This is a genomic window from Nocardia sp. NPDC058519 (assembly GCF_042719755.1).
Taxonomy (GTDB): domain Bacteria; phylum Actinomycetota; class Actinomycetes; order Mycobacteriales; family Mycobacteriaceae; genus Nocardia.
Genome location: NZ_JBHXNK010000005.1, coordinates 56,122 through 111,778 on the forward strand (window position 1 = coordinate 56,122; position 55,657 = coordinate 111,778).

A 55,657-nucleotide genomic window follows, 5' to 3' on the forward strand; every position below is an offset into this window, starting at 1 on the left:
TGGTCCACAGCATCCGGAGCAGGGACCGTAGGGATGGGAAGATATTTCGCAGTCGTCAGGTGCGGTGCGTGAGCTGCCTGACGAGGCGGCAGATGCCGTATTCCTGACCGCAGACCACGAGCAGCTATCCGTGACGAGGCTCAGTCTCGACGTGGTCGTCCGAGCGTATCGCGCCAACTGCGGGCGCAAATAGCATTGTGCTATAAGATAATTCGCGTGGAGGAGACTGTGCGCTACACCTACCGTTTGCGCCCCGGCGCGACGGCGCAGCGTGCACTGCTCGATGAGTGGCACAGGTGTCGATTTCTGTGGAACGAGGCTGTGCACCAGGAGCGCAACGGGCGCAAGCCAACCTTCTGTAGCTTGTCGAAGCTGCTCACCCGAGCTCGAGCCCGCACCCAGTGGCTGAGGGAGGGATCTCAGGTCGCCCAGCAACAGATGTTGCGAGCCTATGCCGCGGCGCTCAACGACGCCTACCGAGTCAAGGGTCGAGGAAAGCCCAAGTCCAAGGCGTGTAAGAAGGCGCTGCCGTCGCTGGAATACACCACCCGGGGTTTCTCGATCCGGGACCGCAGACTGCGACTTCCTGGCGGGGTGTCGGTCCCGGTGGTGTGGTGCCGAGAACTGCCATCCGAACCGACATCCGTCCGGGTTTACCAGGATTCGCTTGGCCATTGGTACGCATCGTTCGTGGTTCGGCGTCGCGTCGAGCCGTTGGCCGAGGCAGTCGGCGCTATCGGCATTGATTGGGGTGTCACCACGACAGCCACGACGACAGATCCGGCCTTCGACCTGCTCTATGGTGGCCATCGGCGCCGGTGTGCGGCGGAGCTGGCCCGAGCCCAACGGAAGATGGCGCGTCGTCGTCGCCCGCGTGGGCAGACCCCGTCCAATGGGTATCAGCAAGCCCGACGTGCGGCTGCGAGACTGGCGAAGAAGGCTGCGCGCCAAAACGCGCACGCGGCCCGGCAGTGGGTCCACCGTGTGATCAGTGCTCACCAGACGATCGCGGTCGAGGATTTCAAGCCCAAGTTCCTGGCTAGATCGAGGATGTCGCGCAAGGCCGCTGATGCTGCGATCGGCGCGGCTAAGCGAGAGTTGATCATTCGTGGCGTGCGGGCGGGCCGGAAGGTGGTGTTGGTTTCGCCCGCTTACACGACGATGACGTGTTCGCAGTGCTACGCGAGAGCCAAGCAGCGCCTCGAACTCGCCGAACGAATCTTCCGATGTGCGGACTGCGGGTACACCGCCGACCGTGATCGCAACGCTGCCAGACTGATTCTGGCCACGGTTGAACCTGTCCGTGTCGGTGCTGACGACGTTAGACACTGCTTGCCTCCTTTCGAGGTTGTCGGTGCGGTCCGAGCCGGGGATCCCACGCCTTCACGGGGTGGGAGGGGTTAAAGCTTCTGCTCCTCGGCGAAAGCATGCACAGCGGACTGGTATTCGTCTTCGGGCACATCCAGATAGCGAGCCTTGAACTCGGCCCACGACTCCGGCGTCTTCGCGGCCGCCACGTAGTGCTTCTGAAACTTCTCGTCGCGCCCGTAGCTGCCGGCGAAGGTGAAGTGCGCGCCGCCGGGCGACTCGACCACACCGTCGACCAGCATGCGGTTGAGGATGATCGCCTGTTGCGGAACAGCTTTCACCAGCTCCTCGGTCTCGACGATGCGATCCACCGAGACGTAGCGGCGCTCCGCCGCCAGGCAGTACAGATCGTCGAAATACGGATCGACGCCCGTGTAGGCCGCATTGCCGTGCTTGTCGGCCAGGTCCAGGTGCACGAACGACGCGTCGAGATTCAGCGCGGGCATCGCGACCAGGGTTTCGACGCGACCGTCGGCGGCGGGGTACGGCGACTGGACGGTCTTCAGCTCGCCCTCCCAGAAGTCGAGCACCGCCGACCCGAGCCCGGCCCGGATCGGCAGGAACGGCAGCCGCGCCGCGGCCGCTTGCAGCCCGCACTTCACCATCCCCTCGTCCATCTCGCGCACGGTGATCGCGCCCTCGGTGCGTGCCTTCGCGAACCACGGGTCGTAGAACGGCGCCGAATCCAGCGACACGAACCCGTAGTACGCCTTGCGGACCTTGCCCGCCGAGCACAGCAGACCCAGATCCGGGCCGCCGTAGGTGACCACGGTCAGATCGGTGACATCGGAACGCAGCAGCGCGCGTACCAGCGCCATCGGCTTGCGTCGCGAACCCCAGCCGCCGATCCCGATGGTCATGCCGCTGCGCAGCTCACCGACCACCTCGTCGAGGGTCATTCTCTTGTCGCGCATGGCGTTCAGCTCTCCTTCTTCTGCGCGGCGAGATCGTCGTCGAAGCGCGCCCTGATCTCGTCGGCGACACCGGCGAGGTTGAGCTCCATCGTGAAGCCCTGTTCGTAGCGGTAGGAACGATGCACGTCCTGCACGTCGATGCCGTTGAGCGCGCGTTTGGCGGCACGGATCACGCGGCCGTCCTTGTTCGCGATGTTCTTCGCGACTTCCATCGCGGCGGCGTCGAGTTCGGCGCGCGGCACCACCTTGTACACCGAACCGAAGTGGTGCAGCTGCTGGGCGGTGAGCTTGCCCGCGGTATAGAACATGGTGCGCATCAGGTGCTGGGGGACCAGCCGCGCCAGGTGCGTGGCGGCGCCGAGCGCGCCACGGTCCACTTCGGGCAGACCGAAGGTGGCGTCGTCGGAGGCGACGATGACGTCGGAATTACCGACCAGGCCGATGCCGCCGCCGAGGCAGAAGCCGTTCACGGCGGTGACCACGGGCACCTCGCAGTCGTAGACCGCGGCGAAGGCCTCGAAGCAGCCGTGGTTGGCGCGGATCAGCGCGGTATGGCCGACGTCGGCGTTCATCTCCTTGATGTCGACGCCCGCGTTGAACCCGCGGCCTTCCGCGCGCAGCACGACCACCCGGGTCTCCTGGTTGCGGCCCGCTGCCCTGACGGCTTCGGCCAGCGCGAACCAGCCGTCCGAGGGCAGGGCGTTGACCGGCGGGTAGTCGACTGTGACGACCTCTACCCCGTCGGCTTCGGTGTGACGGTTTATCCCCATCGCGATGTCTCCTCGTGCGCGCCCCGGCGAACCCGAGACAAAGCAAGCAATTGCTTGGTAGGTTAACACGGTGGCTGTAGAAATCGACCTTTCCGAGCAGATCGTTCTGGTGACGGGCGGCGTACGAGGCGTCGGCGCCGGAATCAGCCGGGCCTTCCTCGCCGCGGGCGCGACGGTGCTGACCTGCGCGCGCAGACCGGCCGACGAGCCGATAACGGTGGCCGATCGCAGCACCGAACACCTCACCTGCGATGTGCGCGATGCCGACGCGGTGGCGGCGATGTTCGCCGAGATCGTCGCCAGGCACGGCCGGATCGACCATGTGGTGAACAACGCCGGTGGCGCGCCGTTCGCGATGGCCGACGCCGCGAGCCCCAAATTCCACACCAAGATCGTGGAGCTGAATCTGCTAGCGCCCCTGCTGATCTCCCAGCAGGCCAATGCGCTGATGCAAAAGCAGGATTCGGGCGGCTCGATCGTGATGATCACCAGCGTGAGCGGGCACCGGCCCTCGCCGGGCACCGCCGCCTACGGCGCGGCCAAGGCGGGCCTGGACAACCTCGCGTCCTCGCTGGCCGTCGAGTGGGCGCCTAAAGTCCGGCTCAACTCCGTCGTCGTCGGCCCGGTGGAAACCGAACTCAGCCACCTGCACTACGGCGACGCCGACGGAGTGGCCGCCGTCGCGAAGACCGTCCCGCTCGGCCGTCTCGCCCGCCCGACCGACGTCGGCAACGCCGCCCTCTTCCTGGCCTCACCCCTTGCCGCGCATATCAGCGGCGCGACCTTGCTCGTTCACGGCGGCGGCGAACGCCCGGCCTTCCTCGACGCCGCCAACGCGAACAATCAGTGACCTTCCCGACCGGACCGACCCGCGGCGTCAGCTGCCGATAATCACAGGAGTTTTGAGATGGACAACCAGTTGATCTGCGCCGGACGCACGGTGATCGTGACCGGCGCGGGCCGGGGAATCGGCCGCGCGCACGCGCTCGCCTTCGCCGCCGCGGGTGCCCGCGTGGTGGTCAACGATGTCGGCACGGCGCTCGACGGCGCCGCCACGACCGAGACCCCCGCGCAGCAGGTTGTCGACGAGATCGTCGCGGCCGGTGGCGAGGCCGTCGCCAACTACGACGACGTCGCCGATTGGGAAGGCGCTCGCCGCCTGATCCGGCAGGCCGTCGACACGTTCGGTGGGCTCGATGTGCTGGTCAACAACGCGGGCTTCGTGCGCGACCGCATGCTGGTCAACCTCGGCGAGGACGAGTGGGACGCCGTGGTTCGCGTGCATCTCAAGGGCCACTTCGCCACCATGCGGCACGCGGCCGAGTACTGGCGGGCCGAGTCGAAGGCGGGCCGCCCGGTGGACGCCCGCGTGATCAACACCAGCTCCGGTGCCGGGCTGCAGGGCAGCGTCGGCCAGGGCAATTACGGCGCGGCCAAGGCGGGTATCGCGGGTCTCACACTGACCGCGTCGGCGGAGTTCGGGCGCTACGGCGTGACCGTGAACGCCATCGCCCCCGCCGCCCGCACCCGGATGACCGAGACGGTCTTCGCCGACACCATGGCCGCTCCCGGCGCGGGCTTCGACGCGATGGCGCCGGAGAACATCTCGCCGCTGGTCGTGTGGCTCGGCAGCTCCGAATCGGCCGGGGTGACCGGCCGGATGTTCGAGGTAGAGGGCGGAAAGGTCGCGCTGGCGCAGGGCTGGCTCCATGGTGCCCCGGTCGATCGCGGCGCCCGCTGGAACCCCGCCGAGCTCGGTCCGGTCGTCAAAGAACTGATCGAGAAGAGCACTCCGCCGGAGCCTGTTTACGGCGCATAGCTAACTCTGAGATGTGCAGGCCGGGAAAAGTCCCCGGCCTGCACTTATGGCATGTCACACATGTCCAGGGGGCTGGACGACTCTTGCTCTCCGCTGCGGGCATGTGACCGTGGGTTTACTATGGGCTACTGTTCGTCGATCCCGGAATGTGTCGCGACCGGGGGTAATTCTGCGCTGAAAAACTAAGGGGATGATCTAGCGCATGGCCATTGGTCGCATGTTGCGCGTGTTTGCCGCTGCGAGTGTGCTGGCCGGCTGTGCGCTATTAGGGCCGGCTGTCGCGATGGCCGCCCCGGAAAAACCATCCACACCTGCCGCACAGGCACCCGGCAGCGGAAGCAGCGGACAGGGCAACGGAAGTGGCGGCAATGGCGGTCAGAGCACCCCGGCCCCCAAGCTCGGTGAGCTGAGCCTGCCTGGTCAAGGCCAGAACCAGGGCAACAGCGAGCAGGACGATCCGGGTAACCCGCAGTCGGGTGCGTCGGTCGCAGACGAAGGCGAATGGACCCCGCTCACCATCCCCGGCCGATCGAGCGATGACATCCCCAAAAAGGAAGTCGCGGGCCCCCTCTCGGGTTCGGCCGCCGCCGGCTCCGCCGCGGCAGGCGCGGGCTCGGCAGCCGCGGGCGTCGTCCTCGGCACCGGTTCGGCCGGCCTCGGCGTCCTCCTCGGCACCGGGTCGGCGGGTCTCGGCGTAGTCCTCGGCTCAGGCTCCGCGGGCGCGGCCGCCATCCTCGGTACCGGCTCGGCAGGCGCGGCCGCGGTTCTCGGCACGGGTTCGGCGGGTGCCGCCGCGGTTCTCGGTACCGGCTCGGCCGCCGTCGGCTCGGCAGCGGCAGGCACCGGTTCGGCCGCTCTCGGCGTGGGCTCGGCTGTGCTCGGAACAGGTTCTGCCGCAGTCGGTTCCGCCGCTGCAGGTTCCGCGGCGGTAGGTTCCGCGGGTGCGGGATCGGCCGCCGTGGGTTCCGCCGCGGTCGGCTCGGCGGCAGTCGGATCGGCCTCGCCACTACTGTTGCTCCTGATCCCGATCCCCTCGGCCCCGGCCGCACCGGCCCTGCCCTCGATCGCCATCCCACCCGCGCCCGCCATCCCCGGTATTCCGAATATCGCTGTGGCAGTGCCTGTTCCGGCAGCCGCACCGCCCGCGATCGAGGCTCCGGCCGCACCACCGCCCGCCGCGGCCGCACCGGTACCGGCGGCCAAGCCGAACCACGAGTTCAAGCCGACCAGTGACAACAGTGGCCTGCCCGAACCCGAACTCCTTTCGGTGATCGGCGGCCTGATCGCGCTCACCCTGGCCGGAACCGGTTCGGGCGCAGTGAGTTTCCAAGGTGCCGCGGCAGCCCAAGCGCGGGTGAACGCGGCGCGTGCCGAGTTCTTCGGACCGAGGTCGTGAGGGGATCTTCGATGAGTAAGAGCACGACCCAGAGCGCTTCCCGGTCCTATCGCCGCGTCGCCGCCGCCGTCGACGCGGTGTGCGCGGTGGCCGCCGACTTCGACGCCACCAGCCTCGACGAGGTGGTCTACGCCATCTCGATGGAGCGCAAACGCGAAATCGAGATCACCAGCGCGAACCTCGGCCCCGGCGTGTGCGGTCAGCGCCGGTTCTATCCCGAACGCGACATCATCGTGCTCGCCGACGCCCTGCCGAGTCGCGATCACACCCTCGCGCACGAACTCGGCCACATCGTCTTCGACCACGAGGGCGCACCCGCGGTGGAGACGACCCTGGAAGTCAGCGACGACCTGATCGCCTACATGCTCAGCCAGCGCGCCCACGCGCAGATCGTCGACGACGGCTCCGACGACCTCGCCGAATGGGAGGCCGAGACCTTCGCGGCCATGCTCATGACCCGACTGCGCGTATTCAGCAACCGGGGCGCAGGCGTCTCGGTCCTTCGATTCGATGAGGCACTCGGATGACACTCTGGTTGACAGCCCTGCTGGTCTGGGTTGCCGCGGGTGCGCGAGTGGGTCGCGTGCTGGTGAAGCCCGCGACGACCGCCCGCGTGGCCATCGTCGTCGCGGTCGCCGCCGTGGCACTCGCGGTCACCGTCGCCATTCCCGAGATGGCTGTCGCCATCGACAATCTGATGAAGGGCGGTGTGCACAGCGGCTGGCTGTCCACCGGCATCGTCATCTCCGCCTGGATCCTGTTCACCACGGCCACCTCGGTGGTGGCCTCGGCCGCGTGGCCGGTGGTCTCGCGGCGCAACCTGCGCCAGGTCGCGATGGTCGTGTACGGCATCGGGGCGGTGGCGATCGCGATCACCCTGGCGTGGTCGTTCACCTTCGGCTGGATGGTGGTCGCGTTCGGCGCGGTGTTCATCGTGACCACCGGTCTGCGCAACCTGGACTGGACCATCCTCGGTCGCGGCATCGCCGTCTACATCACCGGCACCGCGTTGGTCGCGGTGCTCGCCGTCGCCAATGTGGGTCGTGCCTTCCAGCACGCCGCACCGACGCCGCCCGACGAGCCGCTGTGGGGATGGGTCGCGTGGGAGATCGCCGCGCTGCTGATCGCGCTGGGCGCGGTGTCGATCGTGATCGAGCTGTGGTGGCGGGCCAAGGTCCTGTTGCGCCGGATCCAGCCATTGCACAAGTTGATGGTCGGACGCTTCCCCGAGGTGGTCGCGCCCGAACAGAACGCCACCTCGGCGCAGCTCAAGGCCTCCGATCACATGGCACAGGTGATGGACGCGCTGTATCTGCTCTCAGGCAGCGGCATCGTCATCCCGGCTGCCGGTGAGCCGCCGAACTCGGTGTCGCAACGGGCCGCCGTGGTGGCCGAGTGGGCGCGAAATCCGTTGGGGGACTTGTTCGTAGACGCGCGCTGGATCGCGCCGCCGCCCGGATTGAGCCCGCGGGGCTGGGTCCTCGCGCTCGCGAACCAGTACGAGAACGCGGTGGCGGCCGCGAAGACGGCACCGCGGAACGCCGCTACTTCGAGCTGACCGGCCGGTCACGGCACAGAAAACGGGCCTGAGCTGGTGGGTTTCACCGTCTCAGGCCCGTTGTCTGCGTATCCGATGTTTACAGCCGTACCCAGGACACCATCAGGTGCGTCAGGCCGGCCGATGCGTGGATCCTATTCCGTTCCGTCCGGAGGAATTTCGGGCAAGCCTTCGCTGGCCCGCAGCTTCTCCGCCATCGAGGTGAGCAGATTCTGTGATTCTTCGGACAGGTCGAATGCCCTACTCGACAGTCGACGAAGTCCGTAACCCTGCAGCTGCGCGAGCAGCTCCAGGTCGTGATCGATCTTGGCCGCGTAAATATCGTTGAAGAAGTAGTCAGGCTTGACCTTGAAGAACTTCGCCAGGGCGGCCACCGTCTCATCGGACGGATTCGTTCGTTGTCCCGACCGCAACTGTGAGAGATACGGCTTCGAGATCGGATGCCCGGAGGCAGTCAGCGCAGCCGCAACCTCTGCGTTGGTGTGCGGCTTGCGCCCCGGGGGATGCACGGTTTCGAACAGCTTGTTCAGCCGCGCCGCGAAATCAGCCATTGTGAGCCGCCCAATTCCCTTCACTGTACTAACAGTCGTTATCTCGGATACGTATCATTGATATTAGCGGCTCAGTAACTGAAAACCTACGCCTGATTGGGGATTTCTCTACGATTTCCGACGCTCACCTGCGTGCAGGGGCGGCGGTGGCCGCGTTTGCGGGTCACGCCAACGACTCTTGTGGAGCGCGCGGGTGCCCGGGTTCGTGCCCGTCGCAGGGCTCTTCCTCCCCAACCCTACGGTAGCTCAAAGATAGCTGACATCTCATCATCCCCCTGCCCCCCGTGACTTTGTGGCGTACGACACGTTCCGGGCGCCCTGGGATGAATCTTCAACCTGGGCGCCCGGTTTCGGTATGGATCAGTCTACAGGCGTTCGATGATGGTTCCGGTCGCGAGTGCGCCGCCGGCGCACATGAGCACCATGGCAGTGCCCTGACCTGTGCGTTCGAGTTCGTGTAGCGCGGTTGTGATCAATCGGGAGCCGGTGGAGCCGACAGGATGCCCGATTGCGATCGCGCCGCCGTTTACATTTACACGTTCCATGTCAGGTTGATGTACGGCAGCCCACGAAAGTGCGACCGACGCGAATGCCTCGTTGATCTCGAAGAGATCGATATCGCCAATCGTCATTCCGGAGCGCTCGAGCAGCCGGGTGCACGCCTGTACCGGACCGTCGAGATGGAACTCCGGTTCGGCACCGACGAGTACCTGGGTATGAATCCGGGCGCGCGGGCGCAAACCCTTTCGGCGCGCGACGGTTTCGTCCATCAGCAGCACCGCGGCGGCACCGTCGGAGATCTGCGAGGAGGTGCCCGCGGTGTGGATACCGTCGGCGACGACCGGTTTCAGCGCGGCGAGTCCTTCGATGGTGGTCGCGCGCAGACCCTGGTCGCGGGCGACCTCCACCTTCTCGCCGGTGGCCACGCCCTCGCTGTCGAGTACCGGAGCCGAGATCGGGAGCACCTCACGGTCGTAGCGGCCCTCTGCCCATGCCTTGGCCGCCAATTGCTGTGAGCGCAAGCCGAATTCGTCGATGTCGGACCGGGTGATCCCGCGCCTGCGGGCGATGCGCTCGGCGGCGCCGAACTGGTCGGGCAGGTCGATCGACCACGACGCGGGCCGTCGCGGACCCGCCTCGGTGCCGACATTGGCGCCGAGCGGCACCCGGCTCATCGCCTCGACGCCGCACGCGACGCCGACGTCGATCGCACCGGTGGCGATGAGACCCGCGATGAGGTGGTTGGCCTGCTGAGCCGAACCGCACTGGGCGTCGATGGTGGTCGCGCCGGTCTGCCACGGCAGACCCGCGTGCAGCCAGGCGACGCGGGTGACGTTGTTGGACTGCTCGCCGGCCTGGGTGACGCAGCCGCCGATCACCTGCTCGACCTCGGCCGGGTCGAGGCCCGCCCGGTCGAGTAGTCCGCGCTGGGCCAGGCCGAGCAGTTCGGCGGCGTGCAGTCCCGAAAGTTGCCCTCGACGTTTGCCGATGGGGGTCCGCACGGCCTCGACGATCACGGGTGTGCCCATGTGATTCTCCCTCATAACTGCAACAGGTTCCGATCTTGAGCTCAGGGTAAAACCGCGAGGTTCTTCCGTCGCGGCGACCGCTATGCTTGAATGATTATAGAACGTGTTTCAGTTTGTCGAAGGAGACATCTGGTGGTAGATCCGAGCACCGAACACGCCGGCCCTGTGACGGGTGCCCGGCCGAACCTGCCGGACGGGTTCGACGTTACCGACCCCGACATCTACGCCGAGCGTGTTCCGGTGGAGGAGTTCGCCGAATTGCGGCGGTCGGCCCCGATCTGGTGGAACGAGCAGCCGCCCGAGACCGGCGGGTTCCACGACGACGGCTTCTGGGTGGTGAGCAAGCACGCCGACGTCAAGGAGGTGTCGCGCCGCAGCGATGTGTTCTCCACCTTCGAGAACACCGCCATCCCGCGGTTCAACGACGACATCGAGCGCGAGCAGATCGAACTACAGCGTTTCGTCCTGCTGAACAAGGACGCGCCCGAGCACACGAAGCTGCGCAAGCTCATCTCCAAGGGCTTCACGCCCCGCGCGGTCAACGGCCTGCGTGCCGAACTGTCGGCCCGTGCCGCCGACATCGTGCGAAGGGCGGCCGAGTCCGGCTCCGGCGACTTCGTCACCCAGGTGGCCGTCGAGCTGCCGCTGCAGGCGATCGCCGAACTGATCGGCGTGCCGCAGGAAGACCGGATGAAGGTCTTCGAGTGGTCCAACAGCATGACCGGCTACGACGATCCCGACAACGTTGATATCGATCCGGTGGCCGCGTCGGTGGGGTTGCTCGGCTACTCCTACCAGATGGCGGAGGCCAGAAAGACCTGTCCGGCCGATGATCTGGTGACCACACTGGTCGAGGCCGACGTCGACGGTGAGTCGCTGACGCCCGAGGAATTCGGCTTCTTCGTCATCCTGCTCGCGGTCGCGGGCAACGAGACCACCCGCAACGCTATCAGCCACGGGATGATGGCGTTCATGGAGAACCCCGACCAGTGGGAGCTCTACAAGAAGGAGCGTCCGGCCACCGCGGTGGACGAGATCATCCGCTGGGCGAGCCCGATCACCTCCTTCCAGCGCACCGCGCTCGAGGACACCGAGCTGGCTGGGGTGCAGATCAAGAAGGGGCAGCGGCTGGTGATGCTGTACGCCTCGGCGAACTTCGATGAAGAGGTTTTCGAGCAGGCGGACAAGTTCGATATCACCCGCAAGGACAATCAGCACCTGTCCTTCGGTGGCACCGGCGCCCACTTCTGCGTCGGGGCCAATCTGGCCCGGCTCGAAATCGACCTGATCTTCAACGCGATTGCTGACCAGCTGCCCGATATCACGCAAATCGGTGATCCGAAGCGGCTGCGTTCGGGTTGGCTCAATGGGATCAAGGAGCTGCCGGTCGATTACAAGCCCGCCGGTTGCCCTGTCGCGCACTGAGTCGCTGACAACGAGAACAGCCCGGGACCGAAAGGTCCCGGGCTGTTCTCGCGTTTACCGCTATATGGGGCGCGTGGTAGCGACCGCGCGGTCTACTTCCCAGAAAGCGCGCAAAGCGGCGATCTTTCCCTCGGCGTCGACCTTGTAGGTGAACACACCCTCGGCGTCGATGACGTGGCCGGCCATGGTGGTGCGGATCAGGCCGGTGAAGGCGATTTCATTGCCGCACGCGAAGGAGTCCTCGAAGCGGAATTCGATGGATTCGGTGAGCGCGATGGCTTTGTCCCAGAAGCCGCCGATGGCCTCGTGGCCCTGGTGGCCGACGCCCTCGGGGTCGAAACCCGAAGGGCCGACGGGGTCTTCGACAATGCCGTCCTCGGCGAAAAGGGCCACCCAGGCGGCGCGGTCCTTGGCCCGGACCGCGGCCTGGGATGCCAGGCCGGCGGCGCGGGCGGAGTTCTCGACTACGGTGTCGGTCATGGCGCTACCTTCGCGATGATGGGGTCGGCGATGTACTTCTCGGCGAAGCGGCGCAGCGAGTCCTGCTTGGCCGCCAGCTCGCCGTCGAACCCGATACCGTCGGCCAGCCAGGGCACCACGATGTTGTCGGTGACGCCCGCGTCGGCCAGATCCTGATAGCCGTCGCGACCGAACTTGTCGATGCAGACGGACTGGATCTCGAACGACTCCTCGGACCTGCCGTACTCCGCACGTAGATCGCGCAGCGTGCCGATGGTGGTGACCAGGTCGTCGAACTTCATCATCGCCGAGGTCCAGCCGTCACCGATGCGGGCGGCCCGGCGCAACGCCGGACCGGTGTGCCCACCGATGTAGAACGGCACCCGCTCGCTCGGCGCCGGACTCATCTGCAGCTGGTCGAAATCGAAGAAGTCGCCGTGGAATTCGACCATGCCGCCGTCGAGGACGAGCCGGATGACCTCGATCATCTCATCGACCCGTGCGCCACGGCGGGCGTAGGGAACCCCGCACCATTCGAATTCCTCGGGTGCCCAGCCGATGCCGATGCCGAAGCCGAACCGGTTGCCCGACATATTGGCGATCGAGCCGACCTGGCGGGCCAGCAGCAGCGGATTGCGCGAGCCGAGCTTGAGGACGTTGGTGTAGAACCGCAGCTTCGTGGTCACCGCGGCCATGGTCGCGGCGGCGATCAGAGGGTCTGCCCAGGGTGTGTCCGGGCCCCAGAAGCGGCTGCCGTCGGGGGTGTAGGGGTAGTCGGCGGCCTGCGACTTCATGTAGAACAGCGAGTCGGGCAGCCCGATGGAGGTGAACCCGCATTCTTCGGCCGTTTTGGCCAGCTCGGTGAGCTGTTCCAGTGGGCTCAGCGCGATACCGAGAGTGAACTTCATACTGGACGCTCGCTTCCTACAACCCACATCGAAAAGTACTGGGAGCCACCGCCGTACGCGTGCCCAAGGGCCTTGCGCGCATTCGGTACCTGGTACGCGCCCGCGCGCCCCATCACCTGCTTGGCCGCTTCGGCGAACCGGATCAGGCCCGAGGCGCCGATCGGGTTGGACGAGAGAACGCCACCCGACGGGTTCACCGGGATTCGCCCACCGATTTCCGTCTCACCCTTGTCGGTGAGTTTCCAGCCGTCGCCCTCGGCCGCGAAGCCGAGATTCTCCAGCCACATCGGCTCGAACCAGGAGAACGGCACGTAGATCTCGGCGACGTCGATCTCTTCCAGGGGATCGGTGATCCCGGCCGACTCCCACAGGGCCGCGGCCGCGACCCGGCCCGCCTGCGGATTCACCTGGTCGCGACCGGAGAAGGTGGTCGGCTCGGTGCGCATCGCGGTGCCGTGTACCCAGGCCACCTTCTTGCCCTCGGCTTCGACCACCGCGGCGGCCTCGGCATCGCCGATCACCACGGCGCACGCGCCGTCCGACGACGGGCAGGTCTCGTCGAAACGGATAGGGTCCCACAGCATTTGGGAGGCCAGCACCGACTCGATGGTGATGTCGGGCTGATGCAGGTGCGCGAGCGGGTTCTTCGCGCCGTTGCGCCGATCCTTCACCGCCACCATCGCACCGATGTGCAGTGGCGCGTTCGAGCGACGGATGTAGGAGCGCACGTGCGGAGCGAAGTAGCCGCCCGCGCCCGCGCCGACCGGCATGGTGAACGGCACCGGAATCGACAACGCCCACATGGCATTCGACTCCGACTGCTTCTCCCAGGCGATGGCGAGGACGCGCTTGTGCACCCCGCCCTGCACCAGGTTGGCGGCGACGACGCCGGTCGAGCCGCCGACCGAGCCCGCGGTGTGCACGCGGATCAACGGCTTGCCCGCCGCGCCGAGCGCCTCGGCCATGTACAGCTCGGGCATCATGACGCCCTCGAAGTAGTCGGGGGCCTTGCCGACGACGACAGCGTCGATGTCGGCGATGGTCAGACCCGCGTCATCGAGTGCGCGATCGATGGCCTCACGGCACATGCCCGCCATGGACACGTCCGTACGTTTTGTCACGTGATGGGTTTGGCCGGTGCCGAGCACCGCTGCGGGGAAGCTCACTTGACCTCCATGACGGCGACCAGATTCTGCTGCAGCGCAGGGCCGCTGGTCGCATGAGCGAGGGTCCGGTTCGCGGTGCCGGACATGATGGCTTTGGCGGCGCTGCCGATTCGTTCGAGACCCGCCGCGAACATCGGGTTGGCGGCGAGGGCGCCACCGGAGGGGTTGATGCGGGTGTCCGCGGACAGCCCGATCGCTTCCGCGAGGATCAACTGCTGGTGACTGAACGGCGCGTGCAGCTCGGCGACGTCGAAGCTGGTATCGCCGCCGGTCGCCACCGCGGCCGCCTTGGTGGTGGAGGGAGAGCGCGTCAGATCGCGACTGCCCAGTGCCTGGGCGTCGATGTTGTGCGCGATTCCGGTGATCCACGCGGGTCGCTCGCAGAGCTCTCGTGCGCGATCGCCGACCGCGAGCACGATCGCGGCCGCGCCGTCGGTGATCGGCGCGATGTCGTGGGCGCGCAGCGGGTCGGCCACATAGGGTGCGCCGAGGTCACCGCCCGCGACCGCCGCCATGTCCTGCTCGGTCCACCGGCCGGAATCCAGACCGGCACGCGCCTGCAAACCCGCGATCGAGACCGCGTCGGGCCACAGCGGTCCGACCAGATAGGGGTCGAGCTGCATGGTCAGCACCTGGCGCAGCGTGCCGGCCGACGACTTGCCGAAGCCGTACACGAGTGCGGTCTGCGCCTGTCCGGAACGCAGCTTCACCCACGCTTCGTAGAGCGCCCATGCGGCGTCCATCTCCACGTGCGACTCGTTGATCGGTGGAACGGCGCCGATCGCATCGATCGCCGAGATGAACGAGAACGCACGTCCGGCAAGGAAATCGGAGGACCCAGAGCACCAGAAGTCGATATCGGACTTGGTGATGCCGAGCTCGGCGTAGAGCTGCTGGAAGCACGGCACGAGCATCTCGACGCCGTTGGTGGTGCCGTGGGTTTCGGGTACGTGTGGTGCGTGGGCGAAGCCCACCACCGCGATCTCGGGCAGGCTCGCGTCGCTGCCGGAGGATGCTGATGTGGTCAACGTCGCCTCTCTAGAGGTGGTGCTGGTAGGACTCGTAGGGAGCGTCGGGCTCCCCGGTGGGCCGGAAGTGGTCGATATTGGCCAGCGTGTGGCCCCACTCCTCGCGGGGCTTCCACACCGCCTCGACCTGCATGCCCATGCGCACCTCGTCGGCCTCGCAGCCGAGGATCAGGTGCAGGACCGGGATGTCGGCGCCGTCGAGGAGCACATAGGCGGCCACGTACGGCGGCTTGATCCGCTGGCCGAGGAACGGCACGTTGACGATGCAGAAGGTGGTCACCGTGCCCTTGTCGGACAGCTCGACCAGGTCGTCGGTGGGTCTGCCGTCGGTCGGGTTGGCGCCGCGCGGCGGGAAGTACACTCGCCCGCCTGCTTCGGAACGGCCGCCGATGAGCTTGCCCTCGGCCAGCCCGCGCAGGTAGACGGTCTCCTGAGGGGAGGCGGTGTGCTTGTAGTCGAGGTCGACGGGTGTGGTCAGCATGGTGACCGGTTCTTGTTCGGAAGGGGTCGCGGTGCTGGTGTTCTCGCCGGGCTCGAAGCAGGCGATGTCCTGGATGCGGCCGGTGCGCTCGTCCGCCCAGCGGGCACTGACCCGCATTCCGGTACTGAGCTGACCGGGTTCGGTGACGTCGAGCGCGTGCAGCAGAGCGGTGTCGGCGCCGTCGAGCTGGATCAGCGCCCAGGCGAACGGGCGATCGAACGGCTGGCCGGGTAGTGGCTCCGACACCCAGGTCCACGACTTGACGGTGCCGGTCGCGGCGACCTCGACCAGCTCGTCCAGCGCCGCGCTGGTGAGCGGATCGTATTCTGGTGGTGGCACGAGTATCCGGCCGTCGCTGCCGCGAGCGCCGAGTATTCGGCCCTCGCGCAGTCCGGTCAGAAATGCACCGATGATGGGTCCGACGGACCTGGTGTAGTCGAATCGCACCCGGAGGGGTGCACTCAATACTTCCACTGCGGTATTCCCCTGGGTCACGATATCGAGTAGAACAGGTTCTTATTCTGCTCGCAAGGATTCGCCGAAAGGGCGCCGATCATGAAATTCGGACTGCAACTCGGATACTGGGGCGCACAGCCCCCCGTCGGCGTCGGTGAGCTGGTGATCGCGGCCGAGGAATCGGGCTTCGACGCGGTGTTCGCGGCCGAGTCCTGGGGGTCGGATGCCTTCGCGCCGCTGGCCTGGTGGGGCTCGTCGACGTCGCGGGTGCGGCTGGGTACCTCGGTCGCGCAGATGTCGGCGCGCACGCCCGCTGCCACCGCGATGCACGCGCTCACCCTGGACCACCTCAGCGGCGGACGGGCCGTTCTCGGGCTCGGCGTCTCGGGTCCGCAGGTGGTCGAGGGCTGGTACGGGCAGCCGTTCGCCCAGCCGCTGCGGCGCACGCGCGAGTACGTCGACATCGTGCGCAAGGTGCTCGCGCGTGAGGCGCCGGTGACCTCGGACAGCGCGCACTACGGGCTGCCGTACGGCGGCCCAGGTGCGACCGGGCTCGGCAAACCGCTCAAGCCGATCGTGCACCCGCTGCGCGCTGATCTGCCGATCTGGCTGGGCGCGGAGGGGCCGAAGAACATCGCGCAGACCGCCGAGATCGCCGACGGCTGGCTCGCGATCTACTACGCGCCCCGACTGGCGGGCATGTACAACGAGTGGCTCGACGAGGGCTTCGCCCGGCCCGGTGCTCGCCGTTCGCGCGAAGACTTCGAGATCGCCGCGAGCGCGCAGGTGGTGATCACCGACGATCCGGCGGCGGAGATCGAGCGGATGCGCTGGGTGAGCGCGCTCTACATCGGCGGCATGGGCGCGCCCGAGCTGAATTTCCACGCTCAGGTGTACAAGCGGATGGGCTACGGCGCCGAGGTGGACGAGATCTCCGCGCTGTTCCAGGCGGGGCGCAAGGCCGAGGCCGCCGCGGCGGTGCCCGACGAGCTGATCACCGACACCGCGATCTTCGGTGACGAGGCGCATGTGCGCTCCCGGTTGAAGGAATGGGAAGACGCGGGCGTGACGATGATGCTGATCTCGGTATCGAATGTCGAACAAATGAGTCTTCTCCAACCCCTTGTTGCTTTGTAGAACGCGTTCTAAATTCGAAGGGTGAACAGCCAGCAGACAACGCAAGTCCTCGGACTGTGGAATATCGCCGCGACAGATCCCCAGCGGATCGCCGTCGTCGACCCGGATGGCAGAGAGATCACCTATCGAGAATTGGCGACTCTGGCCAATCGCTACGCCAACGGACTACGCGGCATCGGATTGCGCACAGGCGACGTCGTGGTCAGCATGCTGCACAACGGCGTGGAGGCGATTGCCGCGTACTTCGCCGCGTACCAGGCGGGGCTGTACATCGTCGCGGTGAACTGGCATCTGACCGCGCCCGAGATCGCCTACATCCTCGGAGACAGTGACTCCGCGGCCTTCCTGGCCAGCGAACGGTTCGCGGCCACCGCCGCCGAGGCCGCCGACCTCGCCGAACTGCCGGAGAACGCCCGGTTCTCCGTCGGCACAGTGCCCGGCTTCCGGCCGGTGTCGTGGCTCGGCGCCGCCGACACCGGCAGGCCGTCGGAGCGTTCGGTCGGCGCGCCGATGCTCTACACCTCGGGAACCACGGGGCGGCCCAAGGGCGTTCGCCGTCCGCTCACCGGTGCCGATCCGGATACCGTTCCCGCGCCGAACAGGGCGTTCTTCAGCCTGTTCGAGCTGGCACCCTACGACGACCACGTGCACATCTGCGGCTCGCCGCTCTATCACACGGCCGTGCTGAACTTCTCGACCATCTCGATCCAGCTGGGGCACAAGCTCGTTCTGATGGACCGATGGGACGCGCAGGATATGCTCGCGCTGATCGAGCGGCACAAGGTGACGCACAGCCACATGGTGCCCACCCAGTTCCATCGCCTGCTCGCCCTGCCCGAAGACGTGCGCGCCCGCTACGACGTGTCCTCGCTGCGCAGCATGGTGCACGGTGCGGCGCCGTGTCCGCCGCAGACCAAACGGCAGATGCTCGAGTGGTGGGGACCGGTCGTCACCGAGTACTACGCGGCCACCGAGGGCGGCGGCACCGTGATCAACGGAACCGAGTGGCTGGCCAAGCCGGGTTCGGTGGGCAAGGCCTGGCCGTGGTCGGTGATCAAGGTGCTCGACGAGACCGACGGCACCGAACTGCCCGCGGGCAAAGAGGGCATGGTCTACATGCGGATGGGCGCGTCGAGCTTCGAGTACCACCACGCCAAGGAGAAGACCGACGAGTCGCGCGTCGGTGACCTGTTCACCGTCGGCGACATCGGCTACCTCGACGAAGACGGCTACCTGTTCCTGTGCGACCGGCGCTCGGATCTGATCCTGTCCGGTGGCGTGAACATCTACCCGGCCGAGATCGAGGGGGTGCTGATGAGCCACCCCAAGGTGGCCGACGTAGCGGTTCTCGGTGTGCCGGACCCGGATTGGGGCCAGCAGGTGAAGGCGTTCGTGCAGCCGGTCGCCGACACCGAGGGCAGCGACGAACTCACCGCCGACATTCTGGAATTCGCCGCCGGTCAGCTCGCGAAGTACAAGCTGCCCCGCACGGTGGAATACCGTGCGGAGCTGCCCCGCGATCCCAACGGAAAGCTGTACAAGCGCCGCCTGCTCTGAATTGGCGTTCCCGCTCAGACGGGCTCGCGCCACTCCGGCTTGAGCCCGAAGAGCGGGAACAGGCGCTGGGTGTCGAGGAAGAAGTTGAGGCCGGCGATGGTGTCGCCCTCGAGTTCGAGCACCGTGATCGACCACGGCACCCAGACGCCGGGCTCCTCGCTCGGCTTGTAGTGGCCGAAGGCGGGCGAACCGTTGGCGCCGCCCAGCGGCACCATCCGCGAATTGCGGCACGCGCTGCCCGTGCTGAGCATGAACGCGGCCACGTTCTCCGGGCCCGAGATCCAGAGATCGAACGGCGGCATCGACAGCGCCACATCGGCTTTGAGCAGGGTGGTGAGCGCATCCATGTCGTAGGCCTCGAACGCCTTGACGAAGTCGTCGATCAATTTGCGCTGATCGGGATCGGTCTCGTCGAAACTGTCGGCCACGCTCGGCTGCACCTTCGACATGGTGGCCCTGGCCCGCTGTAGCGCGCTGTTCACCGACGCCGGCGACATCATCAGTGCCTCGGCGGTCTCACCCGCGGAGAAGCGAAGCACCTCGCGCATGATCAGGATCGCGCGCTGGGTGGCGGGCAGATGCTGGCAGGCCGCGACGAAGGCAAGGCGCAGTGTGTCTCTGGTGGAGGCGTGGTCGGCCGGGTCGGCGCCGAAGGCGAGCGCGTTCGGGATCGGCTCGATCCACACGTAATCGGGCTGTGGCATGGGCAGCGGTGAATCCGGGCGGCCCGGCCCGTTGAGATCCATCGGCCTCGCGCGGCTCTGTGGACGATCCAGCATGTCCAGACAGATATTGGTGGCGATCTTGTAGAGCCACGAGCGCAGGCTCGCGCGACCCTCGAAGGAATCGTAGGAGCGCCAGGCGCGGGTGAAGGTTTCCTGCACCGCGTCCTCGGCCTCGAACGAGGAGCCGAGCATGCGGTAGGCATACGCGCACAACTCGCGCCGATGGGACTCGAATTCGGCCAGCACGGCGGGATCGGGGCCGGTGGTCGCGGTTGTGGCGTCGGTCATAGCCTCACGATGCCACAGGGGTCCGACACTCGACAGGGGAGAAAACGAACTATCGCGATTTCGCGAACTTTGCGTGGATGCGATGAATCCGCGCCGATCGCCGCGTCTACATGTTCGAGACCGCAACGACGCCCCGAAAGGCTGATCCCATGAGCAACAAGATGATCTTCATCAACCTCCCCGTCGCCGACCTCGACCGCTCCAAAGGCTTCTACGAGGCGCTCGGCTGGAAGGTGAACGAGGACTTCACCGATCAGAACGCGGCATGCATCGTCGTCGACGACAACATCTGCCTGATGCTGCTGACCAAGGACTTCTTCACCACGTTCAGCAAGCGCCCGATCGCTGACACCGGGGCTGCTATCGGTGCCGCTTACGCGTTGTCGCTCGGCAGCGCGGCGGAGGTCGACGCGCTCACCGAGGCGGCCGTGGCGGCGGGCGCCACCGAGGAGGCCAACGACGACAAGAAGGCCCAGGAGGCCCAGGTCGGCATGCACGGCCGCACCTTCATCGACCCCGACGGCCACCAGTGGGAGCCGTTCTACATGGACTACCCGGGCGCGTAGACCCTCACCGCAGTCAGGGCGCCGGGCGCAGAGCCCGGCGCCCTGAGGCGTGTCAGGAGCCGGTGAAGTTCGGCTTGCGCTTCTCGGCGAAGGCTCGCGGCCCTTCCTTGGCGTCGGCTGATCTGAACACCTCGATGCCGATCTTCGCCTCGATGGGGAACGCCTCGTTCTCCGGCATGGCCTCGGTTTCACGCAGGGTGCGCAGCATCGCCTGGACGGCGAGAGGGCCGTTGTCGGCGATCTGGCCTGCCAGCGCCATGGCCTTGTCGAGGGCGGTTCCGTCGGGGACAACGTGTCCGATCAGGCCGATCTCCTTGGCCTCGGCAGCGGTGATATGCCGACCGGTCAGCAGCAGATCAGCGGCCACCGTGTACGGGATCTGCCGGGCCAGCCGCACCGCGGAACCACCGAGCGGGAACAGGCCCCAGCGGGCCTCGGAGACGCCGAACTTGGCGCTTTCCCCGGCCACGCGCAGGTCGGTGCCCTGCAGGATCTCGGTGCCACCGGCAATAGCCGGGCCCTCGACGGCCGCGATCAGCGGCTTGGCCAGTCGCCGCCCCTTCAGCAGCGCGGGGAGGTAGGCGGGGTCCCAGCTGCCGGAGGAGGCGGTGTCCCCCGGATGCTGCGAGCTCATCGCCTTCAGATCCATTCCCGCGCAGAAGGCCCCGCCCGCACCGGTGAGGATCGCGACGCGGATGTCGGGATCGCTGTCCACCTGGTCCCAGGCGTCGCGCATGATCGCCATCATCTCGCCGGACAGGGCGTTGCGCGCCTCCGGCCGATTCATGGTGACGATGAGGACATGGTCGCGCTTCTCGACCAGGCAGTGGGCCATTTCGATACTCCTGACAAGTTGAGTCTTGTCAGAAACAGTAACACGTTCTATTTTTGTCCTGTGAGCTACAACATAGCCGATCTCGTCGAACATGCCGTCGACTTGATGCCCGACCGGATCGTGCTGGTCGGCGAGCATCGAGAGTCGACCTACGCCGAACTGGAGGAGCGGGCCAACAAGTTGGCCCACTACCTGCTGGAACAGGGTGTGCGTCCCGGCGACAAAGTCGGAATCTATTCCAGGAACACCGTGGAGGCCGTCGAAGCGATGGTGGCCGTCTTCAAGGCGAGGGCGGTGATGATCAATGTCAATTTCCGCTATGTCGAGAACGAGCTGCTGCACATCTTCGACAACTCCGACATGGTGGCGCTGATCCACGAGCGCCGCTACACCGACAAGGTGGCGGCGGTGCGGGAGAAGGTGCCCGCCCTGAAGACGGTGATCGTCGTCGATGACGGCACCGACGAGCCGACCGGCGCCGATACCGTGGAATACGAAGCAGCGCTGGCCGATGCGTCGGGTGAACGCGACTTCGAGGAGCGCTCGCCCGACGACATCTACATGCTCTACACCGGTGGCACCACGGGTCTGCCCAAGGGCGTGATGTGGCGGCACGAGGATGTCTGGCGGGTACTCGGCGCCGGCATCAACTTCGTCACCGGCGAGTACACCAAGGACGAATGGGAGCTGGCCAAGATCGGCGCGGCCAACCCGCAGATGGTGCGCTTCCCGATCCCGCCGATGATCCACGGCGGCTCACAGTGGGCCACCTTCCACAGCCTGTTCGGCGGTGGCAAGGCCGTGATGATCCCCGAGTTCAGCGGGCACGGTGTCTGGCAGGCCGTCGACAAGCACGGCATCAACCTGATCTTCATCACCGGTGACGCGATGGCCCGCCCGATGCTCGACGCCCTCGCCGAAGGCAACCCGGAAACCGGTGAGCCCTACGATCTTTCGACCCTGTACGTGCTGGCCAGCAGTGCGGCGCTGTTCTCGCCGTCGCTCAAGGACAAGTTCCTCGAAGTGCTGCCCAACCGGATGATCTCCGACTCCATCGGCTCCTCGGAGACCGGATTCGGCGGCCTGTCCCTGGTCGCCAAGGGTGCCACCCACACCGGTGGCCCCCGGGTGAAGATCGACGCGGCCACCCAGGTGCTCGACGAGGAAGGCAATCCGGTCGAACCGGGTTCCGGCGTCGTCGGCCTGCTGGCGCGCAGCGGGCACATCCCGCTCGGCTACTACAAGGACGAGGTCAAGTCGGCCGCGACGTTCAAGGAGTTCAACGGGGTCCGCTTCGCGATCCCCGGCGACTACGCGCGCGTCGAGGAAGACGGCTCGGTCACCATGCTCGGCCGCGGTTCGGTGAGCATCAACAGCGGTGGCGAGAAGATCTACCCCGAAGAGGTGGAAGGCGCCCTCAAGGCCCACCCCGAGATCTTCGACGCCCTGGTCGTCGGCGTCGAGGACCAACGCTGGGGCCAGCGGGTCTGCGCGGTCATCCAGTGTCGCGGCGGGAACCGCCCCACCCTGGCCGACCTGAAGCCGATCCTCGCCCAGGAGATCGCGTCCTACAAGCAACCACGCAGCCTGTGGTTCGTCGACGAGATCAAACGCTCGCCCGCCGGCAAGCCGGACTACCGCTGGGCCAAATCCCAGACCGACGAGCGCCCTGCGGACGAGCATGCGGAGGCAGGCTCGGCCTAACGTCGAGCGATGAAAGTCGTGGCCCGTCCAGCGTTTTCGCTGGGCGGGCCATTGTCGTGCCCGGCGGCGAACAGGGCGCGGTCGGTCGCCGGGATCCAGCATCCGAGGGCGGCATCGCGGTTGTAGGTGCCGCGCACGTGGTCGACAAGGTGGGCGAGTTCAGGGTGGCGGTTGGCCGTCTTCCACAGCAGGGCGAAGGGATAGGCCGGGACCGGGTCGGTGATCGGAATCTGGCGGCTGTCCGGGTGCCATGGCGTGCTTGTCGCCTCGCCGGTGAAGGTGGCCAGAGTGCGGGAGGCGGTGACCTGCTCGACGATGCGCGCCATCGGCACAGCTCTTGGACCGGTCTCGACGCGGATGCCGCTGAATCGGCTGAGGTGGTCGTAGAAGTCGGCCCACTCGGAGTGCACGGCGGCGCCGGGCACCCAGGCGGTGAACGGGCGCAGGTCGTCGAGGGTGACGTGGGCGCGGGTGGCGAGCGGATGGTCCTTGCCGACAAGCAGCCGCAGTGGTTCGAGGTAGGCGGGGATGGCGGTGATGTCCCTCGGCAGCGGCGCGGCGGCCCAGTGCGCCCGGGCGAAGGCGGCGTCGACCTTGCCTTCGATCACGGCGTTGCGCGGCGTTGTGCTCGCGATGACCGTCTCGACGTCGGCAACCGGTCGCTGGCTCCGATAGAACCGCATCACCTCGGCGTCGGCGATCCGGTCGCCGTGCACCGCGACCCGCAACGGCGTGCGGACCGCGCGTATCGCGGCGTCGGCGGAAGCCAGGATGGCCCTCGCGTGCGGTAGGAAGCGCAGCCCGATGGGCGTGAGTACGGCCCCGGTCGGTGTCCGCTCGAACAGTGCCGTCCGCAGTTGCGCCTCGATCTTGGCGACGCGTTTGGAGACCGATTGCTGGCTGATGCCGAGTAGGTCGGCGGCATAGCTGAACTGACCTTCCTCTGCCACGGCGACGACTGTGCGCACAGCAGCGAGATCGAGATCCATCTCCACCTCCTCATACAGGCATTGGGTGTGCACCAGGGCGCGTCGGTTGTTCGACCTACCACCGTGACACGGGTTCGAATGCAGCACGATCCGGTCGTATGCCCCTGGACCACAGCGGTACCGAGGGTAACGAGCCGGCGCGACAGTCGACAGCGTGAGGCGGTTCCTGGTGGGCGATTCAGCTTCCTTCGTGCATCTGCACAACCATACGGAGTTCTCGATGTTGGATGGGATGGCCAAGGTCGGCCCGATGTTCGCCGAGGCGCAACGGCTCGGAATGCACGCGGTGGGGATGACCGATCACGGCAACATGTACGGGGCATCCGACTTCTTCCGGCAGGCGCAGCGGTCCGGTATCAAGCCCATCATCGGCATCGAGGCGTACGTGGCGCCGGGTTCGCGACGGTCGACCGATCGGGTGCGGTGGGGTGATCCGTCGCAGAAGGCCGATGACGTGTCGGGATCGGGTGCCTACGTCCACATGACGATGCTCGCGGCGAACGCCGTCGGCCTGCGGAATCTGTTCACCCTGTCCTCGCTCGCCTCGTTCGAGGGTCAGCTGGGCAAGTGGCCGCGGATGGACGCCGAGCTCATCGCCGAATACGCCGACGGAATCATCGCGACTACCGGCTGCCCTTCGGGAGAGGTGCAGACCCGATTGCGCCTCGGCCAGTTCGACGCGGCGTATCAGGCCGCCGGAACCTGGCGTGAGATCTTCGGCCACGGCAACTTCTACCTCGAACTGATGGACCACGGCCTCGCCATCGAGCGCCGAGTCCGCGAGGACCTGCTCGCGATCGGGGCCAAGGCCGGCATCGCACCGCTGGCGACCAACGACTGCCACTATGTGCTGCGAGGTCAGTCCGCGGCGCACGAGGCGATGCTGTGCGTGCAGACCGGCAAGACGCTCTCGGACCCCACCCGCTTCCGGTTCGGCGGCGACGGCTACTACCTGAAATCGGCCGTCGAGATGCGCGCCCTGTGGGACGACGAGGTGCCTGGCGCGTGCGATGCGACGATCGCGATCGCCGAACGCGTCGAACCGTACGACGAGGTGTGGGCGTTCCAGGACCGGATGCCGGTGTTCCCGGTCCCCGACGGACACGACCAGGACAGCTGGTTGCGCGTCGAGGTGGATGCCGGACTGCGGTGGCGGTTCCCTGGCGGTGTCCCCGACAGCTACCGCGACCGTGCGCGATTCGAGCTGGATATCATCCGGGACAAGGGATTTCCCGCCTATTTCCTGGTCGTCGGCGACCTTGTCGCGCACGCGCGAGAGGTCGGTATCCGGGTGGGACCCGGGCGCGGATCAGCAGCCGGTTCGCTCGTTGCCTACGCCCTTGCCATCACCAATATCGATCCGATCGAGCACGGGCTGCTCTTCGAACGCTTCCTCAACCCCGAGCGGCCGTCCGCGCCCGATATCGACATCGACTTCGATGACCGGCGGCGCGGCGAGATGATCCGCTACGCCACACAGCGCTGGGGCGCCGACAAGATCGCGCAAGTGATCACCTTCGGCACCATCAAAACGAAGGCTGCGATCAAGGATGCCGCCCGCGTCCAGTTCGGCCAGCCCGGATTCGCCCTCGCCGACCGGATCACGAAATCCCTGCCGCCGACAGTGGCGGCCAGGGACATTCCCGTTGCCGGGATCATGGATCCCGCCCACGAGCGCTACGGCGAGGCCGCCGAGGTACGCACGCTGATCGAGTCCGATCCGGACGTGCGCACCATCTACGACACGGCGGTCGGGCTGGAGGGAATGGTTCGAGGCGCCGGAGTGCACGCATGCGCGGTGATCATGTCGTCCGAGCCGCTGCTGGGGGTGGTTCCGCTGTGGCGGCGCCCGCAGGACGGAGCCGTCATCACCGGGTGGGACTATCCGTCGTGCGAAGCCATCGGCCTGCTCAAGATGGACTTCCTCGGCCTGCGCACACTCACCGTGATCGGCGACAGCCTGGACAACATTCGCGCGAACCGCGGCATCGAACTCGACCTGGACACTCTCGATCTCGACGATCCGGCCGCGTACGCCATGCTCGCCCGTGGCGACAACCTCGGTGTGTTCCAGCTGGATTCGGCGGGGATGCGGGAACTGCTGCTGAAGATGGCGCCGACCGAATTCAACGACCTGGTCGCCTCGAACGCGCTGTACCGGCCGGGGCCGATGGGCGTCGGCGCGCACTGGTCCTATGCCGATCGTAAGAACGGGCGCGAGGCCGTCACCCCGATCCATCCGGAGCTCGACGGCGCGCTACAAGAAATTCTGTCCGAGACCTACGCACTCATCGTCTATCAGGAACAGATCATGCAGCTCGCGCAGCGGGTGGCCGGGTACACCCTCGGTCAGGCCGATCTGCTGCGTCGTGCCATGGGCAAGAAGAAGCCCGAAGTGCTTGCGATGGAGTTCGAGAACTTCCGTAACGGTATGCACCGCAACGGGTACGGCGACGATGCCGTCACCGCGCTGTGGGAGGCGGTGCTGCCGTTCGCCGGTTACGCCTACAACAAGTCGCACGCCGCCGGATACAGCCTCATCATGTACTGGACCGCTTATCTCAAGGCGAACTATCCCGCGGAATTCATGGCGGCATTGCTGACCTCGGTCGGTGACGACAAGGACAAGACAGCGATCTACCTTGCTGATTGCCGCAAGCGCGGGATCCGGGTGCTGCCACCGGACGTCAACGAATCAGTTGCCACCTTCTCTCCGGTGGGTACCGACATCCGCTACGGGCTCGAAGCGGTTCGCAATGTGGGTGCGCCGGTGGTCGCGGCGATAGTCCGGGCGCGCGAGACCGGTGGCGCGTTCACGGGATTCTCCGACTATCTGGACAAGGTCGACATCGCGGCCTGCGCCAAGAAGGTCGTCGAATCACTGGTCAAAGCAGGGGCATTCGACTCACTTGGACACAGTCGACAGGGCCTGTACAAGGTGCATTCGGAGGCGATCGATGCGGTGGTCGGAATCAAGAAGGCCGCTGCAGCAGGGCAATTCGATCTCTTCGTGACCGCTGAAACGTCGGTCGGCAGCTTCGCTGTACCGGTCCCCGAGCAAGAATGGGACGAGCGGCAGCGTCTGGCCTACGAGCGGGAGATGCTCGGGCTCTACGTCTCCGGGCATCCGCTCGACGGAGTCGCGAACACGCTGGCCGCGCTCGCGGACACGTCGATCACCGCAGTGCTAGAAGGCCGGATTCCGCACGGCCGTACCGTCGTTCTCGGCGGCATCGTCGTCGCGATCGATCGGCGGGTGAACAAGAAGGGGGAGCCGTGGGCGATCGTGCAGATCGAGGACCTCGAAGCGGGCTCTGAGGTCCTGTTCTTCCCCGCGCCCTACGCGGCCGTCGCCACCAGGCTGACCGAGGATGCCATTGTTCTGGTCACCGCCCGTATCACCGTGCGAGACGGGCGGACTTCCTTGTTCGGTGATGACCTGACCGTCCCGGATATGAGTGGTCACGGCGTGCCGGTCGTCCTGAAGATCACGACCCAGGCCTGCACGAAGAGCAATGTCGTAGCGCTACGCGAAGCGCTGCGGCGCCACCCCGGCGGCACCGAACTGCACATCGAATTCCACGGAAGCAAGGGCCCGAAGAAGTACTCGATCGACCCCAGCTTCCGGATCAGCAGTACGCCGGCGCTGATGGGCGAGCTCAAAGCGATCTTCGGCCCCGGCTGTCTGGTGGGTTAGCGGTTGCCGAGTTCTGCCAGTTGGTAGGCCAGGTTGGTGCGGATTGCGGGGATGCGGGTGAGGAGGCGGATGGCGGTGGCTGCGGGCAGTGAGATGGCGGCCGTTTTCGACTCCTGGTCAATGCTTGTTTGCCAACGCTTGTAGGCAAAACGGCAACGTGCCAGGATACGGCCGATCGGAATCGTCCGGGATTCAGCCAGGCCAATGGTCAGTGCTTCAACGCGGAAGCGAGGCGGAATGCGATCTCGGGAACATCGTCGACTATGCCACTGGCCACGTCGATCATGAGGTCGTAGGTGAGGTCTTCGTCGAGAGCGCTGGTGTCGATGCCGTTGTAGGCCAGGAAAACGATCGCGCCTGCGATGGCAAGGCGTTTATTTCCGTCGACGAGCGGATGATTGGCCGCGATCGAATGCAGGAGCGCTGCCGACTTCTGCCAGATGCCGGGGTAGGCGTCGGTGCTGAACACCGTGGTTGCCGGTCGCGCGGCCGCCGAGGCGAGCAGGCCCGCGTCGCGAACGACATACTTCCCCGCCACATCCTCGGCGATCGCTCGCAGGTCGGCGACAGTGAGGTAGTAGATCTCCGCTTCGCTCACTCGGCGAGCCTGTCGAGCAGGCTCCTGTGACGCTCGGCGAATTGTCGCGATAGTGCGCGGACTTGGCTGTCTGCGGTCTCGGCCATCGAGTCCGGCACCACGGCCGCTACGCGGCGGCCATGGCGGGTCAAGTGCACGACGGTGCCGCCCTCGGCAGCCGCAATCACTTCGGCGAGGCGCTCCCTGGCCTCACTTACCGGGAGCTCCCAGTTCTCGGGCGAGGGGGCTGCAGTCATGCCATGAATTGTACATCTTTGCCGACAGTTCGTACGAACTGTCGGCAAAGGGTTAGCTCGCCAGTTCCGCGCCCAACGCGAGGAGGTGGGGGGTTGCTCCGCCGAGGGCGAATTCGTTGTGCTTGGCGGCGGTGAAGTAGTTGTGGGTGATGTGGTCGCGGTCGATGCCGAGGCCGCCGTGGACGTGGACGACGGTGTGGGCGACCTTGTGTCCCGCCTCGGCCGCCCAGAACTTGGCGATGTGGATGGCTTCTGCGGCGGGGAGGTCTTCCGAGAGGCGCCAGGCGCCCTGGGTGACCGTGAGGCGCAGGCCGCCGATGTCGATGTAGGCGTCGGACAGGCGCTGGGCCACCGACTGGAACGAGCCGATCGGCTTGCCGAACTGTTCGCGGGTGCGGGTGTGCTCGGCGGTGAGTTCGAGCGCGCGCTCCAGGGTGCCCAGTTGCAGGGCCGACAGGCCGAGCCAGGCGTGTTCGCGCAACCAGGTGAGGATGTCGGCGCCCGCCTCGATGGTGCCGAGCAGCTCGCCCGGAGTGGCCGCGAGCTCGACGGCGAACTCGGGACTCAGGTCGACGACCTGCTGGGCGGTACGGGTGACCGAAGCGTGCTCCGGATCGACCACGAAGACGCCGACACCGGTGGAGGTGATGGCGGGCACGAGGATTCGTTCGGCCCGGTCGGCACAGGCGACGGTGGTCGCGGTACCGGTCAGCGCCCATGCGGCACCGGCGGCCTCGGCGACGATCCCCGGCGCGCTGGTGGTGGCGCGCAGTTCCTCGGCGAGCGCGGCGGTCAGCACGATCTCGCCCGCGCCCGCCCGCGCGGCCAGCTCCTGCTGGCCCGCATTGCCGAACTTCGCCAGCGCGCCCGCGCCGAGGACGATCGACCACAGGTAGGGCACCGCGGCGACCACGCGGCCGAGTTCACGCAGGATCGCGGTCTGCTCGAGCATGCCGAAATCGCTGCCGCCCAGTGCTTCCGGCAGCGCGGCGGCCAGCACGCCGGTCTCGGCGAGCGACTTCCAGAGCTGGGAGTCGAAGCGGCCGGCGGTGTCGAGTTCACGCAGGCGGTCGGCGGTGACGAGCTTGGCGCAGACCTCGCCGGTCAGCCGGGCGAGATCGGTCTGGGCTTCGGTGGGAGTGAAATCCATGGGGAGATACCGGCTTTCGGGATCAGCGGGCGGAGGCGGGCTGGCGCAGGGCGGTCATGGCGATGATGTCGCGCTGCACCTCGTTGGTGCCGCCGCCGAAGGTGAGGATGAGCGCGGCGCGGTGCATCCGCTCGAGCCGGCCGAGCATATGCGCGCCGGGGGAGTCCTGGCGCAGGTAGGCGTGCGGGCCGACGACCTCCATCAGCAGGCGGTAGGTCTCGGTGGCGAGTTCGGTGCCGTAGACCTTGCACGCGGACGCGTCCCACGGCTTGGGCGCCGCTTCGCCGCCCTGATCGGCGCGACTGGCGATCTCCCAGTTCAGCAGCTGGAGGTATTCGACCTTGGCGTACACGCGAGCCAAGTTGAGCCGCACCCATTCCTGGTCGATCACCCGCAGGCCGCCGGACAGGGTGGTTTCCTTGGCCCACTCGACGGTCTGCGCGACGGCGAGGCTCAGCGGACCCGCCGAGGTGAGGGCGACGCGCTCGTGATTGAGCTGGTTGGTGATCAGCGACCAGCCGCCGTTCTCCGGACCGACCATCGCCGAGGCGGGCACCCGCACGTCCTGGTAGTAGGTGGCGCTGGTGTCGGGCCCGGCCATCGTGTGCACGGGCGTCCAGGAGAACCCTTCGGCGTCGGTCGGCACGATGAGCATCGTGATGCCCTTGTGCTTCTTGGCGGTCGGATCGGTACGCACGGCGAGCCAGATGTAGTCGGCGTAGGCGATGAGGCTGGTCCACATCTTCTGGCCGTTGATGACGAAGTCGTCGCCGTCGCGCACCGCGGCGGTCCGCAGCGAGGCCAGGTCGGTACCGGCTCCCGGCTCGGAGTAGCCGATGGCGAAGTGCAGTTCACCGGAGGCGATCTTGGGCAGGAAGAACTTCTTCTGCTCCTCGGTGCCGTACTGCATGATGGTCGGCGCGACCGAGTTGAGCGTGAGGAACGGGACGGGCGCGCCCGCGATGGCCGCTTCCTCGACGAAGATCAGCTGATCCACCGTGGTGCGGTCCTGGCCGCCGTACTCCTTGGGCCAGCTCAGGGTGAGCCAGCCGTCGCGGCCCATCTCGCGCACGACCTCGCGGTAGACGTTGCCGGAGCCGTATTCGCCGGTCGTCATGCTCAGCGCCGCGCGGCGTTCCGGTGTCATCAGCTTCGCGAAATATTCGCGCAGCTCGGCGCGCAATTCCTCTTGCTCCGGCGTATACGCGACGCGCATGCTTCCTACCTCGATGTCGAGCTGAACGGGCGGGTGGCGGGGCGCAGGGAATGAGCCCCGCCGAAATCGATCATTGCACATTAACTGGAACATGTTCCAGTATTGAGGGTGATTCTGCGCCGCGGACCAGGCTGTTCGGGTTAGTGTCGCCATGACCATCTGGAAGGAAGTTCTCATGAAGATCATCGTCGATTTCGACCGGTGCGAAGCGAACGGCGTCTGTGTCGGAATCGCCCCTGACATGTTCGAACTCGATGACGACGATCAGTTGACCGTCATCGAGGGCGATGTCGCCCCCGATCGCCTCGCTGACGCGGAGGAATCCGTGGCGCAGTGCCCCAAGGCCGCGCTGAGGCTGGCGTGATCCGCGCTTGTCGGATGGTGGAACACGTTCTAGAGTCGGCGCAATGAGTGTGACGCAGATTTCATTGGAGGGCCGGGTCGCTATCGTGACCGGCGCGGGCGCCGGGCTCGGCAGGGCCGAAGCTCTCGCGCTGGCGGCGGCCGGTGCGGCGGTGGTCGTCAACGACCTGACCGAGGACGCGGCGGCCGAGACCATCGCCGCGATCCGCGAGCTCGGTGGCAAGGCGGAATTCGTCGGCGGCTCCATCGCCGAGCGCTCGACAGCCGACGCGCTCGTCTCGACCGCGCAGGAATCGCTGGGCGGGCTCGACATCGTCGTCAACAACGCGGGCATCACCCGCGACCGCATGCTGTTCAACATGTCCGACGAGGACTGGGACGCGGTGATCGCGGTCCACCTGCGCGGACACTTCCTGCTCACCCGCAACGCGGCCGCCTACTGGCGCGCGGCGTCCAAGGCTGCGGGCGCGCCGGTCTACGGCCGGCTGGTCAACACCTCCTCGGAGGCGGGCCTGCTCGGACCGGAGGGCCAGGCCAACTACGGCGCGGCCAAGGCCGGCATTACCGCCCTCACGCTGACCGCGTCGCGCGTGCTGTCCAGGTACGGCGTGCGCGCCAACGCGATCTGCCCCCGGGCCAGGACCGCGATGACCGAAGCGGTCTTCGCCGAAGCGCCCGACGGCGCCGTCGACCCGCTGGCGCCCGAACATGTCGCCAAGCTCGTCGCCTACCTCGCCTCGCCCGCCGCCGACGCGGTCAACGGCCAGGTGTTCGTTGTCTACGGCCCGATGGTGGCGCTGATGGCGGCACCGACAGTCGAGCAGCGCTTCGATGCCGCGGGTGCCGAATGGTCCGAGGCCGACCTCGCCGCCACCCTCGGTGGCTACTTCGCGGACCGCCCCGCCGACCACACTTTTTCCGCGCGCGACCTCCGCGATCTGGGCTGATCAGCCCGATCCGCGGTTTGCCCGATGTTGGCCGTCGCGCACCTCGCCGGTTTTGTCTCGCCTGTCGTGTTGATCACAAGTCCAGGTCTTGGTAGACATGACCGTCGGGGTGTGTGGCGCCTCACAGGAGCGTGGCCGGATTCGAATAAGTATCCGTTTCAGTTTTGACAGCGAATTTCCAGAAAAAGTCCTGTTCTGAGTCTACGAAAATGGCAGACATTGGCAGGAACATGTTCTAGTCTTTGGGCAGTCTTCAGATCGGGGTGGCAGTGCAGTACGGGTACGCGGACATTGCGGTCCGCCCGTCGATCGAGGAGGAATCGGTATGAACAACCTCCTTGCTGTCCCATTGCGGGCGGTCGGCGGATTCTTCGAACTCGGCGCGGAGGTGGCACGCGCCACCGTCCGAAAGCCGTTCCAATGGCGCGAATTCATCGACCAGGCCTGGTTCGTCGCCCGCGTCTCGATCGTGCCGACCGTGCTGGTCGCCATCCCGTTCACGGTGCTCGTGGTTTTCACCCTCAACATCCTGCTGCGCGAGGTCGGTGCCGCCGACCTCAGTGGTGCGGCCGCCGCGTTCGGCGCCGTCACCCAGGTCGGGCCGATCGTCACGGTGCTGATCGTGGCGGGCGCGGGCGCCACCGCGATCTGTGCCGACCTGGGCGCACGCACGATTCGCGAAGAGATCGACGCGATGAAGGTGCTCGGCATCGACCCGGTCAGCCGACTGGTCGTGCCGCGCGTGTTCGCCTCGATGTTCGTGGCGCTGATGCTCAACAGCCTGGTGTGCACCATCGGCATCGCCGGCGGTTTCGCGTTCTCGGTCTTCCTCCAGGGCGTGAACCCCGGCGCGTTCGTCAACGGCATTCCACTGCTCACAAGTTTTCCCGAGCTGATCCTCTCCGAAATCAAGGCAGGGTTGTTCGGCCTGATCGCTGGAATGGTCGCCTGCTATCTCGGACTCCAGGTCAAGGGTGGACCCAAGAGCGTCGGTGACGCGGTCAACCAAACAGTGGTTTTCGCATTCATGGCGCTGTTCGTGGTGAATGTCGTTGTCACCGCGATCGGCCTGAAATTCACGGTGCGGTGACACGATGGCATTCATAGTTCGCAGCAAGTTCCCGCGCACGGTCCGTCGTTTCGACCGGATGTCGAAATCGCTGGATTCCCTGGGCGATCAGGCGATCTTCTTCATCAAGGCGCTCGGCTCGGTGCCGCGTGCGCTGGTGCACTACCGCACCGAAACCATCCGGCTCATCGCCGAGATCAGCATGGGCAGTGGCGCCTTGGCCGTGATCGGCGGCACCGTGGTGATCGTCGGCTTCCTGACCTTTATGGCAGGCAGCACCATCGCAGTGCAGGGCTACAGCTCGCTCGGCAATATCGGTATCGAGGCCCTGACCGGCTTCTTCGCCGCGCTGATCAATGTGCGCATCGCGGCACCGGTGATCTCCGGTATCGGCCTGGCCGCCACTATCGGCGCAGGCGCGACCGCACAGCTGGGCGCGATGCGCGTGGCCGAGGAGATCGACGCGCTGGAATCGATGGCGATTCGGCCGATTCCGTTCCTGGTCGGCACCAGGGTGCTGGCGGGCATGATCGCGATCGTGCCGCTCTACGCACTGGCGGTGATCGCCTCGTTCATCGCCAGCCGGATCTCGACCGTCGTGATCTACGGCCAGTCGGCAGGCGTCTACGACCACTACTTCACGACCTTCCTCATCCCGAGCGACATCCTGTGGTCGTTCGGGCAGGCGATCATGATGGCAATGGCCGTGATGCTGATCCACACCTACTACGGGTTCCACGCCGCTGGTGGTCCGGTCGGCGTCGGCATCGCGGTCGGTAACGCGGTGCGCTCGTCGCTGATCGCGGTCGTCACTGTGACGCTGCTGATCTCGCTGGCCATCTACGGCACCTCCGGCAACTTCCACCTCTCGGGATAGCGTGATGGACACTTCACGATTCGTTGCCGCATTGCAGGGCGGGCTCGGGCGCAAGCTCGCCGCGCTCACGATGGTCGGCTTGCTCGTAGGGCTCGCGGCCTTCGCGTTCGCCCTCTTCCAAGGTGCGTTCACCACCACCGCGAAGGTGCTGGTCGACGCGCCCCGCGCCGGCCTCGTGCTCGACCCTGACGCCAAGGTGAGGGTGCGCGGCGTCGAGATCGGCCGGGTCGCCGAGATCAACCTGCGCGACGACGGTGCACAGATCCTGCTCGAGGTCGACCCCGATCAGTTGAAGCTGGTGCCGGCGAACGCGGGTGTCGACATTCGTTCGACCACGGTGTTCGGCGCCAAGTACGTGAATTTCATTGTCCCCGAACAGCCTGCGTCGAACTCGCTGAAGCCGGGTGCCACGGTCGCGGCCAGCGCCGTGACGGTGGAGTTCAACACGTTGTTCCAGCACCTGTCCGATGTGCTCGCCCAGGTGGAACCGGAGAAGCTCAATGCCACACTCGCCGCGCTCGGCACCGCATTGCAGGGCCGCGGCGACAAGCTGGGTGAACTGCTGGTGAGCTCGGACCGCTACCTGCGCGAGATCAACCCGTATCTGCCCACGCTGCAACAGGATCTGGACAAGACATCCCAGGTGTCCGACATCTATGCCGATGCTTCCGGCGCACTGTTGCGCACCGTGGACAACGCCACGGTCACCGCGAAGACACTGTCGGAGTTGCAAGCGCAGCTCGACGATGTGCTGGTGAACGTGATCGGACTTTCCGACACCACGGGTTCGGTGTTGCGGGAGAACGAATCCAACCTTGTCACCGCGCTCGACCTGCTGCGGCCGACGACCAGCCTGCTGTTCGAATACGCGCCTGCGTTGAGCTGCCTCATCGATGGAATCGGCCCGCTCATGCCGTTGGCCGATGAAGTATTCGGCGGCGTGGTGCCGGGTGTCGGCATGCATGCCTCGTTCATGCCTGGACAGAAGCCCTACAGCTACCCCGAGGATCTGCCCAAGGTGAACGCCACCGGTGGGCCGCACTGTGAGGGCGTGATCGACCGGGTGCCGGACAGCCACTCGAACTATGTGGTGACCGATACCAGCCAGGGCGCGCCGTTCACGCCGCGTACCGCGCCGCCCGAATTGAACAGCGCACCAAAGGTTTTCCAGCTCTTGCTGGAGGGACTGCCGGGAGTGACACGGTGAAGAATACGGCGACGACGGTCAAGCTCGCGATCTTCACCGTGGTGATGACGTTGGTGTTCGCCGGCTTGGCGATCGTGCTGAGTCAGGCGCGATTCTCCAGCGAGAACGGCTACAAGGCGGTGTTCACCAGCTCCTCGGGCATGTTGCCCGGGTCGAAGGTGCGCATCGCGGGCGTGCCGGTGGGATCGGTGACCTCGGTGAAGGTCGGTGACGACGATCTCGCACACGTCGAGTTCGACGTGGACACCAAGTACTCGGTGCTTTCGAGCACCCGCCTGGCGATCAAGTACGAGAACCTGGTCGGTGACCGGTATCTGGAGCTGAAGGAGGGTCCGGGCTCTGCCCGCGAGCTGCCCGACGGCGCCACCATCGGCAAGGAGCAGACCACGCCCGCGCTGGACCTGGACCTGCTGCTCGGCGGGTTCAAGCCGCTGCTGCGTGGCCTGGACCCAGGTCAGGTCAACGACCTGACCTCGGCGCTGCTGCAGATCTTCCAGGGCCAGGGCGGCACGCTGGTCTCGCTGCTCAACAGCGGCGGCAGCTTCGCCAAGACCCTCGCCGACCGCGATGCCCTGATCGGCAGCGTGATCGACAACCTGAACACGGTGCTGGCCACCATCGACGATCGCGACGAACAGTTCGCCACCACGATCGAAGAATTGCAGCGCATGGTCAGCGGATTGGCCGCCGAACGCGACCCGATCGGCGCCGCATTACCCCGAATCGCCGGTGCGACAAAGGAACTCAACGACCTGCTGACCACCGCCCGCCCCGACCTGCGCAACACCATCGAGCAGACCGGGAGGCTGGCCACCAACCTCGACAACGGCTCCGACGACCTCCAATGGGTGCTCGAGAAGCTGCCGGAGACCTACAAACAACTCATCCGCGTCGGCTCTTACGGCTCGTTCCTGCAGCTGTACATCTGCGGCACCACCATGCTGGTCGACGGCCCGGACGGTCAGATCATGGAAGTGAAGTTGCCGGCTCGACAGGCGACCGGAAGGTGTGCGCCCAATGAGTGAGAAGAAGTCATCGGCGGTCACCATCGGCATCGTCGGCATTGTGCTGGTGGTGACGATCTCGCTCGCCACGCTGCAATTCACCAAGTTGCCGTTCATCCGCTCCGGCGCGACCTACACGGCATTCTTCGTCGACGCGGGCGGGTTGGTGCCGGGCGACCCGGTGCATGTGGCCGGCGTGCGTTCCGGTGAAGTCGGCGAGGTGTCGCTCGATGGTCCCAAGGTGCTGGTGAAGTTCACCCTCGACGAGTCGATCGTGCTGGGCCAGAAGACATCCGCCGCGATCAAGACCAACACGGTCCTCGGTCGCAAGTCCCTGGATGTGGTGCCGACCGGACAGGGCGCGCTGCGTACTTCCGACACCATCCCGCTCGACCGGACCACGTCGCCGTACTCGCTCAACGAGGCGCTCAGCGATCTCGGCGCGACCGTCCGCGATCTCGATCTGGATCAGGTCGACAAGACCCTGGACACGCTCTCGGCCGCCTTCGCGGACACACCGGGACCGCTGCGCAACGCCCTCGACGGCGTCAGCGCACTCTCGCGCAGCATCAATACGCGCGACCAGGCGCTGACCGATCTGCTCGGCCGGGCGCAGAACGTCACCAAGATCCTGGCCGACCGTAGTTCGCAGCTCAACGTGCTACTGCTCGACGGCAACAACCTGCTCGGCGAACTCGACAACCGTCGCGCCGCCATCAACCAGCTCATCGTCTACGTCGACTCGGTCGCCAAGCAGCTCTCCGGGCTGGTCGCCGACAACGAGGCGCAGATGAAACCGACACTGGACCGGCTCAATTCGGTACTCGGCCTGTTGCAGCGCAACAAGCAGAACCTGACGCAAGCGCTCGAGAACATCGGCCCCTACGCCTCGGCGCTGGGCGAGCAGGTCGGCAGCGGTCCGTGGTTCAACGCCTACGTGGTGAACGCGACGAGTACCGGGCTGCGCCCGCTGGTCGACGCGCTGGTCTGGCCTGAGCACCTGCCGCAGGACGTGATCGACATTTTCACCAAACCGGACCTGCCGGCCATCATCCCGTCCGAGGAGGATCCGCCGCGATGAGCATTTTATCGGCATCGAAAGTTCGTGGCGTGCCACGTTGGACGCTCGCGGTCGCTGTGGTGGTGATCGTCGCACTGGTCGCGGTCGGGGTCTACTTCAGCCTCGGCATCGGGAAGACCAAGATCACCGCCGCCTTCGTGTCGACCACCGGCCTGTACGCGGGTGACGAGGTGCGGATGCTGGGCGTGACGATCGGCAGGATCGACGCGATCGAGCCCGGCGAAGGTCGGGTGCAGGTGCGGATGTCCGTCGACAGCGGCATCGACCTGCCCGCGGACGCACGCGCCGTGCTGATCGCGCCCTCGCTGGTGTCGGCCCGGTTCATCCAGCTGGCGCCCGCCTACGACGGTGGCCCGAAGCTGGCCGACGGTGCGCAGATTCCGATCGAGCGCACCGCGGTGCCAGTGGAGTGGGACGATATCAAGGCCGAATTGACCAATCTCGCAACGGCTCTCGGGCCGGTCGGGGACGACGAGCAGGGTTCCTTCGGGCGCTTCGTCGACACCGCCGCGAACAACCTCGACGGCAACGGCCAGAAGTTCCGTGACACCCTGCGTGAACTGTCGGCGACGCTGAATACGTTGTCCGACGGGCGAACCGACCTCTTCGGCACCATCCGCAACCTGCAGAAGTTCGTCGAGGTGCTCTCGGCGAGCAACGAGCAGATCGTGCAGTTCGGCGGCCGCCTGGCCTCGGTGGCCTCGGTGCTCGCCGGTGCGTCGGAGGAACTCGGTGCGGGCCTGGACAGCCTGGATGTGGCGCTCGCCGACGTGAAGCGCTTCCTCGAGGGCAGCGGCGCCGAACTCACCGACGGTGTCGAACGACTCGCCGATGTCACCCAGACGTTGGTCGACAAGCGGCCGGAGATCGAACGGCTGCTGCATTCCGCGCCGACCGCGCTGGTGAACTTCTACCAGATCTACCAGCCGGCCCAGGGTGCGCTCAGCGGCGCTGTGACACTGAACAATACGGCAGACCCTTTGAGTTTCCTCTGCGGTTCCATCCGGGCGATCGAGGACAGCGACTCGGACCGGTCGGCGGATCTGTGCGCGGAATTCCTGGCCCCGGTGATCAGCTCGCTGGCGATGAACTACGCGCCGATCATGCTCAACCCGGTCATCGGCACGACGGCCCTGCCAGGCCAGCTGACGTACAGCCCGCCGAGTGTGGAGGCGCAGGTGGATCGCAGTCTGGTGCCCGAGGCGACGGCTCCGATCGCTGTGCCGAACGGTCTCGCCGGACTTGCGGTTCCAGGAGGACAACGATGAGGCCCCAACGAATGTTCGCCGGGCTGGCGGTGGGCGTCGCGGTGACACTCGGCGTGACCGGCTGTCAGTGGGACGGACTGAACTCCCTACCCATGCCCGGCTCCGAGGGCACCGGCCCCGGCTCGTACACCGTGCGGATCCAGATGCCCAATGTCACCACCCTGACCCGGAATTCGCCGGTGCGGGTGGACGATGTCGAGGTCGGCAATGTCACCGGAATCGATGTCGAGGGCTGGCACGCGCTGGTCACGGTGTCACTGAATCCCGAGGTGAGACTACCCGCCAACGCGATCGCCAAGATCGGCCAGACGAGCCTCCTCGGCAGCAATCACGTCGAGCTGTCCGCGCCTACCAACACACCCGCCCAGGGTCAGCTGCGCAACAACGACGTGATCCCGCTGGAGCGGGCCGGAGCCTACCCGACCACCGAGCAGGTGCTGTCCTCGCTGTCGGTCGTACTCAACGGCGGCGGCATCGCTCAGCTCGAGACCATCACCAGGGAGATGAACGCGGCGCTCAACGGCCGCGAGGCCGAGATCGCCGACCTGCTGCCGCAGCTCGACCAGCTGGTCACCGGTCTGGACAAGCAGACCGGCAGCATCATCGCCGCGATGGAGGGCCTCGACCGGCTCGCGGGCAACCTCGGCGACCAGAAGGACGTGCTCGCCCGTGCGATCGATGAGATCCACCCGGCACTGACGGCGCTCGCCGACCGCACCGCCAACATCACCAGGGCGGTCACCGCGCTGGGCGAGCTCAGCGATGTCACCGAGCGGATCATCCAGACCAGCGGCGACGACCTGAAGGCCAACCTGGCCAGCCTCGGCCCGGTGCTGGAAACCCTGGCGAACACCGGCACCAACCTCATCGCGTCGATGGGCATGCTGCCGACGTTCCCGTTCCCGATGCGCAACATCGGCAAAGCGATCAAGGGCGACTACCTGAACCTCTTCATCACCTTCGACCTGACCGGTAGGCGACTGGACACCAACTGGCTCACCGGCACTCCGCTCGGGGGTCGCTTCGGTGGTGTCGAGGGGGTGCTCGGTACCTTCGCGCCTTCTTCCGCGACCGACGCCGGCGACCCGACCAAGGTCCCGGAGACGCCCGCGCCCACTGCGGCACCGACGCCGACACTGCCCGGACTACCGTCGATCCCCGGTCTGCCCGCCATTCCCGGAATCACCGTGCCGCTGCCCGGCCAGGAAGGAGCGGGTCGATGAAGCTCACCAGGTTCGTTCGCGTTCAGCTCGCGATCTTCTCAGTCCTCACCGTGATCGGTCTCGTCGTGATGGGCGGGACGTACATCCAGATACCCGCGATGTTCGGTATCGGCCGCTACGGTGTGACGGTCCAGCTCGCCGCCACCGGCGGGCTGTACCCGACCGCGAATGTCTCCTACCGCGGCACCAACATCGGCAAGGTGGAGGCGGTCCGCCTCACCGCGGCCGGGGTAGAGGCCGATCTGTCGATCGACAGTGATTACAAGGTGCCGTCGGACTCGATCGCCTGGGTTCGCAGTGTTTCGGCGATCGGTGAGCAGTATGTCGACCTGGTGCCCGAGCCCAACTCCAGCTCCGGCGATCTGCACGACGGCTCGGTGATCCCGGTACAGCGCACCAAGCTGCCCCAAGACGTCGGTTCGATGCTCGACCAGGCCGACAAACTGCTGGCGACGGTCGCCGACACTCGCCTGCGCCAGGTGATCGACGAAGCGTTCCTGGCCTTCAACGGCGCGGGCCCTGATCTGCAGCGGTTCATCGACTCGGCGTCGCTGCTGGTGCAGCAAGCCGAGACCGATGTGGAACCGACCAAGAAACTGCTCGATCAGATCGGTCCGCTGCTGGACACCCAGATCGAGTCCGATGCCAATATCCGTTCCTGGACAACAGATCTCGCTACCGTCACCGATCAGCTCCGCGAGCACGATCCGTCGTTGCGAAACCTGTTGCACAACAGTCCTTCCGCGATGCAGAAGGTGAACGAGCAATTCCAGAGTCTGCGTCCGACGCTGCCGCTGCTGGCGAGCAATCTGGTGGGTCTCGGCCAGGTCGGGGTGACGTATCACGCTGGTATCGAACAGCTTCTGGTTGTTTTCCCGCCGATGATCGCGGCCTTCAGGACCATCTTGCGCGGACCGACCAGGTACGGCGCGATGGTCAACTTCATGACCGTGATCAACGACCCGCCCGCCTGCACCACCGGCTTCCTGCCCCCCGACCAGCGGCGTTCGCCGAGCGACTTCACCCCGATCGACACCCCCCCGGGGCTGTACTGCAAGGTGGCTCAGGATTCTCCGATCGAAGTGCGCGGTATCCGCAACTCGCCGTGCATGGAATATCCCGGCGTCCGGGCGCCTACTCCCGAACTGTGCCGGACCGGGTACGTGCCGGAAGGCACCAACCCAGCGTTCGGCGCGCCGCAGCCGGTAGCCCCGGCTTCGGCCCCCACCGGCGCGTCCACCGGCGGAGTCACCCCCGCCGCCGCGCGCCCCTATGATCCGTCCACGGGCAGCTATCTCGGCCCGGACGGACGCATGTACCGCCAAGGTGATATCGCCTCCGATGGTTCGGGCACTGTCCCGGCCAGCTGGCAGGCGATGTTGGAGGAGCAGCAGAGATGAGTGAGAGCAACAACGGCCGTCCGCGTCGGCGGGCAGGCAGGTCGGCGGGTCCGCCGGCGGAGGATGTGCAGGTCGTCGACGTGACTGTCGACGGGGGTGCGGTTGAATCGGCCGAGGTGGTCGATGCCGAGGTGGCTTCGGACGAGGATGCCACGGTGGTCGCGGCTACCGTCGAGCTGACGAAGTCCGCGGTGGTGGACGAGGCAGTGGTGGACGAGGACGCCGACGATGATTCGGCCGAGCTCGACGAAGAAGACGCGAAGCTGACGAAGCTCGGGCAGATCATCGGGCTCGCCGCCGCCGCGGTGCTGGTGTTGGCGCTGGTCGTCGGTGCCACGTTCGCCGCGCTCGCGGCACGGTCGGGGAGTCAGGACGAGGATCTGCGCGCGCAGTACACCCAGACCGCGCGTCAGGCGGTCATCAACCTGACCACCATTCGCGCCGACTCCGCCAAGGAGGACATCGAACGGATCCTGGCGGTGGCCTCGGGGGAGTTCAAGTCCGAGTTCGACGGTCGCGTCGATCCGTTCATGGATGTGGTGAAGCAGGCGAAGGTGGTCTCCAGCGGCGAGGTCGTCGAGTCGGGGATCGAGTCCGTCGACGAGAATTCGGCGAAGGTGCTGGTCGCCGCCAAGCAGACGGTGAGCAATACCGGTTCGGCCGAGCCGCAGGCGCGGCAGTACCGATTCCGGATCACTGTGTCGAAGGGCGACACCGGAATGACCGTGTCGAAAGTGGAGTTCGTGGGATGAGCAACCGAATCAAGATCGTCTTCGGCGCCCTCGCGGCAGCTGGTTTGATCGCCGCCATCGTCTTGGGCGTCAGCGGGTTTCAGCTCTGGCAACAGGACAAGACCGAGCAGGCGCGTACCGACGCGATGAGCACCGCCAGCCGCACGGTGAGCGCGATGTTCACCTACGAGCCCGCGACCGTCGACACCGAATTGCCTAAGGCTGCCGACAATCTCACCGAATCGTTCCGGGCCGAGTACCTGAAGCTGATCGAGCAGGCCATCGCGCCGGGCGCCAAGGAGAAGCAGCTCACCGTCAAGGCCACCACCCAGGCCGAGGGCGTGGTGTCGGCGGATCCGGAGAAGGCAGTCGTGCTGCTGTACCTGAATCAGCTGACCACCAGCAAGGATTCGCCGGATGGCGCCACCTCGGGCAGCCGGGTCCGGGTGTCACTGGAGAAGGCCGACAACCGCTGGCTGGTGGCTCAGGTCACGCCGGTCTGAACTGTTCGTCGCGGGGGAGGCGCACCACGAAGGTAGCGCCGCCGCCCGGGGTGGATTCCACGCGCACGGTGCCGCCGTGCGCGGCGACGAGCGCGGCCACGATGGAAAGGCCGAGCCCACTGCCGCTTCTGTTGTCCGCGCGCCGGGTGCGGGAGATGTCCGCGCGGTAGAAGCGTTCGAAGACGTGGTCTGTTTCCTCGGCGGTGAGTCCTGGGCCGGTGTCGACGACCTCGACCTGGACTTCGTCGGTCGAGGGGGTCAGGCGGACGGTGATCGAGGTGCAGTCGGGGGTGTGGGTGCGTGCGTTGTCGAGCAGGTTGGTGAGGACCTGGCGCAGGCGATGTTCGTCGCCGAGGATTTCCAGGGTGCCGGTGCCTTCGGCGATGTCGAGGGTGATCGGCCGGTGTTGTCCTGCGGCGGCTTCGACCGCGCGGGCGCTGTGGACGGCGTCGCCCGCTATCGCCAGCAGGTCCACCGGGCCGAGTTCGACGGGGCGTTGAGCGTCGAGGCGGGCCAGCATGAGCAGGTCTTCCACCAGCAGGCCCATGCGTTGTGCCTCGTGTTCGATGCGGTTCATGAACATCGCGGGGTCGGTGGTCGCGCCTTGGCGGTACAGCTCGGCGAAGCCGCGGATGGTGGTGAGGGGTGTGCGTAGTTCGTGGCTGGCATCGGCGACGAAACGACGCATCTTCGCCTCGGACGCGCGCGCGGCGGTCTCGGAGGCCTCGGTCGCGGCGAAGGCCTGCTGGATCTGGGTCAGCATGCTGTTCAGCGAACGGGACAACCGGTCGACCTCGGTGGCATTGCCGTGCACCGGGATTCGATGATGTAGCTCGCCGCCCGCGATCGCCGCCGCTGTCGCTTCCACCCGGTGCAGCGGGCGCAGGCTGCCGCGCACCACGAAATAGGCCGCGATGGCCAAGGCGAGCAGCACAATCGCGCCGACGATCAGTTGCAGCACAACGAGTCTGCGTACCGTCTCGATGTTCTCGGCCAGCGGCCACGCGACCGTCGCCGTCGCGCGATGGCCATCGACGGTCACCACCCGCCACTGATCGTCCGAGCCGTCCAGCGAGCCGACCGTGACCGGCTGACGTGCAGGAGGATCGGGGAGATCTGGCTGGGCGTCGGTACCGAAGACGTTGTCGAGAAGCACCTTTCGGGTGCCGTCCGTGCTCTGGGCCGTCACGAAATAGCGACCGGGTGGCTGACCGGACTCCGAGGAGGGCGGGGGCAGATTCGGCGCGGGCAGCCCGACCCTGCGCTCCCATTCCATCGCCGCGTCCCGCAACTGCTGATCGGTGCGGTTCTGCAGCGAGTTCTCCATCGCCTTTGTCACCACGAAACTCGAAGCGACCAAACCGAATCCGGCCAACGCGACCAGCATCAGCACCAACGTCACCCGCAGGGGGAGTCTGCTCACCGGGTCGGCTCACGCATCACATAGCCGACCCCACGCAACGTGTGGATCAGCCGCTGCTCACCGGTGTCGACCTTCTTGCGCAGATACGACACATAGGTCTCCACCACGCCTACCTCGCCGCCGAAGTCGTAGCGCCAGACGTGATCGAGGATGCGAGGTTTGCTCAGCACGCTGCCCGCGTTCACCATGAAATAGCGCAGCAGCGTGAACTCGGTGGGCGACAACGCAACCGGTTCGCCCGCCTTCCACACCTCGTGCGTGTCGTCGTCGAGTTCGATGTCGGCGAAGCGCAGCCGGGTGCTCGCCTTCGCCGGTTCGGCGTGGCCGGCGCGACGCAGGATCACCCGCAGCCGCGCCACCACTTCCTCCAGGCTGAACGGCTTGGTGACGTAGTCGTCGGCGCCGAGGGTGAGCCCGGTGATCTTGTCGTCCACGTCGTCGCGCGCGGTCAGGAACAGCACCGGTGCGTCGATCCCGTCGGCGCGTAGCCGGCGCAGCAGGCCGAAGCCGTCCATGCCGGGCATCATCACGTCGACGATCAGCGCCTGCGGCCGGAACGTGCGCGCCCGGTCGAGCGCCTCGGCACCGTCGGCCGCCGTCGCCACCTCGAACCCCTGGTAGCGCAAGCTCACCGCCAGCAGTTCGACGATCATCGGTTCATCGTCGACCACGAGCACCCGCGCTTCGGGCACACCACCACTCATGCCCCTATGCTCCACCACCCCGCTGGGAAGTGGCTGGACCGACGCTGTGAGGTCGCTGTGTGGTTCAGCGCTGGTCGGCGGGGAAGGTCTGCTCGTCGCTCATCAGGGCCGAACCGGCGATATTGCCGTGTGACAGCGCGTCGAGGAAGGCGCGCGCCCAGCGTTCGACATCGTGGGTGAGCACCTGACGGCGCAGGGACCGCATCCGGCGGCGCTTGGTGTCGCGATCGTCGTCGAGTGCGCCGATGATCGCGTCCTTCACGCTGTCCAGGTCGTGCGGGTTGCACAGGTAGGACTGGCGCAGCTCGGCCGCGGCACCGGTGAACTCGCTCAGCACCAGGGCGCCGTTGAGGTCGCTGTGGCAGGCCACGTACTCCTTCGCGACCAGGTTCATGCCGTCGCGCAGGGGCGTCACCAGCATGGCGTCGGCGGCGATGAAGAAGGCGATCAGCTCGTCGCGGGGGATCGGGCGGTGCAGGTAGTGCACGACCGGGTAGCCCACGCGGGCGAATTCGCCGTTGATCCGGCCCACCTGGCGTTCGATGTCGCCGCGCATCTTGATGTAGCTCTGCACGCGTTCGCGGCTGGGGGTGGCCAGCTGCACCATCACCGTCTCGGTCGGGTCGATGCGGCCCTCTTCGAGCAGTTCCTGCAGCGCGTTGAGCCGGATGTCGATGCCCTTGGTGTAGTCGAGGCGGTCGACGCCGAGCATGATGTTCTTGGGATTGCCCAGCTCGGCACGGATTTTCGCGGCCCGCTCGCGCACCGAACGACGCCGGGAGGACTCGTCGAGTTCGGCGGAATCGATCGAGATGGGGAACGCGCCGACGCGGACCGTGCGGAAACCGACCTGCACGACACCGAGCTTCGAGCGAACCCCGATGGTGCCACGCGAGGTGGGCTGACCGGCCAGTCTGCGGGCCAGGTAGAGGAAGTTCTGCGCGCCGCCGGGCAGGTGGAAACCGATCAGGTCGGCGCCGAGCAGGCCCTCGACGATCTCGGTGCGCCACGGCATCTGCATGAACAGCTCGACCGGCGGGAACGGGATGTGCAGGAAGAAACCGATGGTCAGGTCGGGGCGCAGCATGCGCAGCATCTTGGGCACCAGCTGGAGCTGGTAGTCCTGCACCCAGACCGTCGCGCCCTCGGCGGCCACCTTCGCGGTCTCCTCGGCGAAACGCCGGTTGACCTCGACATAGGCTGCCCACCAGGCCCGGTCGTACACCGGGCGCACGATCACGTCGTGATACAGCGGCCACAGCGTGCCGTTGGAGAACCCCTCGTAGTAGTCCTCCACCTCCTGCGCCGTGAGCGGCACCGGATACAGCTCGAGCCCGTCTTCGATGATCGGTTCGACCTCGACATCGGGCACACCGGCCCAGCCGACCCAGGCGCCCTTGTTGCTGCGCAGCACCGGTTCCAGCGCGGTCACCAGCCCACCGGGGCTGCGCTTCCACCTGGTGGTGCCGTCGGGCAGGCGTTCGAGGTCGACCGGCAGCCGGTTGGCGACGACAACGAATCCCGAACCCGCACCGGAAGGCGCGAGGGTTTCGCTGTTTTCGGACGGACGGTCGTTGGACGGTTGATCGATCATTTGGTCCACTCACGCATCCTTATGCGTCGCAGGGGTGCGCTGTGTCAGGCGGGAGCGATGCCGAGCATGGACAGCAGCATGCGGCACTCGTCGGCGTCTTCGGCGTGTGCCGCGACGACCTTCTGTGCCTGGCGGGCGGTTTCGTCGGCAAGCGGCTCGAGCTCGTCGTCGGCGATGTCGTTGGCGGTGCTCTTCGCGGCCATAATGGGTTCGTCCTCCCGGTTTCCCTGCGCTCTACCTGCGAGTGACCAATACTATCGGGCGCCGGCACACGGCCGATGAAGTAGCGACGCGCAACACCCCGCCCCGGTGCCGTGTCGTGGCGGTCCCGTTACCGTGTTGGTAGTACACGATCAACCCCCGCAGAGAGGTTTGTTTCATGCCACTGGCCACGGTGAACGGCATCGCACTGAATTATCAGGTCAAGGGCGACCGTACCAAGGGCACCGACGTCAAGGGCGGTGGTCCGCTGGTGGTTTTGATCATGGGGACCGGCTCGCCGGGCCGGGTGTGGGACCTGCACCAGGTTCCCGCGCTGGTCGCGGCGGGTTATCGGGTCTGCGTGTTCGACAATCGTGGGATCGCGCCATCTTTCGAAGCCGCGAGCGGAATGCGGATCGAGGAGCTGGTCGCCGACACCGCCGCGCTGATCGAGTTCCTCGGCGAGGGTCCCGCGCTGATCGCGGGGACGTCGATGGGCGCGCGGGTGGCGCAGGAGCTGGCGCTTGCCCGGCCCGATCTGGTTCGCAAGGCCGTGTTCATGGCCGGTCACGGCAGGCTGGATCAGTTCCAGAAGACGCTGTCGGCCGGCGAGCAGGACCTCGATGCCTCGGCGGTGCGGCTGCCGGCGAAGTTCGAGGCGGCGTTGAGCGCGGTGATGAATCTGTCACCGGCGACGATGGCCGACACCAACGCGGCGCGCGACTGGCTCGACCTGTTCGAGTTCACCGTGGGGACCCCCTCGCCCGGTATCCGGGCGCAGCGGGCCATGGACCACGAGTTCGATCGGGTCGCCGCCTATCGTTCGATTACGGTGCCCTGCTTGGCAATTGGGTTCGCCGATGATCGGATGATTCCGCCGTACCTGTCGCGTGAGGTGGCCGAGGCCATTCCCGGCGCTCGCTACCAGGAGGTCCCGGATACGGGTCACTACGGCTACCTGGAGCGTCCGGAGGCGGTCAACAAGATCCTGCTCGACTTCTTCGCTGCCTGAAAGCCCTGACCGGGGCAGCATCGGGTAACTCCCTACCAGTAACGTATGCCTTGCTAGGGTCGACACAACGCTCGTGGCTTCGCGGCCGCGCAGTGATCCTGTACACAGCGCCAGTATCCAGTGAGGTGAAATGAGCACCAACCCCTTCGACGACGAGGACGGCCGCTTCTTCGTTCTGGTCAACGATGAAGAGCAGCACTCCCTGTGGCCCGCGTTCGCGGAGGTCCCGGCGGGCTGGCGTGTCGTGTTCGGCGAAGAAAGCCGGGCAGCGTGCGTCGAGTACGTCGAGAAGAACTGGACCGACATGCGGCCCAAGAGCCTGCGTGACGCGATGGCCGCCGACGACGCAGCCCGCGCCCAGTCCTGATCTCCCTTCGCTACCGCGTGACACCCGATCCGGTGTCACGCGGTTGGCGTGCGCGGCTATGATGATCGCGCACAACCCGCCTCCTTAGCTCAGTGGTAGAGCACCGCTCTTGTAAAGCGAAGGTCGTCAGTTCAATCCTGACAGGGGGCTCGAAGAGGACCTGACCTGTGAAAGCAGGTCGGGTCCTTTTTGCGTTTCGTCACCTCAGCCGGAGGTGCCCGCGCCGGCCGACGTCAGTGATCGCAGTCGGTGTGGATCGGCGGACTGTAGATCGTCGCGTTGCATGCGAGGCACGTGTGGGTTCGGTGATGCCCGCCGATCCGGACGCACGGCATCACGCTCACGAGCGACCGCCCTGCCCCGAGCCGGTGCCCGTTCGGGCAGAAGCGGGGAGCCGGTTCCGTCCAGCGCCCGTTGCGCAGATAGAGACGAATCGATTCGCACATACGTTCGATTATGCACTGAATCGCGCCTGTCCGCCGTGTCGGTCGCGAACCTACGGCGTGTCCGAGGTTAACGAAAGTTAGTTACGCGAAGATTCTTTCGGTGTGGGGTGCTCGCACCTCCGCGATCACCCGCCCGGGCGAGGGAATGCTGTTCTCCGGAAGCGACTTTCGCTCGGTCGGCCCTGTCCAGTTCGCACATGATCGGTAGGAAGACTTTGAATTTCTCACGTATGCGCACCGGTTCGATCGGCATGGTCGCAGCGGCCTGCCTGGCAGGCGCTGTTGTCGGCGTCGCCCCCATGGCTGCCGCGCAGCCGGCACCAGGGCCCCAGCCGCTGTGCTCGATGACTTACCCAACCCCTGACAACTTCGAGGTCAGCGGTCTCAGCGAGGTCCAGGTCACGCGCAACTCCAACGGTTCGCTCGGCCTGACCCTCGTCACCGACGCCAACTCCGAGGGCGGTTACGACCAGACGTTCACCGCGAGCTGGGCGAACATCGACACCGGCCGCAGCGGCAACGGCGATACCAAGACCTGGGTACAGGGCCACCGTACGGTGCTGTCGATTCCCGAAGTGCGGACCGAGCCCGGCCGGATCGCGTTCGTCTTCGGCACGTCCAACCAGTTGGGCCAGAGCGTCACCACGGGTCAGTGTCACGCGGAGTACGCCGCGTAGTTCGCACACCGGGCGCGCGTGACGTCAGGGCCCGGCGTCACGCGCGCCCTCCCACGGCGTCGGTTCTCATGCCGCCCGCTCGGGTATGTCCATCGAGACGAGATTCGAGTGCGATCTCGGCTGAGCTGTCGTATTCGTGCTCGGTCGTTCGTGGTGTGGGTAGAGGCAGCCGATCGGCGGCCACCGACGAAGGGAAATCGCCATGACGCAGTACCTGCTTTCCGTTGTTGTCGACCCGAGCGTTTACGACATTCCGCAGGAGGAAGCGCAGCCGCAGTACGACGCGACGGGGAGGTTCAACGACGAGCTCAAGGCAGAAGGGGCGTGGGTGTTCGCGGGTGGGCTCGGGCGGGTCGACGAGGCGACCACGGTCGACAACACCGGCGCAGATGTGGTCGTCACCGACGGGCCGTATGCCGAGACCAAGGAATGCCTCGGCGGGTTCTGGGTCGTGCAGGCGCCCGACCTCGATGCCGCGCTGAAGATCGCCGCGAGGGCGTCGAAGGTCTGCGAGCAGAAGATCGAGATCAGGACGTTCGACGGCGCATGAGCGACGACACTCGCGCGCGGATCGATCGGATCTATCGCGAGGAGTACGGCCGGGTGGTCGCCTCGCTCGCCCGACGTTTCGGCGATCTCGACATCGCCGAGGACGCCGCGGGCGAGGCCCTGCTCACGGCTGTCGAACGGTGGCCGGTCGACGGCATTCCGCCCAACCCGGGCGGCTGGCTGACGAAGACCGCGGGCAACCGCGCGATCGACCGGATCCGCCGGGAATCACTGCGCGACGCGAAACATCAGGCAGCCATGATCATCGACGATCACACACCGCACGAACCGACCGGACCGGTCAACGACGACCGTCTCCGGCTCGTATTCACAAGTTGTCATCCGGCATTGGCGCCGGAGGCGCGAGTCGCGCTGACACTGCGCCTGCTCGGCGGGCTCACGGTCGGCGAGATCGCTCGTGCGTTTCTCGTTGCCGAAACGACCATGGCGCAACGCATCACCCGCGCCAAGGCCAAGATCAAAGCCGCGCACATCCCGTTCCGCGTGCCCGATCGCGATGACGTCACCGATCGGCTCGGCGGTGTGCTGGCCGTGGTCTACCTCGTCTTCAACGAGGGGTATCTTGCTGGCGCGCAATCGATTCGGGCCGACTTGATGGCGGAGGCGATTCGGCTCGGGCGCATCATGCGAGATCTGCTGCCCGATGACGGCGAGGTTGCCGGGTTGCTCGCGCTCATGTTGCTCATCGACGCGCGCAGTGCGGCGCGTTTCGCGGGCGGCGAGCTGGTGACGCTCGACGAGCAGGACCGCGGCGGCTGGGACCGTGCCCGCATCGCCGAGGGGCACGCGCTGGTCCGCGAATGCCTGCGCCGGGTCGCGGCAGGCGGGGATCGTCCCGGTCGCTATCAGCTCATGGCGGCGATCAACGCGGTCCACACCGACGCGGCGGACGCGCGCGATACCGACTGGCACCAGATCGTCGCCCTCTACGACCAGCTCTACGCCGTAACCCCGACCCCGATAGTCGCCCTCAACCGAGCCGTCGCCATCGCTGAACTCGATGGCCCCAATGTGGCCCTGGCACAAATAGATTCCCTGCCGCTCGACGGCTACCACGCCTGGCACGCCGCCCGCGCCGATCTGCTCCGCAGGTTGGGACGCGGCGCCGAGGCGAGATCCGCCTACGACGCCGCGATCGCCGCCACGCAGAACCCGGCGGAACGCGCCTACCTGACCAGGAGGCGCGAGCATCTCGTGTAGAACTGCCGTGTCTTCGGCATGGACTCGCTCGGTTATCGCGGTCCGTTCGTGTTGAGGTAGAGGACAGGGCCGTCGCCGAATGTGCCCTGCTCGTTCATCGCCAGCAGCGCCGCCATGGCCTTGGCGGTGTAGACGGGTTCGAGGTGCACGTGCTCGCGGTCGGCTGACAAGGTTCGGGCGCGTTCGCCTTCCGGCGTCGGGTGGCCGTAGCCGCTGCCCAGCCAGTCGGTGACGATGTCGATGTCCTCGACTCGCGGTTCGAGATCGGAAAGATCCGCGCCTCGTTTACGCAGCAGTCGCGCGGTACGGCGGGCGAGCCGGGTGATCGTCGCCGGGTCCAACCGCAGCGTGTCGTTGACTACGACACCCACTGCTCGGGTCGTCAAGCCTGCCATCCGCAAACCGAGCTGCAGCCCCGCGATCGTGCCACCGGATCCGACGGCGGTCACGAGGTGGGTGGGCTCGGGTAGCTCGCCGCGGTGTACTTGTCCGGCCAGTTCGAGCGCGGCCTCGACGTATCCGAGGACACCGATCGGCGAGGATCCGCCGGGCGGCAGGTAGTAGGGCAGATGCCCCCCGCTGGTGTGCCGGGCAAGCAGGATCGGCGCGGTGAGGATGGTCCGCGTCTTCGAGTGCGTGAAATGCAGTGTGGCGCCGCTGTTCTCGAGTCGGCTCAGTTGCGCACGGACGTGCTCGTCCACGGGCTGGTCGACGAGGGCGAGAGCGGTACCGAGTCCGTGGTCGCGTGCGTACAGGGCGACGGCCAGGCCCCAGTTCGTACCCAACCCGCCGACGGTCAGGATGGTCCGGGAGCCGCGCCGGTGTGCCTCGGGGAGAATCCATTCCAGCTTGCGGACCTTGTTGCCACCCCACCCGCCGTCACCGAATGCGCAGTCGTCTTTGAGCCAGACCGGCGCGCCACCGGCGGGCAGCGCATCGAGTCGGCGGACCGGTGTCGGGCCGGAGCTCAGTCCGATATGCGGCAGGGTTTCGCGCAGGCGTGGAAAGCGTTGGTGCAGAAGCGGAGTGTTCATCGGCTGCCGCCGGCCGGTCCGAGGACTCGCTCGATGTAGTTGGTCCAGGTCGGGGCGTCGGCCACGTTTCCTCCTCGGAGTCGGTGCTGCCTACCGTAACCAGAGAAGCGATATGCGAAGGGTGAGCGGCGCCGCGAGCAGCTGCTGCGCGCGGCCATCGGCATCGAGGCCATCCAGCTCGCGGCCGCCGCTGCTGCTGGTGTAGAACTGCCGGGTCTTCCGTCCGGCATATGGAGAACCGAATCGGTATACTTGTGTCATGAATGTGGCCGACTATGCGGAGCTTGCTGGGGTGTCACCTCGGCGTGTACGCGCGCTGGCCCGGGCAGGTGCTGTGCCGGCTCGCAAAGTGGGCGGCCGTTGGGTGGTGGATGCGCCTCGTCCGGTTCGGCGGGCGGCGCGGCGGCCGTTGTCGGAAGCATCGCAGCGCGCGCTTGTGCGCGCGCTGCACGCCAGATCATTGGGCGAATTGACCGGCCAGGCGCGTGCCCGCACGGCCGAGCGACTGAGGTTGTTGCGCACGGTGGATGATCCGGCCGAACTATTGGTCGATTGGTGGGCCGGGCGCCCACCGACACAGTTGGACGGCGGGTCCAATCTGGTCGTGCACGCCATCGCAGGGAACAAAGCGCGGGTCTGGGAGGTGCTTCACCGGCCCCGTCAGGAGTATTTGCGAAATCCGTCGACACTGGCTCGGGTGGTTCGCGACGAACGGGCCATCCAGGGCCTGGCGCGCAGTGACCTTGCCGAGCGCGCCGGGGTGGATCGCGCTCTGGTGGTGGCCATCGAGCGGGCCGAATCGGTAGGCGATCTCATCGGTCTGCGAAAGGTGTTGCGGGCGTTAGGCGTCGAACCCACCGCGTTGCCGGCGATGGATCTGCGATGACCGAGGTCCTCCATGCGTGGTTGGAGGGTTACCACGCGGGAACATTCACGCGTGGGCCATCCGGACACGTTCGTTTCGACTACAGCGAGAGCGCGCCCATCACGCCGATCTCGCTGTCGCTGCCACGCACGGGTGGTGCGACCCGGCGTGCCGCGGCGAACTTTCTGGACAACCTGCTGCCGGACAATGCCGCGGCGCGATACCAGATGGCGTCGGTGTACAGAGTCGCGTCGGTCGACACCTTCGATTTGTTGAGCCAGGCCGGCGGCGACGTCGCAGGCGGGCTGGTGCTGACCGCAGAGGAAGGACCGCCCGACGTAGGGCCGTTGCTGCTCGATCCGGCCGGCGACGAGGATGTGGCCGCACGTATCGCCGCGCTGAAGCGCTCCCCGGATCAGTGGGTAGGCGCGGCATCCCCCGCGCGGTTCTCGCTGGCAGGCACACAGGGAAAGTTCGCGCTCGCCGATATCGGCGGTGAGTGGTACTGGTCGAATGCGACGGTGCCCTCTACGCACATTGTCAAACCCGCACGGCCAGGGCTATCCGGACTGGAAGACGTAGAAGCGATGGCTCTCGGGTTGGCATCGAAAGTCGGCGCCGGAGCACCGCAGGCACAGGTGATGCGGGTACTTGACCAGAGTGCCTACTTGGTCGAGCGATTCGACCGAGTGCGGACCGGGCAGGTCGCGGCGCGACTTCATGCCGAGGATATCGCCCAGGCGATGGGCAAGGGGCCTGCTCAGAAGTACGACGTCTCGGCGCAGCAGGTCATTCGGTTGCTTCGTGAACAGGTCGGCACCGAGATCGCTTATGCCTTCGTACGACAACTCGCGGTCAACACTTTTCTGGGCAATGCCGACGCACATGCCAAGAACTACTCCCTGCTGCTCCGGCCGGACGAAGTTGTCCTCTCGCCGATGTACGACGTCGTACCGGTGGGGTTGTACCCGCAGTTCGATCAGAAGCTGGCGATGGGTATCGGCGGGGCGCGGCGTGCCGCGGAAGTCAGGCTGCCGCACTGGCGCAAACTCGCCCGGACATCGGGTCTGGTCGAAGATCGGGTAGTCGAACTGGTGACATCGCTGGCCCATTCCCTTCAGGAAGCGGTCGACGCTGTCGAGGTGGGATCGGCTGTTGATGAGATCGCTCGGAGCCGCGAACTGATCGGCAAGAACATCGCGTCTATCGCGGCGCCCGGCCGCTCGGTGCTACGGCACGAATAGGTCGCTACGGCACGAATAGGTCTGTGCCGGAGCACTGCATGGTCTGGCCCGCGGACAGGCCGGAGGTGCCGACGGCGCCGGTCAGGCGGACTGTGCCCCAGCCGGTGTGGACGTCGAAGCTGGGCATGTCGCCGCTGACGGAGCCGTGCTGGGCGGCGACGCCGGATTCGCCGGTGTCGAGGTTGGTCCAGTTGACGGTCGCGTGGTAGCCGAAGGGGCCGAAGGCCGAATCTCCGCGCGGCTGGATCGAGATGGTGCCGGGGCGGTCGTCCGACGAGGTCGCCACGAGGGACAGATAGAACGGGTACAGGTGGAAGTTGGCGTTCGAACCGAGGCACTGGATCTTCGCCTCCCGCACCTCCGCCGACGCTGTTCCGGTGCCGAGTAGCGAAATCGCGACGATGGCGGTGAGCCCGATGGTCGAACGCATCTGCGAAACCCCTTCCGATAGGAACGAACTGGAGCTCAGTACATCGTTTCCTGGGCGAAAGAACAAGGGAATCGTGTGCAGACACCCCGGGCTGTACACGATTCCCTGCGTGGTTCCGTCAGTGTTGTGGGCTACCAGGCCGACTGGCGGGTGGTGGCCGTGGCTTGGTCGATCAGGCGTTGGAGGTGGGCTTCTATTTTGTCGGGGGTGGTGGGGGTTACTTCGATGCGTTCGCCTTCTTGGATGAGGTAGCGGCCGTCGTTGGTGTAGTCGACCAGTTGGAGGGTGGTGCCGCCTTCTTGCCAGCCGTCGAGAGCGGGGCCGGTGGCTACACGGAATTCCGCGTAGGTGGTGAAGGGGCGTTTGAGGAATTTGAGGGCTTGTTCGGCGGGGGTGCGGTGGCGGGCGTAGGGGTCGGGGGTGTTGGCGAAGTCGTCGCGGTGGACGTTGAAGCCGCCGGTGGTGCCCGCGGGGGTTTTCGGGAGGATGGCCAGCAGGCGGGTGGTGATCGCGTGGGCCGGGCGTAGGGAGATCAGGATGTTGCCGCCCTGGCCGTATTCGGGGCCGGGGAGCTGGGCGGCGATCGCGCCGTTGCCTGCCTCGGTGGTGGCGCAGGCGCGGACCATGCGGGTACGGCCGTCCAGCCGGTGGCCGAACAGTTCGATGCGGATTTCGGGGTGCGCCAGGGCGTGTAGGGCGTGGTAGAGCGATTCGTCGGTGCCCATCTTGGCGATCAGCGCATCCGCGGCACGACGGCACTCCAGGTCGAATTCGACCTGGGTTTCGACGCCTGCGGTGAAGGTGAGGGGCCAGGGCATGCGGTCGCGGCCGAGCGTTTCCCAGGCGACCCAGAATTCGAACGGGGTCAGCTCCCAGGTGTCGGTCATGCGTCGCCACCGATCACCGGCGGGACGTGCAGGCGTTCGGGGCCGAGCAGTTCTTCGTGGACACCGCGCAGGTAGTCGGGGGCCTGGTGCTCGTTCTCCTCGTCCTTGCCGCCGCCGCGTGCGCCGGGAGCGCCCATTCCACCCATCCCGGACATGCCCGAGCGGCCCGACGACGCGCCGGAACCCGCGCCCGCGCCCGCACCTGCGCCCTGCTTCTGCCCGGCCGTGCCGGGGACTGCCGCGCCGGGGGTGCCCGCACCCGCGCCTGCGCCCGCGCCACCGCCCGCTCCGCCGCCCGCTCCGCCGCCGGAGCCGAGGCCGCCAGGGGAGGTACCCGCCGGGGTGGTGCCCGGGGTGGTGCCTGCAGGGGTCGTGGTGGTGGGGGTTTCGGGGGTTGTCGTGGCGGCGGTGGTCTCGTCGCCGGTCGTGTCGTCGCCGGTGGTGTCGTCTTCGCCGGGGTCGTCGGTGGTGGGGGTTTCCGGCTCCGTGGTGGTGGGAGTGGTGTCGTCGCCCGGGTCGGTGGTGGTGCCCTTGTCGGTGGTCGTGCCTTTGTCGGTGTTGGTGCCCGGCTTTTCCGTGGTGGGTTTGCCCTGCGGCTGGTCGGACTGAGGTTTCGCCGGCGTGGGGACCTTCGGGACCTGAGTGTCGGACTGTTCGGCGACCGGCTTGTAGACGGTCGTCATCACCTGGCGGGCGGCTGCCTCGGCGGCGTCGGCGCGGCCTGCGCTGGTGCTGTCCATGACCAAGGTGGTTGTGGACCCGAGTCCGGGCGCGACCACGTTGGAGAGCGCGGAAACGACTATT

Annotated in this window: 55 protein-coding genes, 1 tRNA gene and 1 pseudogene (2 of these 57 running past the window's edge); 32 read left to right on the forward strand and 25 right to left on the reverse strand. The window is 66.6% G+C overall.

Features of this window, described 5'->3' with window-relative positions; translation table 11 throughout:
* Positions 1-52: pseudogene (locus ACFWPK_RS07835) on the reverse strand (transposase); its annotated part reaches 56 nt to the left of the window's first position; the annotation flags it as partial.
* Positions 53-216: 164 nt separating this feature from the next.
* Here ACFWPK_RS07835 and ACFWPK_RS07840 point away from each other — a divergent pair.
* Positions 217-1,404, forward strand: coding sequence for an RNA-guided endonuclease InsQ/TnpB family protein (locus ACFWPK_RS07840; RefSeq protein ID WP_378913805.1), 1,188 nt, complete (start codon positions 217-219; stop codon positions 1,402-1,404).
* Here the strand turns inward: ACFWPK_RS07840 and ACFWPK_RS07845 are convergent.
* Entirely contained in the window at positions 1,401-2,282 is an 882-nt protein-coding gene (locus tag ACFWPK_RS07845) for a CoA transferase subunit A (protein ID WP_378913806.1), read from the reverse strand. The two genes, ACFWPK_RS07840 and ACFWPK_RS07845, sit on opposite strands and share 4 nt — an antisense overlap.
* A gap of 5 nt (positions 2,283-2,287) precedes the next feature.
* Positions 2,288-3,052 (reverse strand): enoyl-CoA hydratase family protein, encoded by a 765-nt coding sequence (locus ACFWPK_RS07850; protein ID WP_378913807.1) that lies wholly within the window; start codon positions 3,050-3,052, stop codon positions 2,288-2,290.
* Positions 3,053-3,122: 70 nt separating this feature from the next.
* Here ACFWPK_RS07850 and ACFWPK_RS07855 point away from each other — a divergent pair, with 70 nt between their 5' ends.
* From ACFWPK_RS07855 to ACFWPK_RS07875, 5 genes are all read left to right on the forward strand, one after another.
* Positions 3,123-3,902 (forward strand): SDR family oxidoreductase, encoded by a 780-nt coding sequence (locus tag ACFWPK_RS07855; protein ID WP_378913808.1) that lies wholly within the window; start codon positions 3,123-3,125, stop codon positions 3,900-3,902.
* Between the two features lie 57 nt (positions 3,903-3,959).
* A complete protein-coding gene (locus ACFWPK_RS07860; RefSeq protein WP_378913809.1) occupies positions 3,960-4,871 on the forward strand; it encodes an SDR family oxidoreductase in 912 nt (303 codons plus the stop codon).
* A 202-nt stretch (positions 4,872-5,073) separates the two neighbouring features.
* On the forward strand, positions 5,074-6,267 hold the full coding sequence (locus tag ACFWPK_RS07865) for a hypothetical protein (RefSeq protein WP_378913810.1): 1,194 nt from the start codon (positions 5,074-5,076) through the stop codon (positions 6,265-6,267).
* Between the two features lie 11 nt (positions 6,268-6,278).
* The gene (locus ACFWPK_RS07870) at positions 6,279-6,794 is read left to right on the forward strand and encodes an ImmA/IrrE family metallo-endopeptidase (RefSeq protein WP_378913811.1); all 516 of its coding nucleotides are present in this window, start codon (positions 6,279-6,281) and stop codon (positions 6,792-6,794) included.
* Positions 6,791-7,825: a hypothetical protein gene (locus ACFWPK_RS07875; RefSeq protein WP_378913812.1), complete on the forward strand. Its 1,035-nt coding sequence runs from the start codon at positions 6,791-6,793 to the stop codon at positions 7,823-7,825. The genes ACFWPK_RS07870 and ACFWPK_RS07875 overlap by 4 nt, the downstream gene beginning before the upstream one ends.
* 134 nt (positions 7,826-7,959) lie before the next feature.
* Here the strand turns inward: ACFWPK_RS07875 and ACFWPK_RS07880 are convergent, their stop codons facing one another.
* Positions 7,960-8,376, reverse strand: a complete 417-nt coding sequence (locus ACFWPK_RS07880; RefSeq protein ID WP_019044759.1) for a helix-turn-helix domain-containing protein — start codon at positions 8,374-8,376, stop codon at positions 7,960-7,962.
* A gap of 365 nt (positions 8,377-8,741) precedes the next feature.
* Positions 8,742-9,905, reverse strand: a complete 1,164-nt coding sequence (locus ACFWPK_RS07885) for a steroid 3-ketoacyl-CoA thiolase (RefSeq protein ID WP_378913813.1) — start codon at positions 9,903-9,905, stop codon at positions 8,742-8,744.
* Between the two features lie 132 nt (positions 9,906-10,037).
* Here ACFWPK_RS07885 and ACFWPK_RS07890 point away from each other — a divergent pair, with 132 nt between their 5' ends.
* On the forward strand, positions 10,038-11,330 hold the full coding sequence (locus ACFWPK_RS07890; protein ID WP_378913814.1) for a cytochrome P450: 1,293 nt from the start codon (positions 10,038-10,040) through the stop codon (positions 11,328-11,330).
* Between the two features lie 60 nt (positions 11,331-11,390).
* On the opposite strand, the gene ACFWPK_RS07895 is transcribed toward ACFWPK_RS07890, so the two are convergent.
* Genes ACFWPK_RS07895 through ACFWPK_RS07915 form a run of 5 tightly spaced genes read right to left on the reverse strand, consistent with a single transcriptional unit; the run spans position 11,391 to position 15,867 of the window.
* The gene (locus ACFWPK_RS07895; protein WP_378913815.1) at positions 11,391-11,810 is read right to left on the reverse strand and encodes a nuclear transport factor 2 family protein; all 420 of its coding nucleotides are present in this window, start codon (positions 11,808-11,810) and stop codon (positions 11,391-11,393) included.
* Positions 11,807-12,697 (reverse strand): TIGR03619 family F420-dependent LLM class oxidoreductase, encoded by an 891-nt coding sequence (locus ACFWPK_RS07900; protein ID WP_378913816.1) that lies wholly within the window; start codon positions 12,695-12,697, stop codon positions 11,807-11,809. Before ACFWPK_RS07900 ends, ACFWPK_RS07895 begins: the two co-directional genes overlap by 4 nt.
* Positions 12,694-13,863 (reverse strand): thiolase domain-containing protein, encoded by a 1,170-nt coding sequence (locus ACFWPK_RS07905; RefSeq protein ID WP_378913817.1) that lies wholly within the window; start codon positions 13,861-13,863, stop codon positions 12,694-12,696. The genes ACFWPK_RS07900 and ACFWPK_RS07905 overlap by 4 nt, the downstream gene beginning before the upstream one ends.
* The gene (locus ACFWPK_RS07910) at positions 13,860-14,855 is read right to left on the reverse strand and encodes a thiolase domain-containing protein (RefSeq protein ID WP_378914048.1); all 996 of its coding nucleotides are present in this window, start codon (positions 14,853-14,855) and stop codon (positions 13,860-13,862) included. The genes ACFWPK_RS07905 and ACFWPK_RS07910 overlap by 4 nt, the downstream gene beginning before the upstream one ends.
* A gap of 46 nt (positions 14,856-14,901) precedes the next feature.
* On the reverse strand, positions 14,902-15,867 hold the full coding sequence (locus tag ACFWPK_RS07915; RefSeq protein ID WP_378913818.1) for a Zn-ribbon domain-containing OB-fold protein: 966 nt from the start codon (positions 15,865-15,867) through the stop codon (positions 14,902-14,904).
* Positions 15,868-15,927: 60 nt separating this feature from the next.
* Here ACFWPK_RS07915 and ACFWPK_RS07920 point away from each other — a divergent pair, with 60 nt between their 5' ends.
* Complete coding sequence (locus ACFWPK_RS07920) at positions 15,928-16,965, forward strand: LLM class F420-dependent oxidoreductase (protein ID WP_378913819.1); 1,038 nt, start codon at positions 15,928-15,930, stop codon at positions 16,963-16,965.
* A 21-nt stretch (positions 16,966-16,986) separates the two neighbouring features.
* Complete coding sequence (locus ACFWPK_RS07925) at positions 16,987-18,522, forward strand: acyl-CoA synthetase (protein WP_378913820.1); 1,536 nt, start codon at positions 16,987-16,989, stop codon at positions 18,520-18,522.
* 14 nt (positions 18,523-18,536) lie between these two features.
* On the opposite strand, the gene ACFWPK_RS07930 is transcribed toward ACFWPK_RS07925, so the two are convergent.
* Positions 18,537-19,535, reverse strand: coding sequence for a sigma-70 family RNA polymerase sigma factor (locus ACFWPK_RS07930; RefSeq protein ID WP_378913821.1), 999 nt, complete (start codon positions 19,533-19,535; stop codon positions 18,537-18,539).
* A gap of 149 nt (positions 19,536-19,684) precedes the next feature.
* On the opposite strand from ACFWPK_RS07930, the gene ACFWPK_RS07935 reads away from it, so the two are divergent.
* Complete coding sequence (locus ACFWPK_RS07935) at positions 19,685-20,101, forward strand: VOC family protein (protein WP_378913822.1); 417 nt, start codon at positions 19,685-19,687, stop codon at positions 20,099-20,101.
* A gap of 52 nt (positions 20,102-20,153) precedes the next feature.
* On the opposite strand, the gene ACFWPK_RS07940 is transcribed toward ACFWPK_RS07935, so the two are convergent.
* Positions 20,154-20,936 carry a crotonase/enoyl-CoA hydratase family protein gene (locus tag ACFWPK_RS07940; RefSeq protein ID WP_378913823.1) on the reverse strand — a complete coding sequence of 261 codons (783 nt, stop codon included), beginning with the start codon at positions 20,934-20,936 and terminating at the stop codon, positions 20,154-20,156.
* Positions 20,937-20,996: 60 nt separating this feature from the next.
* On the opposite strand from ACFWPK_RS07940, the gene ACFWPK_RS07945 reads away from it, so the two are divergent.
* The gene (locus ACFWPK_RS07945; RefSeq protein WP_378913824.1) at positions 20,997-22,640 is read left to right on the forward strand and encodes an acyl-CoA synthetase; all 1,644 of its coding nucleotides are present in this window, start codon (positions 20,997-20,999) and stop codon (positions 22,638-22,640) included.
* Here the strand turns inward: ACFWPK_RS07945 and ACFWPK_RS07950 are convergent.
* Positions 22,637-23,629, reverse strand: coding sequence for a LysR family transcriptional regulator (locus ACFWPK_RS07950; RefSeq protein ID WP_378913825.1), 993 nt, complete (start codon positions 23,627-23,629; stop codon positions 22,637-22,639). The two genes, ACFWPK_RS07945 and ACFWPK_RS07950, sit on opposite strands and share 4 nt — an antisense overlap.
* Positions 23,630-23,795: 166 nt before the next feature.
* Here ACFWPK_RS07950 and dnaE point away from each other — a divergent pair, with 166 nt between their 5' ends.
* Complete coding sequence (dnaE, locus tag ACFWPK_RS07955) at positions 23,796-27,326, forward strand: DNA polymerase III subunit alpha (RefSeq protein ID WP_378914049.1); 3,531 nt, start codon at positions 23,796-23,798, stop codon at positions 27,324-27,326.
* Positions 27,327-27,534: 208 nt separating this feature from the next.
* Here dnaE and ACFWPK_RS07960 read toward each other — a convergent pair whose 3' ends face one another.
* The 4 genes from ACFWPK_RS07960 to ACFWPK_RS07975 are packed head-to-tail and all read right to left on the reverse strand — an operon-like array spanning position 27,535 to position 30,526.
* Complete coding sequence (locus tag ACFWPK_RS07960; RefSeq protein WP_378913826.1) at positions 27,535-27,924, reverse strand: type II toxin-antitoxin system death-on-curing family toxin; 390 nt, start codon at positions 27,922-27,924, stop codon at positions 27,535-27,537.
* Positions 27,921-28,160 (reverse strand): type II toxin-antitoxin system Phd/YefM family antitoxin, encoded by a 240-nt coding sequence (locus tag ACFWPK_RS07965; protein WP_378913827.1) that lies wholly within the window; start codon positions 28,158-28,160, stop codon positions 27,921-27,923. The genes ACFWPK_RS07960 and ACFWPK_RS07965 overlap by 4 nt, the downstream gene beginning before the upstream one ends.
* A gap of 52 nt (positions 28,161-28,212) precedes the next feature.
* Positions 28,213-29,310: an acyl-CoA dehydrogenase family protein gene (locus ACFWPK_RS07970; RefSeq protein ID WP_378913828.1), complete on the reverse strand. Its 1,098-nt coding sequence runs from the start codon at positions 29,308-29,310 to the stop codon at positions 28,213-28,215.
* Positions 29,311-29,332: 22 nt separating this feature from the next.
* The gene (locus ACFWPK_RS07975) at positions 29,333-30,526 is read right to left on the reverse strand and encodes an acyl-CoA dehydrogenase family protein (RefSeq protein ID WP_378913829.1); all 1,194 of its coding nucleotides are present in this window, start codon (positions 30,524-30,526) and stop codon (positions 29,333-29,335) included.
* A gap of 175 nt (positions 30,527-30,701) precedes the next feature.
* Between ACFWPK_RS07975 and ACFWPK_RS07980 the strand changes: the two genes are divergently transcribed.
* The 12 genes from ACFWPK_RS07980 (at position 30,702) to ACFWPK_RS08035 (ending at position 42,199) form a co-directional block, all read left to right on the forward strand.
* Positions 30,702-30,890 (forward strand): ferredoxin, encoded by a 189-nt coding sequence (locus tag ACFWPK_RS07980; protein WP_378913830.1) that lies wholly within the window; start codon positions 30,702-30,704, stop codon positions 30,888-30,890.
* A gap of 43 nt (positions 30,891-30,933) precedes the next feature.
* Complete coding sequence (locus tag ACFWPK_RS07985; RefSeq protein ID WP_378913831.1) at positions 30,934-31,836, forward strand: 3-oxoacyl-ACP reductase; 903 nt, start codon at positions 30,934-30,936, stop codon at positions 31,834-31,836.
* 325 nt (positions 31,837-32,161) lie between these two features.
* The gene (locus ACFWPK_RS07990; RefSeq protein ID WP_378913832.1) at positions 32,162-32,926 is read left to right on the forward strand and encodes an MlaE family ABC transporter permease; all 765 of its coding nucleotides are present in this window, start codon (positions 32,162-32,164) and stop codon (positions 32,924-32,926) included.
* A gap of 4 nt (positions 32,927-32,930) precedes the next feature.
* On the forward strand, positions 32,931-33,782 hold the full coding sequence (locus ACFWPK_RS07995) for an MlaE family ABC transporter permease (protein ID WP_378913833.1): 852 nt from the start codon (positions 32,931-32,933) through the stop codon (positions 33,780-33,782).
* Between the two features lie 4 nt (positions 33,783-33,786).
* Positions 33,787-34,989: an MCE family protein gene (locus ACFWPK_RS08000; protein ID WP_378913834.1), complete on the forward strand. Its 1,203-nt coding sequence runs from the start codon at positions 33,787-33,789 to the stop codon at positions 34,987-34,989.
* Positions 34,986-36,014 (forward strand): MCE family protein, encoded by a 1,029-nt coding sequence (locus tag ACFWPK_RS08005; RefSeq protein WP_378913835.1) that lies wholly within the window; start codon positions 34,986-34,988, stop codon positions 36,012-36,014. The genes ACFWPK_RS08000 and ACFWPK_RS08005 overlap by 4 nt, the downstream gene beginning before the upstream one ends.
* Positions 36,007-37,074: an MCE family protein gene (locus ACFWPK_RS08010; RefSeq protein WP_378913836.1), complete on the forward strand. Its 1,068-nt coding sequence runs from the start codon at positions 36,007-36,009 to the stop codon at positions 37,072-37,074. Before ACFWPK_RS08005 ends, ACFWPK_RS08010 begins: the two co-directional genes overlap by 8 nt.
* Positions 37,071-38,342: an MCE family protein gene (locus ACFWPK_RS08015; protein WP_378913837.1), complete on the forward strand. Its 1,272-nt coding sequence runs from the start codon at positions 37,071-37,073 to the stop codon at positions 38,340-38,342. The genes ACFWPK_RS08010 and ACFWPK_RS08015 overlap by 4 nt, the downstream gene beginning before the upstream one ends.
* Positions 38,339-39,565 carry an MCE family protein gene (locus ACFWPK_RS08020; protein ID WP_378913838.1) on the forward strand — a complete coding sequence of 409 codons (1,227 nt, stop codon included), beginning with the start codon at positions 38,339-38,341 and terminating at the stop codon, positions 39,563-39,565. The genes ACFWPK_RS08015 and ACFWPK_RS08020 overlap by 4 nt, the downstream gene beginning before the upstream one ends.
* A complete protein-coding gene (locus ACFWPK_RS08025; RefSeq protein ID WP_378913839.1) occupies positions 39,562-40,965 on the forward strand; it encodes an MCE family protein in 1,404 nt (467 codons plus the stop codon). Before ACFWPK_RS08020 ends, ACFWPK_RS08025 begins: the two co-directional genes overlap by 4 nt.
* A complete protein-coding gene (locus ACFWPK_RS08030; protein ID WP_378913840.1) occupies positions 40,962-41,717 on the forward strand; it encodes a hypothetical protein in 756 nt (251 codons plus the stop codon). Before ACFWPK_RS08025 ends, ACFWPK_RS08030 begins: the two co-directional genes overlap by 4 nt.
* Positions 41,714-42,199, forward strand: a complete 486-nt coding sequence (locus ACFWPK_RS08035) for a h domain protein (RefSeq protein ID WP_378913841.1) — start codon at positions 41,714-41,716, stop codon at positions 42,197-42,199. Before ACFWPK_RS08030 ends, ACFWPK_RS08035 begins: the two co-directional genes overlap by 4 nt.
* Here the strand turns inward: ACFWPK_RS08035 and ACFWPK_RS08040 are convergent.
* The 4 genes from ACFWPK_RS08040 to ACFWPK_RS08055 all read right to left on the reverse strand — a co-directional run bounded on the left by ACFWPK_RS08040 (position 42,186) and on the right by ACFWPK_RS08055 (position 46,123).
* A complete protein-coding gene (locus tag ACFWPK_RS08040; protein ID WP_378913842.1) occupies positions 42,186-43,622 on the reverse strand; it encodes a sensor histidine kinase in 1,437 nt (478 codons plus the stop codon). The two genes, ACFWPK_RS08035 and ACFWPK_RS08040, sit on opposite strands and share 14 nt — an antisense overlap.
* Positions 43,619-44,326 carry a response regulator transcription factor gene (locus ACFWPK_RS08045; RefSeq protein WP_378913843.1) on the reverse strand — a complete coding sequence of 236 codons (708 nt, stop codon included), beginning with the start codon at positions 44,324-44,326 and terminating at the stop codon, positions 43,619-43,621. Before ACFWPK_RS08045 ends, ACFWPK_RS08040 begins: the two co-directional genes overlap by 4 nt.
* A 64-nt stretch (positions 44,327-44,390) precedes the next feature.
* The gene (locus ACFWPK_RS08050) at positions 44,391-45,920 is read right to left on the reverse strand and encodes a trehalose-6-phosphate synthase (RefSeq protein WP_378914050.1); all 1,530 of its coding nucleotides are present in this window, start codon (positions 45,918-45,920) and stop codon (positions 44,391-44,393) included.
* A gap of 44 nt (positions 45,921-45,964) precedes the next feature.
* A complete protein-coding gene (locus ACFWPK_RS08055; protein ID WP_165610244.1) occupies positions 45,965-46,123 on the reverse strand; it encodes a hypothetical protein in 159 nt (52 codons plus the stop codon).
* A gap of 176 nt (positions 46,124-46,299) precedes the next feature.
* Between ACFWPK_RS08055 and ACFWPK_RS08060 the strand changes: the two genes are divergently transcribed.
* The 6 genes from ACFWPK_RS08060 (at position 46,300) to ACFWPK_RS08085 (ending at position 50,393) form a co-directional block, all read left to right on the forward strand.
* Positions 46,300-47,133: an alpha/beta fold hydrolase gene (locus ACFWPK_RS08060; protein ID WP_378913844.1), complete on the forward strand. Its 834-nt coding sequence runs from the start codon at positions 46,300-46,302 to the stop codon at positions 47,131-47,133.
* A 130-nt stretch (positions 47,134-47,263) separates the two neighbouring features.
* Complete coding sequence (locus ACFWPK_RS08065; protein WP_022565839.1) at positions 47,264-47,500, forward strand: MbtH family protein; 237 nt, start codon at positions 47,264-47,266, stop codon at positions 47,498-47,500.
* 78 nt (positions 47,501-47,578) lie between these two features.
* Positions 47,579-47,650 (forward strand) — tRNA-Thr (locus ACFWPK_RS08070).
* Between the two features lie 526 nt (positions 47,651-48,176).
* Entirely contained in the window at positions 48,177-48,623 is a 447-nt protein-coding gene (locus ACFWPK_RS08075; RefSeq protein WP_378913845.1) for a hypothetical protein, read from the forward strand.
* Between the two features lie 202 nt (positions 48,624-48,825).
* Positions 48,826-49,173, forward strand: coding sequence for a YciI family protein (locus ACFWPK_RS08080; protein ID WP_378913846.1), 348 nt, complete (start codon positions 48,826-48,828; stop codon positions 49,171-49,173).
* Complete coding sequence (locus ACFWPK_RS08085) at positions 49,170-50,393, forward strand: RNA polymerase sigma factor (protein WP_378913847.1); 1,224 nt, start codon at positions 49,170-49,172, stop codon at positions 50,391-50,393. The genes ACFWPK_RS08080 and ACFWPK_RS08085 overlap by 4 nt, the downstream gene beginning before the upstream one ends.
* A gap of 32 nt (positions 50,394-50,425) precedes the next feature.
* Here the strand turns inward: ACFWPK_RS08085 and ACFWPK_RS08090 are convergent, their stop codons facing one another.
* Complete coding sequence (locus ACFWPK_RS08090; protein WP_378913848.1) at positions 50,426-51,427, reverse strand: 1-aminocyclopropane-1-carboxylate deaminase/D-cysteine desulfhydrase; 1,002 nt, start codon at positions 51,425-51,427, stop codon at positions 50,426-50,428.
* A 259-nt stretch (positions 51,428-51,686) separates the two neighbouring features.
* Here ACFWPK_RS08090 and ACFWPK_RS08095 point away from each other — a divergent pair, with 259 nt between their 5' ends.
* Together ACFWPK_RS08095 and ACFWPK_RS08100 are read left to right on the forward strand one after the other, a co-directional pair.
* Positions 51,687-52,313, forward strand: a complete 627-nt coding sequence (locus tag ACFWPK_RS08095) for a hypothetical protein (RefSeq protein WP_378913849.1) — start codon at positions 51,687-51,689, stop codon at positions 52,311-52,313.
* Entirely contained in the window at positions 52,310-53,536 is a 1,227-nt protein-coding gene (locus tag ACFWPK_RS08100) for a HipA domain-containing protein (RefSeq protein ID WP_378913850.1), read from the forward strand. The genes ACFWPK_RS08095 and ACFWPK_RS08100 overlap by 4 nt, the downstream gene beginning before the upstream one ends.
* 4 nt (positions 53,537-53,540) lie before the next feature.
* Here the strand turns inward: ACFWPK_RS08100 and ACFWPK_RS08105 are convergent, their stop codons facing one another.
* From ACFWPK_RS08105 to ACFWPK_RS08115, 3 genes are all read right to left on the reverse strand, one after another.
* Complete coding sequence (locus tag ACFWPK_RS08105) at positions 53,541-53,966, reverse strand: hypothetical protein (protein ID WP_378913851.1); 426 nt, start codon at positions 53,964-53,966, stop codon at positions 53,541-53,543.
* Positions 53,967-54,097: 131 nt separating this feature from the next.
* Positions 54,098-54,853 carry an ESX secretion-associated protein EspG gene (locus tag ACFWPK_RS08110; RefSeq protein WP_378913852.1) on the reverse strand — a complete coding sequence of 252 codons (756 nt, stop codon included), beginning with the start codon at positions 54,851-54,853 and terminating at the stop codon, positions 54,098-54,100.
* A protein-coding gene (locus tag ACFWPK_RS08115) for a hypothetical protein (RefSeq protein WP_378913853.1) crosses the window boundary here: on the reverse strand, positions 54,850-55,657 show its 3' portion. It continues 575 nt past the right edge of the window; the window shows 808 of its 1,383 coding nt (coding positions 576-1,383); its start codon lies beyond the right edge, outside the window; its stop codon occupies positions 54,850-54,852. Before ACFWPK_RS08115 ends, ACFWPK_RS08110 begins: the two co-directional genes overlap by 4 nt.

Coding starts and splice junctions, on each gene's coding strand:
- ACFWPK_RS08095 (WP_378913849.1), top strand. CDS start 51,687: ATGAATGTGGCCGACTATGCGGAGCTTGCTGGGGTGTCACCTCGGCGT.
- ACFWPK_RS07850 (WP_378913807.1), bottom strand. CDS start 3,052: ATGGGGATAAACCGTCACACCGAAGCCGACGGGGTAGAGGTCGTCACA.
- ACFWPK_RS07880 (WP_019044759.1), bottom strand. CDS start 8,376: ATGGCTGATTTCGCGGCGCGGCTGAACAAGCTGTTCGAAACCGTGCAT.
- ACFWPK_RS08010 (WP_378913836.1), top strand. CDS start 36,007: ATGAGTGAGAAGAAGTCATCGGCGGTCACCATCGGCATCGTCGGCATT.
- ACFWPK_RS08060 (WP_378913844.1), top strand. CDS start 46,300: ATGCCACTGGCCACGGTGAACGGCATCGCACTGAATTATCAGGTCAAG.
- ACFWPK_RS08045 (WP_378913843.1), bottom strand. CDS start 44,326: ATGAGTGGTGGTGTGCCCGAAGCGCGGGTGCTCGTGGTCGACGATGAA.
- ACFWPK_RS08015 (WP_378913837.1), top strand. CDS start 37,071: ATGAGCATTTTATCGGCATCGAAAGTTCGTGGCGTGCCACGTTGGACG.
- ACFWPK_RS08090 (WP_378913848.1), bottom strand. CDS start 51,427: ATGAACACTCCGCTTCTGCACCAACGCTTTCCACGCCTGCGCGAAACC.
- ACFWPK_RS07940 (WP_378913823.1), bottom strand. CDS start 20,936: ATGGCCCACTGCCTGGTCGAGAAGCGCGACCATGTCCTCATCGTCACC.
- ACFWPK_RS07875 (WP_378913812.1), top strand. CDS start 6,791: ATGACACTCTGGTTGACAGCCCTGCTGGTCTGGGTTGCCGCGGGTGCG.
- ACFWPK_RS08075 (WP_378913845.1), top strand. CDS start 48,177: ATGCGCACCGGTTCGATCGGCATGGTCGCAGCGGCCTGCCTGGCAGGC.
- ACFWPK_RS07865 (WP_378913810.1), top strand. CDS start 5,074: ATGGCCATTGGTCGCATGTTGCGCGTGTTTGCCGCTGCGAGTGTGCTG.
- ACFWPK_RS07845 (WP_378913806.1), bottom strand. CDS start 2,282: ATGCGCGACAAGAGAATGACCCTCGACGAGGTGGTCGGTGAGCTGCGC.
- ACFWPK_RS08105 (WP_378913851.1), bottom strand. CDS start 53,966: ATGCGTTCGACCATCGGGCTCACCGCCATCGTCGCGATTTCGCTACTC.
- ACFWPK_RS07970 (WP_378913828.1), bottom strand. CDS start 29,310: ATGGATTTCACTCCCACCGAAGCCCAGACCGATCTCGCCCGGCTGACC.
- ACFWPK_RS08110 (WP_378913852.1), bottom strand. CDS start 54,853: ATGACCGACACCTGGGAGCTGACCCCGTTCGAATTCTGGGTCGCCTGG.
- ACFWPK_RS08020 (WP_378913838.1), top strand. CDS start 38,339: ATGAGGCCCCAACGAATGTTCGCCGGGCTGGCGGTGGGCGTCGCGGTG.
- ACFWPK_RS08065 (WP_022565839.1), top strand. CDS start 47,264: ATGAGCACCAACCCCTTCGACGACGAGGACGGCCGCTTCTTCGTTCTG.
- ACFWPK_RS07975 (WP_378913829.1), bottom strand. CDS start 30,526: ATGCGCGTCGCGTATACGCCGGAGCAAGAGGAATTGCGCGCCGAGCTG.
- ACFWPK_RS07950 (WP_378913825.1), bottom strand. CDS start 23,629: ATGGATCTCGATCTCGCTGCTGTGCGCACAGTCGTCGCCGTGGCAGAG.
- ACFWPK_RS08030 (WP_378913840.1), top strand. CDS start 40,962: ATGAGTGAGAGCAACAACGGCCGTCCGCGTCGGCGGGCAGGCAGGTCG.
- ACFWPK_RS08025 (WP_378913839.1), top strand. CDS start 39,562: ATGAAGCTCACCAGGTTCGTTCGCGTTCAGCTCGCGATCTTCTCAGTC.
- ACFWPK_RS08055 (WP_165610244.1), bottom strand. CDS start 46,123: ATGGCCGCGAAGAGCACCGCCAACGACATCGCCGACGACGAGCTCGAG.
- ACFWPK_RS07885 (WP_378913813.1), bottom strand. CDS start 9,905: ATGGGCACACCCGTGATCGTCGAGGCCGTGCGGACCCCCATCGGCAAA.
- ACFWPK_RS07920 (WP_378913819.1), top strand. CDS start 15,928: ATGAAATTCGGACTGCAACTCGGATACTGGGGCGCACAGCCCCCCGTC.
- ACFWPK_RS07900 (WP_378913816.1), bottom strand. CDS start 12,697: ATGAAGTTCACTCTCGGTATCGCGCTGAGCCCACTGGAACAGCTCACC.
- ACFWPK_RS08050 (WP_378914050.1), bottom strand. CDS start 45,920: ATGATCGATCAACCGTCCAACGACCGTCCGTCCGAAAACAGCGAAACC.
- ACFWPK_RS07930 (WP_378913821.1), bottom strand. CDS start 19,535: ATGACCGACGCCACAACCGCGACCACCGGCCCCGATCCCGCCGTGCTG.
- ACFWPK_RS07935 (WP_378913822.1), top strand. CDS start 19,685: ATGAGCAACAAGATGATCTTCATCAACCTCCCCGTCGCCGACCTCGAC.
- ACFWPK_RS08000 (WP_378913834.1), top strand. CDS start 33,787: ATGGACACTTCACGATTCGTTGCCGCATTGCAGGGCGGGCTCGGGCGC.
- ACFWPK_RS07990 (WP_378913832.1), top strand. CDS start 32,162: ATGAACAACCTCCTTGCTGTCCCATTGCGGGCGGTCGGCGGATTCTTC.
- ACFWPK_RS07965 (WP_378913827.1), bottom strand. CDS start 28,160: ATGACTGCAGCCCCCTCGCCCGAGAACTGGGAGCTCCCGGTAAGTGAG.
- ACFWPK_RS07995 (WP_378913833.1), top strand. CDS start 32,931: ATGGCATTCATAGTTCGCAGCAAGTTCCCGCGCACGGTCCGTCGTTTC.
- ACFWPK_RS07985 (WP_378913831.1), top strand. CDS start 30,934: ATGAGTGTGACGCAGATTTCATTGGAGGGCCGGGTCGCTATCGTGACC.
- ACFWPK_RS07895 (WP_378913815.1), bottom strand. CDS start 11,810: ATGACCGACACCGTAGTCGAGAACTCCGCCCGCGCCGCCGGCCTGGCA.
- ACFWPK_RS07980 (WP_378913830.1), top strand. CDS start 30,702: ATGAAGATCATCGTCGATTTCGACCGGTGCGAAGCGAACGGCGTCTGT.
- ACFWPK_RS08085 (WP_378913847.1), top strand. CDS start 49,170: ATGAGCGACGACACTCGCGCGCGGATCGATCGGATCTATCGCGAGGAG.
- ACFWPK_RS07870 (WP_378913811.1), top strand. CDS start 6,279: ATGAGTAAGAGCACGACCCAGAGCGCTTCCCGGTCCTATCGCCGCGTC.
- ACFWPK_RS08080 (WP_378913846.1), top strand. CDS start 48,826: ATGACGCAGTACCTGCTTTCCGTTGTTGTCGACCCGAGCGTTTACGAC.
- ACFWPK_RS07860 (WP_378913809.1), top strand. CDS start 3,960: ATGGACAACCAGTTGATCTGCGCCGGACGCACGGTGATCGTGACCGGC.
- ACFWPK_RS08100 (WP_378913850.1), top strand. CDS start 52,310: ATGACCGAGGTCCTCCATGCGTGGTTGGAGGGTTACCACGCGGGAACA.
- ACFWPK_RS08035 (WP_378913841.1), top strand. CDS start 41,714: ATGAGCAACCGAATCAAGATCGTCTTCGGCGCCCTCGCGGCAGCTGGT.